At 55.3% G+C, this 56082-nt stretch carries 57 protein-coding genes and 1 other RNA gene (2 of these 58 only partly in view); 34 read left to right on the forward strand and 24 right to left on the reverse strand.

Annotated elements, in window-relative coordinates; genetic code table 11:
* A protein-coding gene (locus DFO52_RS17725; protein WP_133550877.1) for a DUF3999 domain-containing protein crosses the window boundary here: on the forward strand, positions 1-411 show its 3' end. The gene continues 975 nt to the left of window position 1, outside the view; 411 of the gene's 1386 nt are visible here — the last part of the coding sequence; its start codon lies beyond the left edge, outside the window; its stop codon occupies positions 409-411.
* A gap of 43 nt (positions 412-454) precedes the next feature.
* Here DFO52_RS17725 and DFO52_RS17730 read toward each other — a convergent pair whose 3' ends face one another.
* Together DFO52_RS17730 and acpH are read right to left on the reverse strand one after the other, a co-directional pair.
* Positions 455-1057, reverse strand: coding sequence for a peroxiredoxin (locus DFO52_RS17730; protein WP_014168840.1), 603 nt, complete (start codon positions 1055-1057; stop codon positions 455-457).
* Positions 1058-1184: 127 nt separating this feature from the next.
* On the reverse strand, positions 1185-1766 hold the full coding sequence (gene acpH / locus DFO52_RS17735) for an ACP phosphodiesterase (RefSeq protein ID WP_133550878.1): 582 nt from the start codon (positions 1764-1766) through the stop codon (positions 1185-1187).
* A 92-nt stretch (positions 1767-1858) separates the two neighbouring features.
* On the opposite strand from acpH, the gene queA reads away from it, so the two are divergent.
* The 7 genes from queA to DFO52_RS17770 all read left to right on the forward strand — a co-directional run bounded on the left by queA (position 1859) and on the right by DFO52_RS17770 (position 8525).
* A complete protein-coding gene (gene queA / locus DFO52_RS17740) occupies positions 1859-2929 on the forward strand; it encodes a tRNA preQ1(34) S-adenosylmethionine ribosyltransferase-isomerase QueA (RefSeq protein WP_023310550.1) in 1071 nt (356 codons plus the stop codon).
* Between the two features lie 53 nt (positions 2930-2982).
* Positions 2983-4110: a tRNA guanosine(34) transglycosylase Tgt gene (gene tgt, locus DFO52_RS17745; RefSeq protein ID WP_003859110.1), complete on the forward strand. Its 1128-nt coding sequence runs from the start codon at positions 2983-2985 to the stop codon at positions 4108-4110.
* Positions 4111-4132: 22 nt separating this feature from the next.
* Positions 4133-4465, forward strand: coding sequence for a preprotein translocase subunit YajC (gene yajC / locus DFO52_RS17750; RefSeq protein WP_003859109.1), 333 nt, complete (start codon positions 4133-4135; stop codon positions 4463-4465).
* A gap of 27 nt (positions 4466-4492) precedes the next feature.
* Complete coding sequence (gene secD, locus DFO52_RS17755; RefSeq protein WP_133550879.1) at positions 4493-6340, forward strand: protein translocase subunit SecD; 1848 nt, start codon at positions 4493-4495, stop codon at positions 6338-6340.
* 10 nt (positions 6341-6350) lie between these two features.
* Entirely contained in the window at positions 6351-7322 is a 972-nt protein-coding gene (secF, locus tag DFO52_RS17760) for a protein translocase subunit SecF (RefSeq protein WP_023334689.1), read from the forward strand.
* 142 nt (positions 7323-7464) lie between these two features.
* A complete protein-coding gene (locus tag DFO52_RS17765) occupies positions 7465-7830 on the forward strand; it encodes a VOC family protein (protein ID WP_023310553.1) in 366 nt (121 codons plus the stop codon).
* 14 nt (positions 7831-7844) lie between these two features.
* On the forward strand, positions 7845-8525 hold the full coding sequence (locus DFO52_RS17770; protein ID WP_047648575.1) for a YafY family protein: 681 nt from the start codon (positions 7845-7847) through the stop codon (positions 8523-8525).
* Between the two features lie 120 nt (positions 8526-8645).
* Here DFO52_RS17770 and DFO52_RS17775 read toward each other — a convergent pair whose 3' ends face one another.
* Both DFO52_RS17775 and DFO52_RS17780 read right to left on the reverse strand, forming a co-directional pair.
* Positions 8646-9530, reverse strand: a complete 885-nt coding sequence (locus DFO52_RS17775; protein WP_025756198.1) for a nucleoside-specific channel-forming protein Tsx — start codon at positions 9528-9530, stop codon at positions 8646-8648.
* Between the two features lie 267 nt (positions 9531-9797).
* Positions 9798-10337 carry a DUF3251 domain-containing protein gene (locus tag DFO52_RS17780; RefSeq protein ID WP_047650660.1) on the reverse strand — a complete coding sequence of 180 codons (540 nt, stop codon included), beginning with the start codon at positions 10335-10337 and terminating at the stop codon, positions 9798-9800.
* A 152-nt stretch (positions 10338-10489) separates the two neighbouring features.
* Between DFO52_RS17780 and nrdR the strand changes: the two genes are divergently transcribed.
* The 5 genes from nrdR to thiL all read left to right on the forward strand — a co-directional run bounded on the left by nrdR (position 10490) and on the right by thiL (position 14095).
* The gene (nrdR, locus tag DFO52_RS17785) at positions 10490-10939 is read left to right on the forward strand and encodes a transcriptional regulator NrdR (protein ID WP_008503337.1); all 450 of its coding nucleotides are present in this window, start codon (positions 10490-10492) and stop codon (positions 10937-10939) included.
* Between the two features lie 4 nt (positions 10940-10943).
* The gene (ribD, locus tag DFO52_RS17790; RefSeq protein ID WP_133550880.1) at positions 10944-12047 is read left to right on the forward strand and encodes a bifunctional diaminohydroxyphosphoribosylaminopyrimidine deaminase/5-amino-6-(5-phosphoribosylamino)uracil reductase RibD; all 1104 of its coding nucleotides are present in this window, start codon (positions 10944-10946) and stop codon (positions 12045-12047) included.
* Between the two features lie 87 nt (positions 12048-12134).
* Entirely contained in the window at positions 12135-12605 is a 471-nt protein-coding gene (gene ribE, locus DFO52_RS17795) for a 6,7-dimethyl-8-ribityllumazine synthase (RefSeq protein WP_006176874.1), read from the forward strand.
* Between the two features lie 21 nt (positions 12606-12626).
* A complete protein-coding gene (gene nusB / locus DFO52_RS17800; RefSeq protein WP_006809908.1) occupies positions 12627-13046 on the forward strand; it encodes a transcription antitermination factor NusB in 420 nt (139 codons plus the stop codon).
* Between the two features lie 77 nt (positions 13047-13123).
* Positions 13124-14095 (forward strand): thiamine-phosphate kinase, encoded by a 972-nt coding sequence (gene thiL, locus DFO52_RS17805; protein WP_047648571.1) that lies wholly within the window; start codon positions 13124-13126, stop codon positions 14093-14095.
* A 62-nt stretch (positions 14096-14157) separates the two neighbouring features.
* On the opposite strand, the gene DFO52_RS17810 is transcribed toward thiL, so the two are convergent.
* From DFO52_RS17810 to xseB, 4 genes are all read right to left on the reverse strand, one after another.
* Positions 14158-15132, reverse strand: coding sequence for an aldo/keto reductase (locus DFO52_RS17810; RefSeq protein WP_133550881.1), 975 nt, complete (start codon positions 15130-15132; stop codon positions 14158-14160).
* 65 nt (positions 15133-15197) lie between these two features.
* Positions 15198-17060: a 1-deoxy-D-xylulose-5-phosphate synthase gene (dxs, locus tag DFO52_RS17815; RefSeq protein WP_029741670.1), complete on the reverse strand. Its 1863-nt coding sequence runs from the start codon at positions 17058-17060 to the stop codon at positions 15198-15200.
* 24 nt (positions 17061-17084) lie between these two features.
* Entirely contained in the window at positions 17085-17984 is a 900-nt protein-coding gene (gene ispA, locus DFO52_RS17820) for a (2E,6E)-farnesyl diphosphate synthase (protein ID WP_029741669.1), read from the reverse strand.
* Entirely contained in the window at positions 17985-18227 is a 243-nt protein-coding gene (gene xseB / locus DFO52_RS17825; RefSeq protein WP_008503331.1) for an exodeoxyribonuclease VII small subunit, read from the reverse strand. It lies immediately after the preceding gene.
* Positions 18228-18418: 191 nt separating this feature from the next.
* Between xseB and thiI the strand changes: the two genes are divergently transcribed.
* Positions 18419-19867 carry a tRNA uracil 4-sulfurtransferase ThiI gene (gene thiI / locus DFO52_RS17830; protein ID WP_045887927.1) on the forward strand — a complete coding sequence of 483 codons (1449 nt, stop codon included), beginning with the start codon at positions 18419-18421 and terminating at the stop codon, positions 19865-19867.
* Positions 19868-19934: 67 nt separating this feature from the next.
* Here thiI and yajL read toward each other — a convergent pair whose 3' ends face one another.
* Both yajL and panE read right to left on the reverse strand, forming a co-directional pair.
* Positions 19935-20525 (reverse strand): protein deglycase YajL, encoded by a 591-nt coding sequence (gene yajL / locus DFO52_RS17835; protein ID WP_029739905.1) that lies wholly within the window; start codon positions 20523-20525, stop codon positions 19935-19937.
* Positions 20488-21399, reverse strand: a complete 912-nt coding sequence (gene panE, locus DFO52_RS17840) for a 2-dehydropantoate 2-reductase (RefSeq protein ID WP_047648563.1) — start codon at positions 21397-21399, stop codon at positions 20488-20490. Before panE ends, yajL begins: the two co-directional genes overlap by 38 nt.
* A 121-nt stretch (positions 21400-21520) precedes the next feature.
* Between panE and DFO52_RS17845 the strand changes: the two genes are divergently transcribed.
* Positions 21521-22012: a YajQ family cyclic di-GMP-binding protein gene (locus tag DFO52_RS17845; RefSeq protein WP_023334701.1), complete on the forward strand. Its 492-nt coding sequence runs from the start codon at positions 21521-21523 to the stop codon at positions 22010-22012.
* A gap of 32 nt (positions 22013-22044) precedes the next feature.
* Here the strand turns inward: DFO52_RS17845 and DFO52_RS17850 are convergent, their stop codons facing one another.
* From DFO52_RS17850 to DFO52_RS17885, 8 genes are all read right to left on the reverse strand, one after another.
* Positions 22045-23406 (reverse strand): MFS transporter, encoded by a 1362-nt coding sequence (locus tag DFO52_RS17850; protein ID WP_023310566.1) that lies wholly within the window; start codon positions 23404-23406, stop codon positions 22045-22047.
* 149 nt (positions 23407-23555) lie between these two features.
* Complete coding sequence (gene cyoE, locus DFO52_RS17855; RefSeq protein WP_013095848.1) at positions 23556-24443, reverse strand: heme o synthase; 888 nt, start codon at positions 24441-24443, stop codon at positions 23556-23558.
* Between the two features lie 11 nt (positions 24444-24454).
* A complete protein-coding gene (locus DFO52_RS17860; RefSeq protein ID WP_006176899.1) occupies positions 24455-24781 on the reverse strand; it encodes a cytochrome o ubiquinol oxidase subunit IV in 327 nt (108 codons plus the stop codon).
* Positions 24781-25395, reverse strand: coding sequence for a cytochrome o ubiquinol oxidase subunit III (locus DFO52_RS17865; RefSeq protein WP_023334703.1), 615 nt, complete (start codon positions 25393-25395; stop codon positions 24781-24783). Before DFO52_RS17865 ends, DFO52_RS17860 begins: the two co-directional genes overlap by 1 nt.
* On the reverse strand, positions 25385-27376 hold the full coding sequence (gene cyoB / locus DFO52_RS17870) for a cytochrome o ubiquinol oxidase subunit I (protein ID WP_014168864.1): 1992 nt from the start codon (positions 27374-27376) through the stop codon (positions 25385-25387). The genes DFO52_RS17865 and cyoB overlap by 11 nt, the downstream gene beginning before the upstream one ends.
* A gap of 16 nt (positions 27377-27392) precedes the next feature.
* Positions 27393-28340, reverse strand: coding sequence for a cytochrome o ubiquinol oxidase subunit II (gene cyoA / locus DFO52_RS17875; RefSeq protein WP_014882770.1), 948 nt, complete (start codon positions 28338-28340; stop codon positions 27393-27395).
* 477 nt (positions 28341-28817) lie between these two features.
* Complete coding sequence (gene ampG, locus DFO52_RS17880) at positions 28818-30293, reverse strand: muropeptide MFS transporter AmpG (RefSeq protein ID WP_047648559.1); 1476 nt, start codon at positions 30291-30293, stop codon at positions 28818-28820.
* A gap of 46 nt (positions 30294-30339) precedes the next feature.
* Positions 30340-30918, reverse strand: coding sequence for a lipoprotein (locus DFO52_RS17885; protein ID WP_023310568.1), 579 nt, complete (start codon positions 30916-30918; stop codon positions 30340-30342).
* A 305-nt stretch (positions 30919-31223) separates the two neighbouring features.
* Here DFO52_RS17885 and bolA point away from each other — a divergent pair, with 305 nt between their 5' ends.
* The 9 genes from bolA to DFO52_RS17935 all read left to right on the forward strand — a co-directional run bounded on the left by bolA (position 31224) and on the right by DFO52_RS17935 (position 41586).
* Positions 31224-31541: a transcriptional regulator BolA gene (bolA, locus tag DFO52_RS17890; protein WP_021241655.1), complete on the forward strand. Its 318-nt coding sequence runs from the start codon at positions 31224-31226 to the stop codon at positions 31539-31541.
* A 330-nt stretch (positions 31542-31871) separates the two neighbouring features.
* Positions 31872-33170: a trigger factor gene (gene tig, locus DFO52_RS17900; RefSeq protein ID WP_023310569.1), complete on the forward strand. Its 1299-nt coding sequence runs from the start codon at positions 31872-31874 to the stop codon at positions 33168-33170.
* Between the two features lie 260 nt (positions 33171-33430).
* Positions 33431-34054, forward strand: a complete 624-nt coding sequence (gene clpP, locus DFO52_RS17905) for an ATP-dependent Clp endopeptidase proteolytic subunit ClpP (RefSeq protein WP_010428105.1) — start codon at positions 33431-33433, stop codon at positions 34052-34054.
* A gap of 126 nt (positions 34055-34180) precedes the next feature.
* Positions 34181-35455 (forward strand): ATP-dependent protease ATP-binding subunit ClpX, encoded by a 1275-nt coding sequence (clpX, locus tag DFO52_RS17910; protein ID WP_023310570.1) that lies wholly within the window; start codon positions 34181-34183, stop codon positions 35453-35455.
* 182 nt (positions 35456-35637) lie between these two features.
* Complete coding sequence (gene lon / locus DFO52_RS17915) at positions 35638-37992, forward strand: endopeptidase La (RefSeq protein ID WP_023334706.1); 2355 nt, start codon at positions 35638-35640, stop codon at positions 37990-37992.
* Between the two features lie 210 nt (positions 37993-38202).
* Entirely contained in the window at positions 38203-38475 is a 273-nt protein-coding gene (gene hupB / locus DFO52_RS17920; RefSeq protein WP_002444653.1) for a nucleoid-associated protein HU-beta, read from the forward strand.
* Between the two features lie 212 nt (positions 38476-38687).
* Positions 38688-40559: a peptidylprolyl isomerase gene (gene ppiD / locus DFO52_RS17925; RefSeq protein WP_133550883.1), complete on the forward strand. Its 1872-nt coding sequence runs from the start codon at positions 38688-38690 to the stop codon at positions 40557-40559.
* A 148-nt stretch (positions 40560-40707) separates the two neighbouring features.
* On the forward strand, positions 40708-41088 hold the full coding sequence (locus DFO52_RS17930; protein WP_133550884.1) for a helix-hairpin-helix domain-containing protein: 381 nt from the start codon (positions 40708-40710) through the stop codon (positions 41086-41088).
* A gap of 99 nt (positions 41089-41187) precedes the next feature.
* On the forward strand, positions 41188-41586 hold the full coding sequence (locus tag DFO52_RS17935; RefSeq protein WP_024906822.1) for a YbgC/FadM family acyl-CoA thioesterase: 399 nt from the start codon (positions 41188-41190) through the stop codon (positions 41584-41586).
* A 60-nt stretch (positions 41587-41646) separates the two neighbouring features.
* Here the strand turns inward: DFO52_RS17935 and queC are convergent, their stop codons facing one another.
* Positions 41647-42342, reverse strand: coding sequence for a 7-cyano-7-deazaguanine synthase QueC (queC, locus tag DFO52_RS17940; RefSeq protein ID WP_023310577.1), 696 nt, complete (start codon positions 42340-42342; stop codon positions 41647-41649).
* A gap of 66 nt (positions 42343-42408) precedes the next feature.
* Positions 42409-44109 carry an SgrR family transcriptional regulator gene (locus DFO52_RS17945; protein WP_133550885.1) on the reverse strand — a complete coding sequence of 567 codons (1701 nt, stop codon included), beginning with the start codon at positions 44107-44109 and terminating at the stop codon, positions 42409-42411.
* Positions 44110-44210: 101 nt separating this feature from the next.
* Here DFO52_RS17945 and cof point away from each other — a divergent pair, with 101 nt between their 5' ends.
* Positions 44211-45029 (forward strand): HMP-PP phosphatase, encoded by an 819-nt coding sequence (gene cof, locus DFO52_RS17950; RefSeq protein WP_133550886.1) that lies wholly within the window; start codon positions 44211-44213, stop codon positions 45027-45029.
* A 40-nt stretch (positions 45030-45069) separates the two neighbouring features.
* Here the strand turns inward: cof and DFO52_RS17955 are convergent, their stop codons facing one another.
* On the reverse strand, positions 45070-46119 hold the full coding sequence (locus DFO52_RS17955; protein WP_243737948.1) for a PLP-dependent cysteine synthase family protein: 1050 nt from the start codon (positions 46117-46119) through the stop codon (positions 45070-45072).
* A 112-nt stretch (positions 46120-46231) separates the two neighbouring features.
* Between DFO52_RS17955 and DFO52_RS17960 the strand changes: the two genes are divergently transcribed.
* The 5 genes from DFO52_RS17960 (at position 46232) to amtB (ending at position 52151) form a co-directional block, all read left to right on the forward strand.
* Positions 46232-46690: an Lrp/AsnC family transcriptional regulator gene (locus DFO52_RS17960; RefSeq protein WP_029739897.1), complete on the forward strand. Its 459-nt coding sequence runs from the start codon at positions 46232-46234 to the stop codon at positions 46688-46690.
* 30 nt (positions 46691-46720) lie between these two features.
* Positions 46721-48493, forward strand: coding sequence for a SmdA family multidrug ABC transporter permease/ATP-binding protein (locus DFO52_RS17965; RefSeq protein WP_133550887.1), 1773 nt, complete (start codon positions 46721-46723; stop codon positions 48491-48493).
* A complete protein-coding gene (locus DFO52_RS17970) occupies positions 48486-50267 on the forward strand; it encodes a SmdB family multidrug efflux ABC transporter permease/ATP-binding protein (RefSeq protein ID WP_133550888.1) in 1782 nt (593 codons plus the stop codon). The genes DFO52_RS17965 and DFO52_RS17970 overlap by 8 nt, the downstream gene beginning before the upstream one ends.
* A gap of 220 nt (positions 50268-50487) precedes the next feature.
* Positions 50488-50826 (forward strand): P-II family nitrogen regulator, encoded by a 339-nt coding sequence (gene glnK, locus DFO52_RS17975; protein WP_008503304.1) that lies wholly within the window; start codon positions 50488-50490, stop codon positions 50824-50826.
* A gap of 35 nt (positions 50827-50861) precedes the next feature.
* Positions 50862-52151 (forward strand): ammonium transporter AmtB, encoded by a 1290-nt coding sequence (gene amtB, locus DFO52_RS17980; protein WP_133550889.1) that lies wholly within the window; start codon positions 50862-50864, stop codon positions 52149-52151.
* A 77-nt stretch (positions 52152-52228) separates the two neighbouring features.
* Here the strand turns inward: amtB and tesB are convergent, their stop codons facing one another.
* Positions 52229-53089, reverse strand: a complete 861-nt coding sequence (gene tesB / locus DFO52_RS17985) for an acyl-CoA thioesterase II (RefSeq protein WP_029741633.1) — start codon at positions 53087-53089, stop codon at positions 52229-52231.
* A gap of 200 nt (positions 53090-53289) precedes the next feature.
* Between tesB and DFO52_RS17990 the strand changes: the two genes are divergently transcribed.
* Positions 53290-53817 carry a YbaY family lipoprotein gene (locus tag DFO52_RS17990; RefSeq protein WP_133550890.1) on the forward strand — a complete coding sequence of 176 codons (528 nt, stop codon included), beginning with the start codon at positions 53290-53292 and terminating at the stop codon, positions 53815-53817.
* A gap of 33 nt (positions 53818-53850) precedes the next feature.
* On the opposite strand, the gene DFO52_RS17995 is transcribed toward DFO52_RS17990, so the two are convergent.
* Positions 53851-54162, reverse strand: a complete 312-nt coding sequence (locus DFO52_RS17995; RefSeq protein ID WP_029741631.1) for an MGMT family protein — start codon at positions 54160-54162, stop codon at positions 53851-53853.
* A 170-nt stretch (positions 54163-54332) separates the two neighbouring features.
* On the opposite strand from DFO52_RS17995, the gene ffs reads away from it, so the two are divergent.
* The 3 genes from ffs to DFO52_RS18010 all read left to right on the forward strand — a co-directional run bounded on the left by ffs (position 54333) and on the right by DFO52_RS18010 (position 55153).
* Positions 54333-54429, forward strand: an RNA gene (gene ffs / locus DFO52_RS18000) — signal recognition particle sRNA small type.
* Positions 54430-54689: 260 nt separating this feature from the next.
* Positions 54690-54941 (forward strand): hypothetical protein, encoded by a 252-nt coding sequence (locus DFO52_RS18005; RefSeq protein ID WP_029741630.1) that lies wholly within the window; start codon positions 54690-54692, stop codon positions 54939-54941.
* Complete coding sequence (locus DFO52_RS18010; RefSeq protein ID WP_023310588.1) at positions 54938-55153, forward strand: hypothetical protein; 216 nt, start codon at positions 54938-54940, stop codon at positions 55151-55153. The genes DFO52_RS18005 and DFO52_RS18010 overlap by 4 nt, the downstream gene beginning before the upstream one ends.
* An 81-nt stretch (positions 55154-55234) precedes the next feature.
* On the opposite strand, the gene DFO52_RS18015 is transcribed toward DFO52_RS18010, so the two are convergent.
* Positions 55235-56082, reverse strand: the 3' portion of a protein-coding gene (locus DFO52_RS18015; RefSeq protein ID WP_133550891.1) for a PLP-dependent aminotransferase family protein. It continues 574 nt past the right edge of the window; the window shows 848 of its 1422 coding nt (coding positions 575-1422); its start codon lies beyond the right edge, outside the window; it ends in the stop codon at positions 55235-55237.

The following is a 56082-nucleotide window of genomic DNA, read 5'->3' on the forward strand; positions in this document are numbered from 1 at the left end:
AACGGGGGCCTGGTGCAGGCCGTGAAAATCACGACGCTGAATGCGCGTCTGCCAGAATACCTTCCGAGCGTCACGGGACATCGCGACCGCTACGATCTGGTGTTCAACGCGCAGGGGAAGGCGCCGTACGTGCTCGCCTGGGGCAACGGCGCCGCAAAGCCTGCCAGCGTGGAGCCCGGCATGCTGATTCCGGCCGACCTGCGCAAGACCTATGATATGGCGAACCTGCCGCAGGCCGATATTCTGGATGATGTCGCGTTAGGCGGCGAGGGGCGTCTGACCGCTACCTCTGCGGCCGAGCGGGAGAGCAGGATGAACACGCTGCTGGTATGGGGCGTGCTGATTGCGGGGGTGATTCTGCTGGCGGGCATGGCCTGGCGCATCTGGCGAGAGACGCAGCGTAAGGCATAAAAAAAGGCCCGCATAAGCGGGCCTTTTTCGTAAACCGTGCCGATTACAGGCTGGATACGTTTTCAGACAGGTATTTAGCCACGCCGTCTGGAGACGCGTTCATGCCTTCTTTACCTTTTTCCCACTGAGCCGGGCACACTTCGCCGTGCTCTTCGTGGAACTGCAGCGCGTCAACCATGCGCAGCATTTCGTCGATGTTACGACCCAGCGGCAGATCGTTCACAACCTGGTGACGAACGATGCCGTTAGCGTCGATCAGGAAGGAACCACGCAGCGCAACGCCAGCGTCCGGATGTTCGATACCGTAAGCCTGCTGGATTTCGCGTTTGATGTCCGCAACCATTGCGTATTTCACCGCACCGATGCCGCCTTTGTCGACAGGGGTGTTACGCCATGCGTTGTGTACAAATTCAGAGTCGAAGGAGACGCCAACAACTTCCACGCCACGCTTCTGGAATTCTTCATAACGTTTGTCGAATGCGATCAGCTCAGACGGGCAAACGAAAGTGAAGTCCATTGGCCAGAAGAACAGAACGGTCGCTTTACCGTTGGTGTGCTGTTTGAAGTTGAAGTTTTCAACGATTTCACCGTTGCCCAGAACTGCTGCAGCTGTAAAATCCGGAGCCGGACGAGTTACCAGAACCATATGATTCTCCTGTAGATACTAAGGTTATTTGGAACGCAACGCGAGCCAGTATAGAGAGTGTTCATGGATAAGACAAAGAGGTGGTGACAATCGTTCCGCCAGCTTTTACCTATCAATGTGAATTCTGTCAGAGCTGTTTGTTTTTCGCCTGCACCATCATCCGCGGGTAAAACTGCCAAAAACGCGCTTCCAGCGCATCGTAATGTTCATCCAGGTCATACCAGGAGTCGCGCAGCGCATCCAGTCGCGGTCGGCGGCTTGCCATCCCGTTCAGCACATTCTGGATGAAATCCATCTCGCGATAGCGCTCCAGCCAGCGTTCCGACCACAGATAGTTATTCAGATTCACAAAGCGCGGCGGAGAGTCGGGCAGAATGATCGACACCTGCTGGTGGGCATAGCGCACAAACGCCGGCAAGGGCATCTCCGGAGACAGCTGTTCCCAGTGGCGCGATAGAAAGTGGTCCCACATCACGTCGAGCGTGATCGGCGCAACGCGGCGCGTTTCAGGGCGAAACCACGCTTTGGTTTCCGTCACTTCCGGCAGCTTATCCGTCAGCACGTCGATGCGGCGGTGCATAAAAATCCCGTCGACAACCTCAGGGGAATAGTCCTCAGCGGGGTTGCCGCGTACGAAATCGGCCAGCAAATTGCCTGACAGGGAGCTGTCCGCGAGGTGAGCGAGATGCAGGTGAGCGAGAAAATTCATGCGTTTTATTTGTCCGGGGGCGGCTAGTTGTTGCAGCAAAAGGGTGTGAGCACTAGACTATGCCGCCTGTTTTTAAGTCACGAGTATACGTCATGCGCGTCGCCGATTTCTCCTTTGAACTACCTGAATCCCTGATTGCTCACTATCCCATGCCTGAGCGCAGCAGCTGTCGCTTACTGTCACTGGATGGGCCAACGGGCGAGCTGACGCACGGTACTTTCACCGATTTGCTCGACAAGCTCAACCCTGGCGATCTGCTGGTCTTTAACAATACCCGCGTGATCCCGGCGCGCCTGTTTGGCCGTAAAGCCAGCGGCGGCAAGATTGAAGTACTGGTCGAACGTATGCTCGATGATAAACGTATTCTGGCACATATTCGCGCCTCCAAGGCGCCGAAGCCGGGCGCTGAACTGCTGCTGGGCGATGATGAGAGCATCAAAGCGACCATGACCGCGCGCCACGATGCGCTGTTTGAGGTGGCGTTCGATGACGAACGCACGGTGCTCGATATCCTGAACGCCATCGGCCACATGCCGCTGCCGCCGTATATTGAGCGTCCGGACGAAGAGGCCGACCGCGAGCTGTACCAGACCGTCTACAGCCAGAAGCCAGGCGCCGTCGCTGCGCCGACCGCGGGCCTGCATTTTGATGAGCCGCTGCTGGAGAAACTGCGCGCGAAGGGCGTGGAGATGGCGTTCGTGACGCTGCACGTCGGCGCGGGAACCTTCCAGCCGGTGCGCGTGGACAGCATTGAAGATCACATCATGCACTCTGAGTATGCCGAAGTGCCTCAGGATGTGGTGGACGCGGTGCTGGCGGCGAAAGCGCGCGGTAGCCGCGTCGTGGCGGTCGGTACAACGTCCGTGCGCTCACTCGAGAGCGCCGCGCAGGCCGCGAAGAGCGATCTTATCGAGCCGTTCTTTGGCGATACGCAGATCTTTATCTACCCGGGCTATCAGTACAAAGTGATTGATGCGCTGGTGACCAACTTCCATCTGCCTGAATCAACGCTGATTATGCTGGTGTCGGCATTTGCCGGTTATCAGCATACGATGGCAGCCTACAAGTCTGCGGTAGAACAAAAATATCGCTTTTTTAGCTACGGGGACGCGATGTTTATCACGTACAATCCGCTGGCTTTGAATGAGCGTGTCGGGGAATAAGTCCGCGGCACCGTTTTACAACGTTGGACTGTTTTTCTGACGTCGGAGAAAAAATGAAATTTGAACTCGATACCACCGATGGCCGCGCGCGTCGCGGTCGCCTGGTGTTTGATCGCGGCGTGGTGGAAACCCCCGCGTTTATGCCTGTGGGCACGTACGGCACCGTAAAAGGGATGACGCCGGAAGAAGTAGAAGCCACTGGCGCGCAGATTATTCTCGGCAACACCTTCCACCTGTGGCTGCGTCCGGGTCAGGAGATCATGAAGCTCCACGGCGACCTGCACGATTTTATGCAGTGGAAAGGCCCAATCCTGACCGACTCCGGCGGCTTCCAGGTCTTCAGCCTGGGCGATATCCGCAAGATCACCGAGCAGGGCGTACACTTCCGTAACCCGATCAACGGCGATCCGATTTTCCTCGATCCCGAAAAATCAATGGAGATTCAGTACGATCTCGGCTCTGATATCGTAATGATCTTCGACGAATGTACGCCGTATCCGGCTGACTGGGATTACGCAAAACGCTCCATGGAGATGTCTCTGCGCTGGGCGAAGCGTAGCCGTGACCGTTTTGATTCCCTGCAGAACAAAAATGCGCTGTTCGGCATTATCCAGGGCAGCGTTTACGAAGATTTACGCGATATCTCTGTTAAAGGTCTGGTAGAGATAGGTTTTGATGGCTACGCTGTCGGCGGTTTGGCTGTGGGTGAGCCGAAGGAAGACATGCACCGCATTCTGGAGCATGTCTGCCCGCAAATCCCGGCGGATAAACCACGATACCTGATGGGCGTGGGTAAACCAGAAGATCTGGTTGAAGGCGTACGCCGCGGCATTGATATGTTCGACTGCGTCATGCCAACCCGCAACGCGCGTAACGGCCACTTGTTCGTTACCGATGGCGTGGTGAAAATCCGTAACGCGAAGCATAAGAGTGACACCAGCCCGCTCGATTCCGAGTGCGATTGCTATACCTGTCGCAATTATTCTCGCGCGTATCTGCATCATCTCGATCGTTGCAACGAGATTTTGGGCGCGCGTCTCAATACCATTCATAATCTTCGTTATTATCAGCGCTTAATGGCTGGTTTACGTAAGGCTATCGAAGAGGGTAAATTAGAGAGCTTCGTGACCGATTTCTACCAACGTCAGGGGCGGGATGTTCCACCGTTGAACGTTGATTAATTTTAATAATGAGGGAATTTGAATGAGCTTTTTTATTTCTGATGCGGTAGCGGCAACAGGTGCTCCAGCGCAGGGCAGCCCGATGTCTCTGATTCTGATGCTGGTTGTGTTCGGTCTGATCTTCTACTTCATGATCCTGCGTCCACAGCAGAAGCGCACCAAAGAGCACAAAAACCTGATGAACTCCATTGCGAAAGGCGATGAAGTACTGACTAACGGTGGTCTGGTAGGTCGCGTAACCAAAGTGGCTGAAAACGGCTACATTGCTATCGCCCTGAACGACACCACTGAAGTGGTCATCAAACGTGACTTCGTAGCTGCCGTTCTGCCGAAAGGCACCATGAAGGCGCTGTAATCCCAACTTTTCCCAAAGGGAACTGCCGTGTTAAACCGTTATCCTTTGTGGAAGTACATCATGCTGGTCGTCGTGATTCTCGTCGGCCTGCTGTACGCGCTTCCCAACCTGTATGGTGAGGATCCGGCTGTTCAAATCACTGGCGCGCGCGGTGTCGCCGCCAGTGAGCAAACGCTGATCCAGGTCCAGAAAACGTTACAAGAAGAAAAAATTACCGCTAAGTCTGTGGCTCTGGAAGAGGGTGCAATTCTTGCTCGCTTCGACACCACCGACACGCAGCTCCGCGCTCGCGAAGCGCTGATGGGCGTGCTGGGTGACAAATACGTCGTGGCGCTTAACCTTGCCCCTGCAACCCCGCGTTGGCTGGCTGCGATGAAAGCAGAGCCAATGAAACTCGGCCTTGACCTGCGTGGCGGCGTTCACTTCCTGATGGAAGTGGATATGGATACCGCGCTTGGCAAGCTGCAGGAGCAGAATATCGACAGCCTGCGCAGCGATCTGCGTGATAAAGGCATCGCTTACACCACCGTGCGTAAAGAAGATAACTACGGCATGAGCATCACGTTCCGCGACAGCGCGGCGCGCGATCAGGCTGTAGATTACCTGACCCAACGTCACCGTGACCTGGTAATCACCTCTCAGGGCAGCAACCAGCTGCGCGCGGTGATGACCGATGCGCGTCTGAAAGAAGCGCGTGAATATGCCGTTCAGCAGAACATCAACATTCTGCGTAACCGTGTAAACCAGCTGGGCGTGGCCGAGCCGCTGGTACAGCGTCAGGGTGCTGACCGTATCGTGGTTGAATTGCCGGGTATCCAGGATACCGCGCGTGCGAAAGAGATTCTGGGTGCGACCGCAACCCTGGAATTCCGTCTGGTGAACTCCAACGTCGATCAGTCCGCTGCTGCCGCAGGGCGTATTCCGGGTGACTCCGAAGTGAAACAGACCCGCGAAGGTCAGCCAGTTGTGCTGTACAAGCGCGTGATTCTGACCGGTGATCACATCACCGACTCCACGTCGAGCCAGGACGAATACAACCAGCCGCAGGTTAACATCTCGCTTGATAGCGCGGGTGGTAACATCATGTCTAACTTCACCAAGGACAACATCGGTAAACCGATGGCGACCCTGTTCGTGGAGTACAAAGACAGCGGTAAGAAAGATACAAACGGTCGTGCGGTGCTGGTGAAAGAGGAAGAGGTGATTAACATCGCCAATATCCAGTCTCGTCTGGGTAACAGCTTCCGTATCACTGGTATTAACAACCCGAACGAAGCGCGTCAGCTCTCTCTGCTGCTGCGTGCCGGTGCGCTGATTGCGCCAATTCAGATTGTTGAAGAACGTACCATTGGTCCAACTCTGGGTATGCAAAATATCCAGCAGGGTCTGGAAGCGTGTCTGGCCGGTCTGGTGGTCTCTATCCTCTTCATGATCTTCTTCTATAAGAAGTTTGGTCTGATTGCGACGTCCGCGCTGATCGCCAACCTGGTGCTGATCATCGGCATTATGTCCCTGCTGCCGGGGGCGACGCTGACCATGCCGGGGATTGCGGGTATCGTTCTTACCCTTGCGGTGGCGGTCGACGCCAACGTACTGATTAACGAACGTATCAAAGAAGAGTTGAGCAACGGTCGCTCTATTCAGCAGGCGATTGACGAAGGCTATAAAGGCGCGTTCAGCTCCATCTTCGATGCGAACGTAACAACACTGATTAAGGTTCTTATCCTGTATGCAGTGGGTACTGGCGCGATCAAAGGCTTTGCGATTACAACCGGTATCGGTGTCGCAACGTCAATGTTTACCGCTATTGTCGGCACCCGTGCCATCGTGAACCTGCTGTACGGCGGCAAGCGCGTCAAAAAGCTGTCTATCTGAGGAGTGCGTTGTGGCACAGGAATATACTGTTGAACAATTGAACCACGGCCGTAAAGTCTGGGACTTTATGCGCTGGGACTACTGGGCCTTCGGCATTTCAGGTTTACTGCTGATTCTGTCCATCGGCATTATGAGCGTGAAAGGCTTTAACTGGGGTCTGGATTTCACCGGCGGTACGGTCATCGAGATCTCCCTGGAAAAACCGGTCGATATGGACCAGATGCGTCTGTCTCTGCAGAAAGCGGGCTTTGAAGAGCCGCTGCTGCAGAACTTCGGCAGCAGCCGCGACATCATGGTGCGTATGCCACCGGTGCACGATGCCAACGGCAGCCAGGAGCTGGGCAGCAAGGTTGTTAGCGTGATTAACGAAACAACCAGCCAGAACGCGGCGGTCAAGCGTATTGAGTTCGTCGGCCCAAGCGTGGGTGCTGATCTGGCGCAGACCGGTGCGATGGCGCTGCTGGTGGCGCTGATCTCCATCCTGGTATACGTTGGTTTCCGCTTTGAGTGGCGACTGGCGGCCGGTGTGGTTATCGCTCTGGCGCACGACGTGGTGATCACCATGGGCATACTGTCGCTGTTCCACATTGAGATTGACCTGACGATTGTGGCATCCCTGATGTCCGTTATCGGTTACTCACTGAACGACAGTATCGTGGTATCTGACCGTATCCGTGAAAACTTCCGTAAGATCCGTCGCGGTACGCCGTACGAAATCTTTAACGTGTCGTTGACCCAGACGCTGCACCGTACCTTGATCACATCCGGCACCACTTTGATGGTTATCCTGATGCTGTTCCTCTTCGGTGGTCCGGTACTGGAAGGCTTCTCGCTGACCATGCTGATCGGTGTGACCATCGGTACGGCGTCGTCTATCTACGTCGCTTCCGCACTGGCACTGAAACTCGGCATGAAGCGCGAGCACCTGCTCCAGCAGAAAGTCGAGAAAGAAGGGGCGGATCAGCCGTCCATTCTGCCGTAAGGCGACGTTTAGCGCGTTATCGAAATCCCGGTCTGTTGACCGGGATTTTTTTTATCTGATCCTGACAAACACTCCTGACAGTATGCTGTCAGGAGCCCTGTCGTAGACTTCTCCTGAACCCAAACAACAGGCAGGAGAATATATGAAAAGCGTCATTAACTGGTTTGAAATTCCGGTCGCGGATATGGATCGCGCCATCAAATTTTATGAGCCGGTGATGCAGCTCGCGCTGCGTCGCGAGAAAATGGACTGCGCGGAGCTGGCCGTTTTCCCGCATGAGGATCCGGGTACCGGCGGGGCGCTGGCAAAATTTGACGGCGTTACACCGTCTTTGCAGGGCGCTATTATTTACCTGCATACTGACAATCTGGCGGCCACGCTCGATCGCATCGCCTCCGCGGGCGGCGAGTGCGTGTTTGGCCCGCTGGAACTGCCGCATGGCATTGGAACGATCGCATTGTTTACCGACAGCGAGGGTAACCGCGTCGGCCTCCATCAACCTGCCTGAGAGCGGAATAAGATATGACCCGACGCGCTGACCGTTTGTTTCAGATTGTGCAGATCCTGCGGGGCAGGCGTCTGACAACGGCAGCGCATCTGGCGGACCGGCTTGGCGTGTCCGAGCGCACGGTCTACCGCGATATTCGCGACCTGTCGCTTTCCGGCGTGCCGGTGGAAGGTGAGGCGGGGAGCGGATATCGGCTGATGTCGGGTTTTGACCTGCCGCCGCTGATGCTGACTAATAGGGAATCAGAGGCGCTGATCGTCGCGATTCGCCTGCTCAAAACCTGGGGAGGGGAATCGCTGTCGCGCGAGCTGGAGTCGGCTCAGGAGAAGGTGCTGGCTATCCTGCCCGAGGAGAGTCGTCGAAAGGCGGAGCAGACGCGGATCTACGCCCCGGATTTTTGTATGCAAAGCCACTCCCGCAGCGATTTTGACAGGATCCATCAGGCGATTTCCGCCCAGCGCGTGCTGGCGCTGCATTACCGTGATGAGGCCGGGCAACTCTCTAAACGTGAGGTTCAGCCGCTGGGCTTGTTCTTCTGGGGAGAGCGCTGGCTGCTGGCGGCCTGGTGCGAACGGCGCGATGACTATCGCTGTTTCCGGCTCGACCGCTGTCTCAATATTGTGCAGACGGAGAGGCGGTTTAGCGAGAGTGCGGACAGGTCTCTGGCGGATTTTTTGCGGAAGGTTAAGCAGTAAAAAGCCTGGCGGCGAGGTAAAAGCAAAACGGCAACGTATGTTGCCGTTTTTAGTATTTGTTCCCTCTCCTTGTGGGAGAGGGTCAGGGTGAGGGCATCAGCCCGCACAGTCCCGAACAGGTTAGAAGTTATAACCCACAACCAGGTAACCACCCCAGCCGGTAGAGCGGACGCTGAAGTCGCCGTTGCCGAAGTTCAGGCTCGCGTCGTCGTTCCACTGACCACCGTTGTGCCAGTAACGCGCAACAACAGAGTAGTGCCAGTGATCGTAGTTCAGCGCCAGGATGTGGCTGGAGGCGATGGAGTCGTTGGTGCGCGCTTTCTTACCGTTCAGGTCGCGGAAGTCGTTGTCGCCCAAATCTGAACCCCAGTCAAAGTTGGTGAAGCCGATATAGCTCAGGTTGCCGCCCCACAGCTGGGTAATTGGCACAAAGTATTTCACTTTGAAACGGTAGCCATCCCACTCGTTTTCGTTCGCGGCGCCGTAGTTCTGCCACTGGTACTTAGCATACACGTTCAGAGACAGGCTCATTGGCAGGCCGGTATCGATGTCCGTACCCAGACCCATGTACCAGGTGCTCTGGCGACCGGACTTGTTGCGGCCCATGTCGTAGATGTAGTTGTTCGCGAAGTACCACTCTTTGAACGGACCAAACGCCAGGCTGGTACCGGTCAGTTTATCAATAGAGAAGCGTGGTTCAATTTCCATGAACAGTGGGGAACCGTGGTTCCAGATACCTTTCGCGTCGGTGTTACCGCCGAAGAATACCGGGGCATCCATATAGCCGTAGAAATCAAACCAGTCTTTCTTGGCGAATGCTTCGTACTCCAGGTAAGTATCGTTGCGGATCTGAGGTCCGAAACGGGTGTGGTAGCTGCCTACCACGTTAACGCTCTGGTGCCACCAGTCGGAGAGATATTGTGGTTTATCGTTTTCCGCTGCGTTAACAGTGAAAGAAGAGGAGAGTGCCAGTACAGCGCCAGCTGCGAGTAATGTTTTTTTCATAATCATGCCACTGATTGAAATTCCCTTCCGGGAGTGAAAAATGCGCGATTTGCGTATCAAAATATTTCGTGTTTCTGCGGAGCCTATTATAGGAATCCTTGCTCACAAAAATATGTGTTGTTTCACATATCTCTCACATGCGTAATCGATTGCGTTCACGTTTGCGTACTTTAAACGGCCGGGATTGTAGCGGCAATCATTTATGTTGCCAATCCATACGAAATGTAAATGTTAGCGGAGTGACATTGCACTCCGCTAAAAGAGGGGTTACTGCGCGGCGGGCTGGATATCGTGAATGCGGATGAAACCTAACTGCTCCGGAGTGAGTCCGTTAAGCTGTAGCGGAATGTCAACATCGCTTGGAGCCAGCACGCTGGCCGGTGCGGTGAATAGCTGACTGTTAACATTCACCTCCTGGTAGTTCTCAGTGGTGCCCTGGATCTGTCCCCATTCGACGGTGCCGCTGAAGGCTGGCAGCGGATCGTTAGACTCGCCCTGGATGCGTAATGTTGCGCGAGTACCATTTGCATTCGCCGCCACATTCACCAGAGACATTTTCAGCGTGCCAATCTGGCTATTGAGACGCGCAGGCGTATTCGCTCCCGGCAGGAGATAAACCCCGCTGCTGGATTTGGCGTTCAGCGCGTTTTGCTGGGTGATTTTCACCGTTTCTTTGTTCAGTTTGTCCATCGCCGTATTGAGCGTATTCACGCTCTGTTTCATCTGACGGACTTCGGTTTGCTGTGCACAGGCGCTAAGGGTGAAGAGGCTCCCCACCAGCAAAATTTTAAGGTAACGTCTTGTCATTGCGTTTATTTCCTTGAAATAACGGATCGCCTTAATGGTAGCCAGCATCACCGTCTAAGACATAGATCCTTTGTCTCAAAAAGCTCTTCCTTTGTTGTCAGGCCAGATCAGGGTAAAATGAAAATTAGTTAACCAGATAACAGGGATACCGTATGCATTGCCCATTCTGCTCCGCTGTGGATACCAAAGTCATCGACTCTCGTCTTGTGGGCGAAGGGTCTTCCGTACGTCGTCGTCGGCAGTGTCTGGTGTGCAACGAGCGTTTCACGACCTTTGAGGTTGCAGAGCTGGTAATGCCGCGCGTGGTAAAAAGCAACGACGTGCGCGAGCCGTTTAATGAAGAGAAATTGCGCAGCGGGATGCTGAAGGCCCTGGAAAAACGTCCCGTCAGCGCGGACGACGTTGAGATGGCGTTAAACCACATAAAATCTTACCTTCGTGGTTTGGGCGAGCGTGAAGTGCCGAGCAAAATGATCGGCAACCTGGTGATGGAGCAGCTGAAAAAGCTCGATAAGGTCGCCTATATCCGCTTCGCCTCGGTCTACCGCAGCTTCGAAGACATCAAAGAGTTTGGCGAAGAGATCGCCCGCTTACAGGATTAAGCTCATGCAGGATGAGATTTACATGGCGAGAGCCATGAAGCTGGCGCAGCGCGGTCGTTTTACTACCCATCCCAACCCGAACGTCGGGTGCGTTATCGTTAAAGATGGCGAGATCGTAGGGGAGGGGTTTCACTATCGTGCTGGCGAGCCGCATGCCGAGGTTCATGCGTTGCGCATGGCCGGTGAGAAGGCGCGCGGTGCCACAGCCTACGTCACGCTGGAGCCCTGCAGCCATCACGGGCGTACGCCGCCGTGCTGCGAAGCGCTGATCGCGGCGGGTGTTTCACGCGTGGTCGCCTCAATGCAGGACCCGAATCCGCAGGTTGCCGGACGCGGTCTGTATCGCCTGCAGCAGGAAGGCATTGACGTCAGCCATGGTCTGATGATGCAGGACGCGGAAGCGATCAACAAAGGATTTCTGAAGCGCATGCGTACGGGGTTCCCGTATATTCAGCTCAAGCTGGGCGCCTCGCTGGATGGACGTACGGCGATGGCAAACGGCGAAAGCCAGTGGATCACGTCGCTACAGGCAAGGCGCGATGTGCAACGTCTTCGCGCGCAAAGCCATGCTATTCTCACCAGCAGTGAAACCGTTCTGGCTGACGATCCGGCCATGACCGTGCGCTGGGACGAGCTGAATGCCGATACCCAGGCGCTGTACCCGCAGGAGAATCTGCGTCAGCCGCTGCGTATTATCATTGATAGCCAGAACCGCGTGACGCCGGCGCACCGTATTGTCCAGCAGCCGGGTGAAACCTGGATTGCCCGCACTAAAGAAGATACGCGTGAATGGCCGGAAGGCGTGCGCAGTATTATGGTGCCGGAGCATAACGGTCATCTGGATCTGGTGGTGCTGATGATGCTGCTCGGCAAGCAGCAGGTGAACAGCATCTGGGTTGAAGCGGGGCCAACGCTCGCCGGTGCGCTTTTACAGGCCGGGCTGGTGGATGAGCTGATTGTTTACGTTGCGCCTAAACTGTTAGGTCACGCCGCGCGCGGCCTGTTTGTGTTGCCTGGCCTTGAAAAACTGGCCAACGCGCCGCAACTCAAATTTAGCGAGATTCGTCCGGTAGGCCCGGATGTCTGCCTCCACTTAACGACAGCGTAATTGCTCCTGAAATAGGGAAGCAGTGCGCAAAGTATTATGATAAAATCCGCCCCCCTGCGGGGCCAAATGAACCCGTAAAGGAAGAGTATGAACATTATTGAAGCTGCTGTAGCTACCCCGGACGCTCGCGTCGCCATCACCATTGCGCGTTTCAACAACTTCATCAACGACAGCCTGCTGGAAGGTGCGATTGACGCCCTGAAACGTATCGGCCAGGTTAAAGATGACAACATTACCGTTGTTTGGGTTCCAGGCGCTTACGAACTGCCACTGGCGGCGGGCGCGCTGGCGAAAACCGGTAAATACGACGCGGTGATTGCGCTGGGTACCGTTATTCGTGGCGGCACTGCGCACTTCGAATACGTTGCGGGCGGTGCAAGCAACGGTCTGGCACACGTTGCGCAGGATGCTGAAATTCCTGTCGCGTTCGGCGTGCTGACCACCGAAAGTATTGAACAAGCCATCGAACGTGCTGGCACCAAAGCCGGTAACAAAGGTGCAGAAGCTGCACTGACCGCGCTTGAAATGATCAATGTATTGAAAGCCATCAAGGCCTGATTTTTTTGTAAGGGGAATTCCGTGAAACCTGCTGCTCGTCGCCGCGCCCGTGAATGTGCCGTCCAGGCACTTTACTCCTGGCAGTTGTCCCAGAACGACATCGCTGATGTTGAATACCAGTTCCTGTCAGAACAGGACGTAAAAGACGTTGACGTTCTGTACTTCCGCGAACTGCTGTCGGGAGTGGCGACTAATAGCGCGTATCTCGATGGCCTGATGAAGCCATACCTGTCCCGCCTGCTCGAAGAGCTGGGTCAGGTAGAAAAAGCAGTGTTGCGTATCGCGCTGTTTGAGCTGTCTAAACGTGATGATGTGCCTTACAAAGTGGCCATCAACGAAGCGATCGAACTGGCGAAAACCTTCGGCGCTGAAGACAGCCATAAGTTTGTAAACGGCGTACTTGATAAAGCAGCACCTGCGATCCGTCCCCACAAAAAGTGATCCGCAAACCGGAGTCCTGCATTGCCTGACGGGCAGTGCGGCTCCGGTTTTTTCTTTTATTTGCTGAGGCATAACGTATGGCATGCGGCGAATTCTCCCTGATTGCCCGTTATTTCGACCGTGTCAGAACCTCTCGTCTTGATGTTGAAACCGGCATTGGCGATGACTGTGCACTTCTCAATATTCCCGAAAAACAGACGCTGGCAATCAGCACCGACACCCTGGTGTGCGGCCGTCATTTCTTACCCGATATCGATCCTGCCGATCTGGCGTATAAAGCGCTGGCGGTTAACGTCAGCGATCTTGCGGCGATGGGTGCCGATCCCGCGTGGCTGACGCTGGCTTTGACCCTGCCAGAGGTGGATGAAACCTGGCTGGAAGCCTTTAGCGACGCGCTGTTTGAACAGCTGAATTATTACGATATGCAGCTGATTGGCGGTGATACCACTGCCGGGCCGCTGTCGATGACGCTGGCGATCCACGGCTATGTGCCGCTTGGCCGCGCGCTGAAGCGCTCGGGCGCAAAACCGGGCGACTGGATCTACGTGACCGGTACGCCGGGCGACAGCGCGGCTGGGCTGGCGATCCTGCAGAACCGTTTAACGGTTGAAGATGCTGACGATGCGGCATATCTGGTGAAGCGCCACCTGCGGCCTACACCGCGTATTCTGCACGGCCAGGCGCTGCGCGAACGGGCAAGCTCGGCTATCGATCTCTCTGACGGTCTCATCTCCGATCTCGGCCATATTCTGAAGGCCAGCGGCGTAGGTGCGCGCGTTGACCTGGATCTCTTCCCGCTGTCTGAGCCGCTGCTTCGCCATGTGGAGCCTGAGCAGGCCCTGCGCTGGGCGCTCTCCGGTGGTGAAGACTATGAGCTGTGCTTCACGGTGCCTGAGCTCAACCGTGGAACGCTGGACGTGGCGTTAGCGCATCTCGGCGCGAAGTTTACCTGCATCGGTCAGATTATGCCGGAGAGCGAAGGGCTGAAGTTTGTAAAAGACGGTGCGCCCGTTACGCTGGACTGGAAAGGGTACGATCACTTCGCGTGATGTTGTGCGCTCTGTATTGCCGGGTGGCGGCTTCGCCTTACCCGGCCTACCAAAGATGGAGCTTACTTAAACCCCACCACCGGATGCTGCTGATACGGCGTCTCCAGCTCGACAACCTGCTCCGGCGTCAGCGTGATATCCACCGCATTCAGCAGCTCATCCAGCTGTTCTTCCCGCGACGTTCCAATAATCGGCGACGCGACCCCGCGCTTGCCCAGCAGCCACGCCAGCGCTACCTGGGCGCGAGTGGCACCGGTATCGTCGGCAATTCCGGCTAATCGTTCGGCAATCAGCGCATCGCTGGCTTCTGTACCGGAATAAAGATTTTTTCCCACTTCATCCGATACCAGGCGAGCCGTGGTTTCCCCCCACGGGCGGGTCAGGCGGCCGCGCGCCAGCGGGCTCCACGGGATCACCGCCACGCCCTCCTGATGGCACAGCGGCAGCATCTCGCGCTCTTCTTCACGATAGATCAGATTGTAGTGATCCTGCATGGTGACAAAGCGCGCCCAGCCGTGCTGCGCCTGGAGATCCAGCGCCTGGGCAAACTGCGACGCGTGCATAGACGACGCGCCGATGTAGCGCGCTTTCCCGGCTTTGACCACGTCATTCAGCGCTTCAAGGGTCTCTTCAATGGGCGTGTTGTAATCCCAGCGGTGGATCTGCAGCAGGTCGACGTAATCCATGTTCAGGCGTCTGAGGCTGTCATCAATGGAGCGCAGGATCTGCGCGCGAGAAAGGCCCTCAGCCAGATCGCCTACCGGGTAGTAGACCTTGGTGGCGACGACAATGTCATCACGACGGGCAAAATCGCGCAGGGCGCGGCCGACAATCTCCTCGCTGCTGCCGTCTGAGTAGCTGTTGGCGGTGTCAAAGAAGTTAATGCCGCCCTCGATGGCGCGTTTGATAATCGGACGGCTGCTCTCTTCCGGCAGCGTCCAGGCGTGGTTTCCCCGATCGGGCTCGCCAAAGGTCATGCATCCCAGACAAAGTCGGGAAACCTTAAGGTCCGTTTTTCCTAATGTTGTGTATTGCACGGTTCCGCTCCTGCTGTTTAAACACCAGGTTTAAGCATAGCAGGAGCGGAAAAGGGGGGAAGGGGTCAGTCCAGCCAGGCGCGGATTTTGGCTTCGATACCGGCGGCGTCCAGGCCAATAGCCGCACGGGCTTCATCCTGGGTACCCTGAGGAATGAAATGATCCGGCAGGCCGAGGTTCAGCACCGGCACGGCTTTACGGTTCGCCATCAGCACCTCGTTCACGCCGCTGCCCGCGCCGCCCATGATGGCGTTTTCTTCCAGCGTGACCAGCACGTCATGCGTCTCAGCCATACTCAGGATCAGAGATTCGTCGAGCGGCTTCACAAAGCGCATGTCCACCAGGGTGGCATTCAGCGCTTCAGCCGCTTTAGCCGCCTCTGGCATCAGCGTGCCGAAGTTCAGGATCGCCACTTTTTCACCGCGACGCTTCACCAGACCTTTACCGATCGGCAGTTTTTCCAGCGGCTGAAGCTCAACGCCTACCGCATTGCCGCGCGGGTAGCGAACGGCGCTTGGGCCATCTTGATAGTGGTAGCCGGTAAACAGCATCTGACGACATTCGTTCTCGTCGCTTGGCGTCATGACAACCATATCGGGAATACAGCGCAGGAACGACAGATCAAACGCGCCCTGGTGCGTCTGGCCGTCGGCACCGACGATGCCCGCACGATCGATAGCAAACAGTACCGGCAGCTTCTGAATCGCCACGTCGTGGATCACCTGATCGTAGGCGCGCTGCAGGAAGGTGGAGTAGATAGCGACAACCGGCTTGTAGCCGCCAATGGCCAGGCCCGCTGCAAACGTCACCGCATGCTGCTCGGCAATGGCAACGTCAAAATACTGGTCAGGGTATTTTCTGGAGAACTCCACCATGCCGGAGCCTTCACGCATGGCAGGCGTCACCGCCATCAGCTTGTTGTCTTTGGCTGCGGTTTCGCACAGCCAGTCGCCGAAGATTTTTGAATAGCTCGGCATGCCGCCGCTGCTTTTTGGCAGACAGCCGCTCGACGGGTCAAATTTCGGTACCGCGTGGAAGGTGATCGGATCTTTTTCCGCCGGTTCGTAGCCACGCCCTTTTTTGGTCATGATGTGCAGGAACTGCGGGCCTTTCAGGTCGCGCATGTTCTTGAGCGTGGTCACCAGACCCAGCACGTCATGGCCGTCAACCGGGCCAATATAGTTAAAGCCCAGCTCTTCAAACAGGGTGCCCGGCACCACCATGCCTTTGATGTGTTCTTCGGTACGCTTGAGCAGCTCTTTAATCGGCGGTACGCCGGAGAAGACCTTCTTGCCGCCTTCACGCAGCGAGGAGTAAAGCTTGCCGGAGAGCAGCTGGGCCAGATGGTTGTTCAGCGCGCCGACGTTCTCGGAGATCGACATTTCGTTATCGTTAAGGATAACCAGCATGTCCGGCTTGATGTCGCCCGCATGGTTCATGGCTTCGAAGGCCATACCGGCGGTAATGGCGCCGTCGCCAATTACGCAGACGGTGCGGCGCTGCTTGTTCTCTTTCTCGGCGGCAACGGCAATACCGATGCCCGCTGAAATGGAGGTAGAGGAGTGGCCGACGCTCAGCACGTCGTACTCGCTCTCACCGCGCCACGGGAACGGGTGCAGGCCGCCTTTCTGACGAATGGTGCCAATCTTATCGCGACGTCCGGTCAGAATTTTGTGCGGATAGGCCTGGTGACCTACGTCCCAGATGAGCTGATCGAACGGCGTGTTATAGACATAGTGCAGCGCCACGGTCAGCTCAACCGTGCCAAGCCCGGAGGCGAAATGGCCGCTGGAGCGGCTAACGCTGTCGAGCAGGTAGCGACGCAGCTCGTCGCACAGCTTCGGCAGGCTCTCTTTCGGCAACAGACGTAACTCCTGGGTGGAGTCAACTAACGCCAGTGTCGGGTATTTGGCAATATCAAAACTCATCAAAGGCTCATCGAGATATATAGTTTATTTATTACGCTGGATTATATAGTCCGCTAGCGCTTCCAGTGCCGAGGTATCCAGCGATTGCGCGGCCAGTTCATTTAGCGACTGGCGGGCATCATCAATCAGATCCCGGGCTTTACGTTGGGCTTGCTCAAGGCCCAGCAGGGCGGGGTAGGTACTTTTGCCAAGCTGCTGGTCCGCACCCTGACGTTTACCCAATGTTGCAGTATCGCCCACCACATCCAGAATGTCATCCTGAACCTGGAATGCCAGACCGATACTTTCTGCGTATCTGTCCAGAATCGGCAGGGCTTTGCGCCCTTGTTCACCCGCGCTCAGCGCGCCCAGGCGAACGGCTGAACGAATCAACGCCCCGGTTTTATGGCGGTGAATACGCTCCAGCTGTTCCAGATTAACCTGACGTCCTTCCGCTTCAAGATCCAGCGCCTGTCCGCCGCACATGCCGGCCACGCCGCTGGCCATGGCCAGCTCGGAGATCATCGCCAGGCGGTCGCGGTCGGCCACTTCCGCCATCGGCGCGTCGCTCAGAATCGAGAACGCCAGCGTTTGCAGGGCATCACCCGCCAGAATGGCATTCGCCTCGCCAAACTTGATATGGCAGGTGGGTTGACCCCGACGCAAATCGTCGTCGTCCATGGCCGGGAGATCGTCGTGGATCAGCGAGTAGGCGTGGATGCACTCAACGGCGGCTGCCGGGGCGTCCAGCGTGTTATCGCTGATGCCAAACATATTGCCCGTGGCGTACACCAGGAACGGGCGCAGGCGCTTTCCACCCAAGAGTGCGCCATAGTGCATGGCTTCAACCAGTGGAGTGTTCTGAAAAGGCTGTGGCGCAATAAAACGGCGCAGGGCGTCGTTGGCGCGTACGACACGCGCCTGAAGCTCGTTGGCAAAATCCATTTACTCGGCGTCCGGTGTGAAAGGCGTGGTTTTCGCGTCTTCGCTGTCGGAAAGCAGGATCTGCACGCGCTGCTCGGCCTGCTGTAGTTTGACCTGCCCCTGGCGCGCCAGCTGCACGCCACGCTCGAATTCGTTGAGCGCCTCTTCCAGCGGGAGATCGCCGCTCTCAAGACGGGTAACGATTTGCTCCAGTTCACTCAGCGCAGTTTCGAAACTGGCCGGTGCGTCGTTCTTCTTCGGCATAGTGAATTGACTCTTATATTCTCAGCCCCGACATGGTAACGGACTCAGGGCAATTATCAAATAACGCGCAATGTGCACAGGAGCGGCGCGATGGTGGTATACTTGCGCGCCTGGATGCAGCCACGGGTGTGGGCTGCTGTACTCTTTTCCATTACAAGCCTTAATACGCTTGCCTAAGAAACATTGCCGCCATGAAGTTTATCATTAAATTGTTCCCTGAAATCACCATCAAAAGCCAATCTGTGCGTTTGCGCTTTATTAAAATTCTCACCGGGAACATTCGTAACGTATTAAAGCACTACGACGAAACCCTCGCCGTGGTGCGCCACTGGGACCACGTTGAAGTGCGCGCCAAAGACGAAAACAAACGTCAGGATATTCGCGACGCGCTGACCCGTATTCCGGGGATCCACCATATCCTGGAAGTGGAAGATGTTCCGTTCAGCGATATGCACGACATCTTCGAGAAAGCGCTGGTCCAGTACCGCGATCAGATCGAAGGCAAAACCTTCTGCGTGCGCGTGAAGCGTCGCGGCAAGCACGAATTCAGCTCCATTGAAGTGGAACGTTACGTCGGCGGCGGTTTGAACCAGCACGTTGAGACGGCGCGCGTACGTCTGACTAACCCGGACGTGACCGTCAATCTGGAGATCGAAAACGATCGCCTGCTGCTGGTGAAAGGGCGCTATGAAGGTATCGGCGGCTTCCCGATTGGCACCCAGGAAGACGTATTGTCCCTGATCTCAGGCGGCTTCGACTCCGGCGTCTCCAGCTATATGCTGATGCGTCGCGGCTGCCGCGTGCACTACTGCTTCTTCAACCTGGGCGGCGCGGCGCACGAAATCGGCGTTCGTCAGGTCGCGCATTACCTGTGGAACCGCTTCGGCAGCTCCCACCGCGTGCGTTTCGTGGCGATCAACTTCGAACCCGTGGTTGGCGAAATCCTCGAAAAAGTGGACGACGGCCAGATGGGCGTGGTCCTGAAGCGCATGATGGTGCGCGCGGCGTCCAAAGTGGCTGAACGCTACGGCGTGCAGGCGCTGGTCACCGGCGAAGCGCTGGGCCAGGTTTCCAGCCAGACGCTGACCAACCTGCGTCTGATCGACAACGTGTCTGATACGCTGATCCTGCGCCCGCTGATCTCCCACGACAAAGAGCACATCATCGACCTGGCGCGCGAAATCGGCACCGAAGATTTTGCCCGCACCATGCCGGAATACTGCGGCGTGATCTCAAAAAGCCCAACGGTGAAAGCGGTGAAGGCGAAGATCGAAGCGGAAGAAGAGAACTTCGATTTCAGCATTCTGGAAAAAGTGGTGGAGGAAGCCTCCAACATCGACATCCGCGAGATTGCCCAGCAGACCGAGCAGGAAGTCGTTGAAGTTGAAACCGTGAGCGGTTTTGGTGCCAGCGATGTGATTGTGGATATTCGTTCTATTGATGAACAGGACGCCAGCCCGCTAAACGTCGAAGGCGTGGAGGTGGTTTCTCTGCCGTTCTACAAGCTGAGCACGAAGTTTGGCGATCTCGACAAGAGCAAAACCTATCTGCTGTGGTGCGAGCGCGGGGTGATGAGCCGCCTGCAGGCGCTGTATCTGCGCGAGCAGGGCTTTGCGAATGTGAAGGTGTATCGCCCGTAGTTTCTAGCCGGGGAGTGCGGCCTGATGCCCTCACCCCGGCCCTCTCCCACAGGGAGAGGGAGAACACCTATTCATAGTAATTATAAATTCCCGCCGGCATCACCAGCGATGACGCTACTTCGTACGCTTTCTCGCGCCCGACCAGCAGGTCAATAATCTTTAAACCAAAATCAATCGCGGTGCCTGGCCCCTGGCTGGTCAGCAGGTTGACGCGCGGATCCCAGACGACGCGTTTATCCACCCAGTGCTCTTCCGGGATCGTATCCTTAAGCCCCGGGAAGCCGGTCATGTTGCCGATGGGGAAGATATCGTGCGGAATCAGAACCGTTCCGGCGGCGGCACAGATTGCCGCGACGATGCGGCCGGATAAATGAAACTGACGCACGGTCTCGACCAGCAGCGGGCTGTCGCGAAAACATTCCGCGCCTTTTAAGCCGCCGGGCAGCACGATGATGTCGTAATCGCCGTCAGCCACCTGAACAAGGGGGGCATCCGCGAGAATTTTCACCCCGCGTGAACAGGTGATTTCCAGGTTGCCGTCGCTGGCGACGCTGGCGGTGGTGACCTTAATGCCGCCGCGCACCATCAAATCAATGGTGGTGACCGCTTCCATCTCTTCGCTACCAGGGGCGAGACAGATCAGTGCTGACGCGCTCATATTCACTCTCCTTACGTTTAACCAGGTCATACAGACGGGCGTTTTCCGGCACGGCGATGCCGTGCGCGCGGGCGCGTTTTAGCAGATAGCCGGTGATGTAGTCGATCTCCGTGTGGCGTAATGCCCGAACGTCCTGCAGCATTGAGGAGATATTTTCTGCTGTACTCTCAATGACCTGCTCGACATAGCAGCGTAAATCGTCGGCCGAGGTATGCAGGCCTTCCCGCTCAACGACCGCCGCGACTTCCGCACACAAAACCGCAACGTCCTGCGGATGATTTTTCAGTTCACCGTTCGGGCAGTCCCACAGTGCCGTCAGCGGATTGATCACGCAGTTTACCGCCAGCTTGCGCCACAGCTGAGGGCGGATGTTGTTGTGCCAGGCGACGTCCGGCAGCACCTTCTGCAGTACATCGGCAAGATAGCTGTAATCTCCATCCTGCGTTCTGGCGGGGCCGATGTGCGTCACGCCGCTGGCGACATGCACGATGATGTTGCCGTCGCGACGTGCAGCGTGCGTGGTCGTCGCCATCAGCAGGGGCTGCGGGACGTTTTTCAGCTCATCAAGCGTCCCCATGCCGTTATGCAGCAGCAGAATGGGGGAAGTGGAGGGGAGCTGCGCGGCCAGCGTTTTTACCGCGTCTGAGACCTGCCACGCTTTGAGCGTCACCAGTAAAAGATCGCTTTGCGCCAGGAAATCAGGATCGTTCGCGGTGAGGGATTCGTTAAAGATGCTTCCGTCTTCACCTATCAGGTTTACACTGCAATAGGGCTGGGGCACGCGCAGCCAGCCCTGAACCTCATGTCCGTGCTTGCACAGCGCGGTCAGCCACAGCTGACCAAGCGCTCCGCATCCGAGCACCGTAATTTTCATTGTTCCTCCTCACCTGCAACTGCGCCAGGTGTTACAGCTTAATTATACAGCTAAGCTTCTGTTGAGTTATGCCTCGTAGCGGGTATTATGCAACGCAACAAAAGTGAAGGGAGAAGAAAAGATGCCATCTTTCGATATTGTTTCCGAAGTTGATATCCAGGAAGTTCGCAACGGCGTTGAGAACGCAACCCGCGAAGTTGAGTCACGTTTCGATTTTCGCGGCGTTGAGGCGTCGTTTGAGCTGAACGACGCAAACAAGACCATTAAGGTGCTGAGCGAGTCTGATTTCCAGGTGAATCAGCTGCTCGACATTCTGCGCGCCAAGCTGTTAAAGCGCGGCATCGAAGGGACGTCTCTGGACGTGCCTGAAGAGTTTGTGCACAGCGGTAAAAACTGGTTTGTTGAAGCCAAGCTGAAGCAGGGCATCGAGAGCGCGGTGCAGAAGAAGATCGTTAAGCTTATTAAAGACAGCAAGCTTAAGGTGCAGGCGCAGATCCAGGGCGAAGAAATTCGCGTGACCGGTAAGTCCCGCGATGATCTCCAGTCAGTAATGGCGCTGGTGCGCGGCGGCGATCTGGGGCAACCGTTCCAGTTTAAAAACTTCCGCGATTAATATAAAAAAGCCCGGTTTAACCGGGCTTTTTTTCACGCTTTGAGCGCCTGCTCGACTTCGAAGCGGTTGGTCATTTTACTGTCTATTTTGACGTAAGCGCTGCGCTCTTCCGGGACGATGAGCACTTCTGTCACACCCTCTTTGGCTTCCAGACGCTGCTTAAGCATATCGCTGATTTCCACATCATCCGGAATTTCCACACGCAGGCTGCTAACGTAGCGCGGCTCTTTCATGGTGCTGGCGACCAGCAGCCAGACTGTTGCCAATAGCGCACCGGCGAGAAACACGGTTTGTGAATCAAACAGGCCGTCCACCCAGCCGCCGAGCGAGCCGCCGATCGCCACGCCGAGAAACTGGCTGGTGGAGTAGATGCCCATCGCGGTACCTTTATACCCGGCGGGGGATTCTTTGCTGATCAGCGACGGCAGCAGCGCTTCCATCAGGTTAAAGGCCAGGAAGAACAGCTGTACGCCGGCAATCAGTTCCCAGAAGTGCGGACCGGCACCCCAGAGCACAATTTCGGCAATCAGCAGGACCGCCACGCAGCCCACGAAGACGCGCTTCATTTTGCGCTTCACTTCGGCGTAGATGATGAACGGCACGACGGAGACAAACGAAATCAGCATCGTGACCAGATAGATTTTCCAGTGCTCAGCCGCCGGGAAACCCGCAGCGGCAAGCTGGCCGGGCAGGGCGACAAAGGTCGACATCAGCAGGATGTGCAAACACATAATGCCAAAGTTCAGCTTCAGCAGGCGCGGCTCGACAATCACTTTGCTGAAGCAGCCTTTTACCATCCCCGATTCACGGTTCAGAACGTGGTTCTTGCTGTCCGGCACGACCCACAGGGTTAAGGCAATACCGATGGTTGCCAGCACGGCAATCATCCAGAACAGGGCGTGCAGACCCAACGTGTGTGTAATGATGGGGCCCAGCACCATGGCAATTGCAAACGTCACGCCAAAGCTCACGCCGATGAACGCCATCGCTTTGGTGCGGTTCTGCTCGCGGGTTAAGTCGGACAGCAGCGCCATCACCGCGGCGGCAATCGCGCCGGAGCCCTGCAGGGCGCGGCCGAGAATAATCCCCCAGATGGAGTGGGAGAGGGCGGCAATCACGCTTCCGAGCACAAAGACCAGCAGCCCGCCGACGATCAGCGGCTTTCGACCTACCCGGTCAGAGAGCAGGCCAAACGGGATCTGGAAGACCGCCTGCGCCAGGCCGTAGATGCCGATCGCGAGCCCAATCAGCGCCTCGCTGGCCCCCTGCAGCGCCATACCGTACGTGGTCAGAACAGGCAGGACCATAAACATGCCAAGCATCCGTAGCGAGAAGACAGTCCCTAAGCCCCAGGTCGCGCGTAGCTCGCCTGGCGTCATTTTATAATCGTTCATTACCACCTCAGTTCAAAAGCAGGCCATAGTGTAGTGCGGGGAAGGGGCGGGGTAAATAAAGGGTTATTTAACAAATATTACATGCGTTATTAGTCGATTCAGTGAAAAAAAAAGGGTGCCGAAGCACCCCTTTATTCACCTGTTTTGGCTTACCAGACGTAAGTCAGCAGGTTGTGCGAGTCCGGCACCATGAAGTCCACGGACATCATCACGGACAGCGAGGTGATGGCCACAATCGAGAACACAAACAGTTTGCGCGCCCAGACTTTGTCATCTTCCACTTTGTAACCGCGCAGCGCCATACCGAGCCACCAGACGCTCACCGCGGCCGCTACCGCCAGATATTTGTATCCAGCGTAACCGCCCAGAGAGAGCATCAGCGTTGCCACGGCAAAGGCGATGATGTACAGCGTGATGTGGTTCTTGGCAACCGAAATGCCCTTCACGACCGGCAGAACCGGGATGTTCGCTGCCTGATAATCCTTAAAGCGGAAAATCGCGATGGCATAGGAGTGCGGCATCTGCCACAGGCTAAAGATAGCCAGCAGGATCAGCGCACCGCTGTCGAACTCGTTAGTGACCGCGCAGTAGCCAATCACCGGCGGCGCAGCGCCGGAGAGAGAACCAATCAGCGTGCCGTAGACGGAATGGCGTTTCATATACAGGCTGTAGACGCCCACATACACCACGAACCCCATCACCCCCAGCCAGCAGGCCAGCGGGTTAGCACCAAACCACAGCAGCATAAAGCCAGCAATACCCAGCAAGGTGGCGTACACCAGCGAGACGGAAGGGGCGATCAGGCCTTTCACCAGCACCCGATTTTTGGTCCTTTCCATCTTCTTGTCGATATCCATGTCGATGTAGTTGTTAAATACACAACCGGACGCAACAACCAGTGACACACCGACCAGCGTGTAGATAAAGAGGGTGTAATCAATGCTGCCCTTAGAGGCCAGCAGGAACCCTCCGATCACGGAGATCAGGTTGCCAAAGATGATGCCTGGTTTCGTTACTTGCAGGTATTGCTTAAACATACTCGCCGCTCTTAGTGAACCATCATGTTGTAGTTGAGGTTCCACATAATCCAGATGGAACCGACTACCAGGATAGCGATGATAATCACGGTAAAGATAAAGGCGGTCATATTCCAGCCTTCATCGGACTTGGTGTTCATGTGCAGGAAGCAAACCAGATGCACCAGAATCTGAATCACCGCGGTCACCAGGATTGCACCCAGAATAACCGGCTTAGACGCAGAACCGCTCATCACCATCCAGAACGGGATCACCGTCAGGATGATCGACAGGATGAAACCTGTCATGTAGGTTTTTACGCTACCGTGGGAAGCGCCATGATCGTTTGAATGACTCATTACATCGCCCCCATCAGATATACAACTGAGAACACACAGATCCACACCACGTCCAGGAAGTGCCAGAACAGGCTCAGGCACATGATACGGGTACGGTTAGTGCTGGTCAGGCCGCGACGGGATACCTGGAACATCAGTACCGCCATCCAGATCAGACCAGAGGTCACGTGCAGACCGTGGGTACCGACCAGCGCGAAGAACGCTGACAGGAAGCCACTGCGATCCGGACCGAAACCTTCCAGAATCAGGTGATGGAATTCATAGATTTCCATCCCGATAAATCCAGCACCAAACAGCCAGGTCAACGCCAGCCAGGACACAACCTGGCTCTTGTTGTTTTTGTACATGGCGATAGCCGCCATGCCGTAGGTGATGGAGCTGAATAACAGCAGTGCGGTTTCAACCAGAACAAACGGCAGTTCAAAGATGTCCTTGCCAGCCGGGCCGCCCGCCGTGCCGTTCACCAGAACGGCATAGGTCGCGAACAGACAGCAGAACAGAATGCAGTCGCTCATCAGGTAGATCCAGAAACCGAAGACTTTAGTCGGTCCTGTATCGTGGTGCGCATGCTCATGCGCGTGGGCAGTTGAGTGCGCCAGAGTATCAGTTGCCATTTTTCAGCCCCGCTTTAGAAATCTCGTCGAAATGCTGGTTTTCCAGCTTCTCAACTTCACGGACTGGTACGTAGTAGTCCACGTCCTCGTCAAAGCTCTTCACAATCCAGCTGATTACGATGCCAGCGAAGCCAACAATCGCCATCCACCAGATGTGCCAGATCATTGCGAAACCAAATACCGTTGCGAAGGCGGCAATCACAATGCCCGCACCGCTGTTTTTCGGCATGTGGATTTCTTCGTAATGAGCAGGTTGCTTGTACGCTTCACCTTTTTCTTTCATTTCCCAGAATGCGTCGCGTTCATGAACCTGCGGCACGATGGCAAAGTTATAGAAAGGAGGTGGAGAAGAGGTCGCCCACTCCAGCGTACGGCCACCCCATGGGTCACCGGTCAGGTCACGGTTCTGGTCGCGGTCGCGAATAGACACGTAGAACTGAATCAGCTGAGACGCGATACCACAGGCAATCAGCACCGCACCGCCCGCTGCAACCATCAGCATTGGGTGGAACTGCGGATCGATCTGCTGGCTCAGACGACGGGTCATACCCATGAAGCCCAGCACGTACAGCGGCATAAATGCTACGAAGAAGCCGATGATCCAGAACCAGAACGCGCGTTTACCCCATTTTTCGTTCAGCGTGAAGCCGAACGCTTTTGGCCACCAGTAGGTTACGCCAGCGAAGCAGCCGAAGACCACGCCACCGATGATAACGTTATGGAAGTGCGCAATCAGGAACAGGCTGTTGTGCAGAACGAAGTCAGCACCTGGTACCGCCAGCAGTACGCCGGTCATCCCACCTACGGAGAAGGTAACGATGAAGCCGATAGTCCACAGCATCGCTGAGTGGAACACGATACGGCCCTGGTACATGGTGAACAGCCAGTTGAAGATCTTCACCCCGGTAGGGATGGCGATAATCATGGTGGTGATACCGAAGAAGGCGTTTACGTTCGCGCCCGCACCCATGGTGAAGAAGTGGTGCAGCCAAACGATGAACGACAGAACGGTAATACACACAGTTGCCCACACCAGAGAGGTGTAACCAAACAGACGTTTACGCGAGAAGGTTGCCGCGATTTCGGAGAACACACCGAATACAGGCAGAACCAGAATGTACACTTCCGGGTGACCCCAGGCCCAAATCAGGTTGATGTACATCATCATGTTGCCACCCATATCATTCGTGAAGAAATGGGTGCCCAGGTAGCGGTCCAGGGTCAGCAGCGCGATGGTGACGGTCAGAATTGGGAAGGAGGCAATAATCAGGATGTTGGCGCACAGAGATGCCCAGGTAAATACCGGCATCTTGAACATCGTCATGCCTGGGGCACGCATCTTGATAATGGTCACGAAGAAGTTGATACCGGTCAGGGTAGTACCGACACCGGAGAGCTGAAGCGCCCAAATCCAGTAGTCGACGCCAACGCCCGGACTGTACTCAATTCCTGACAGCGGCGGGTAAGCCAGCCAGCCGGTCTGCGCGAATTCGCCCACACCCAGTGACAGGTTAACCAGGATAACGCCGACAACCGTGAACCAGAAGCTCAGGTTGTTCAGGAACGGGAACGCCACGTCGCGCGCGCCGATTTGCAGCGGAACGACAACGTTCATCAGACCGATAACCAGCGGCATCGCCACGAAGAAGATCATGATAACGCCGTGGGCGGTAAAGATCTGATCGTAGTGGTGCGGTGGCAGGAAGCCGGCTTCGCCCGCAGAAGCGAGTGCCTGCTGGCTACGCATCATGATCGCATCCGCAAAGCCACGAATTAACATGACGATACCGACGATGCAGTACATGATACCGAGTTTTTTGTGGTCAACCGAAGTCAGCCACTCGTTCCACAGGTAGCTCCACTTACCGAAGTAAGTGATCAGGGCCAGTAAGGCCGCGCCACCAATGATAATTGCAGCCACCGTAACCACGATAATCGGTTCATGGTAGGGCACTGCATCCAGTGTCAATTTTCCGAACATTTTCTTCCTCGGCCCCTTAGTGAGCGGTTTCCGCGTGGCTCATGTCCATGCCTTCCATACCTTCGTGCGCGCTGTGCTCGCCTTCAGGCTGGGTCATGTCCATGCTCTTGCCGTGATCCATAAATTTGCCAATAACGTCTTTGAACAAATCTGGTTTCACATTAGAGAAGTACTCCACCTTGTTGTATTCGCTTGGTGCAGCCACTTTTTCGAACGCCGCCATGTCAGACATGGTGTTTGGAGACTGCTTCGCTTTTTCAACCCACTGGTCGAAAGCGGCACGGTCTGGCGTCGCAATAGCTTTGAACTTCATACCTGAGAAGCCCGGGCCGCTATAGCTGGCGGAGATACCATCATAGGTGCCTGCTTCATTCGCGATCAGGTGCAGGTTGGTCTGCATACCGGCCATCGCGTAAATCTGGCTACCCAGACGTGGGATGAAGAAGGAGTTCATTACGGAGTTGGAGGTCACTTTGAACTGAACCGGAGTGTTCGCCGGGAAGGCGATTTCATTCACGGTAGCAATACCCTGCTCTGGATAGATGAAGAACCATTTCCAGTCCATGGAGACCACTTCAATGGTAATAGGTTTCTCATCGTGAACCAGCGGTTTGCTTGGCTCAAGTGCGTGAGTGGTTTTCCAGGTCAGTACGGCAAGGAACAGGATGATCAGAATAGGAACCGTCCAGACCACAGCTTCCACTTTATTGGAGTGTGACCAGTTAGGGCTATACTTCGCATCTTTATTGCTCGCACGATACTTCCAGGCGAAACCAACAGCCATCAAAATGGCAGGAATAACCACAATCAACATCAGGCCAAAAGCCGTCAATATCAGTGAACGTTGTTCCAGTCCAATCTGCCCTTTGGGGTCTAGTAGTGCAGAATCGCAGCCACTGAGTAATACAGTGCCCGCGAATAATGACAACCATCCCAAACTTTTATTGTATTTCCCGAGTCTCATTTAACGACCTCAATTCCACGGAGTCTGGTGGCGTTTAAAGTGTGCGGGCATTTTACGGGAAGGTTACATTACTGTAAACATCATTAGGCCTGTGTCAGGAAGGTGTTACTGGGTTCTGCCGCACATGTCACAAGTGTTGCAAATTATGTCGGTTTTTATGACCGAAGCCGCACGGCATGGGCTTTATAACGAAAGGACCCCCAAGCATACCCTAAAAGGGGCAATTGGTATAACCATTGTTAAAAATAAACAAAAAATTAACAATTAATTATCAATAAAAAGACATCTAAAAAACGAAAAATCAAACTCTCTTATGCTGAATCGTTTAATGAAAAATAGTGTTTTGGAATGGGAGCCAATAATTTCCAAATCCTATCCCGCACAAAACAACAAATATTTTTTTTGCGGTTGGCGGCTATTTCACCGTTATAATTTCGCTTAGTGATTACAACGGGAAATAACCTTTCGCATTTTTCTTCAGGTCATCTGCGTTTTACGCAACGCCATGAAATCGAGCAGACCTCCGATCAGGATCCCGGCGATAGCCAGCAGGGCGCCTGCGTCCAGCAGAAGGGCTTCGAAAGGGAGTACCAGAGAGGTGCTGGCATTGATAATAAGCACCACAAGCCAGAGCGCCAGAGCAATGCAGCCCGCCATTAACAGACGTAGCGCAAAACGGTAGGCGCGGTGATATTCGGTGCGCGGCATAAAGTGTTCCGTACGCTGGGTATATTCCAGCGTCTGACGGCAGACCAGCAGCAATAAAATTCCCGGTACGGCAGCCACGACCGAGAAGAGATAAAATGTTGGCCAGCCGTGGGCTTCCACGAACCAGCCGGCAATCGGGCCAACGTACACGCGGCCAACGGCGGAGAGCGCCGAGAGCAGAGCGAACTGGGTGGCGGAAAACGACTTGTTGCACAGAGTCATCAGCAGGGCAACAAACGCCGCTGTGCCCATGCCGCCGCAGAGGTTTTCGAAGAACACCGCCGCGGCCATGCTGATCGTATGTTTGTCGGTAATCGACAGCAGCCAGTAGCCTGCGTTAGAGGCGCCCTGAAGGATGCCAAAAATCAGCAGCGCGCGAAACAGCGTCAGGCGCTGCATCAATACGCCGCCATAAAGCGCGCCGACGATGGTTGCAAACAGCCCCAGCGTTTTATTCACCACCCCCACTTCACCGGCGTCAAAACCGACGCCCCGGATCAGGAAGGTGGTGGTGAGGCTCATGGCAAAGGCATCGCCCAGCTTATAAAGGACGATGAGCAGCAGGATCAGCCAGGCGTTGTTGCGGCCAAAGAAGTCACGGAGCGGTTCGGCGACGGCCTGCTCCAGCGAGCGGGGAACCGGGATGACGTCACTCGGTTCGGGCGCGAACAGCGTCGCGATAATGCAGGGGATCAGCAGGGCGGCCATCAGCCAGTACATGCCCTGCCAGCCGAGGTAACGGTCGGCGAGCCACAGCGCCAGCCCGCCGGAGACCAGCATCCCGAGCCGATAGCCCAGCACGCTGATTGCAGCACCGGCGCCGCGCTCTTCCGCAGGTAACACGTCCGTCTTCCAGGCGTCGAACACGATATCCTGAGAGGCGGAACAGAAGGCAATCACCACCGCAAGCGCGGCCATCCAGCGAAGCTGGGTGGTGGGTTCAAGAAATCCCATCGCCGCAATGGCCAGCAGCAGCAGGATCTGCGTCATCACTAACCAGCCGCGTCGACGCCCGAGGAAAGGCGGCGTATAGCGATCCATGACCGGAGACCACAGGAACTTAAAGACATAGGCCTGGCCGACAAGCGAGAAGAAACCGATGGTTTTAAGATCGATGTTCTCGACCGTCATCCATGCCTGTAGCGTGCCGGAAGTGAGTGCGAGGGGTAAACCCGAGGCGAAGCCGAGGATCAGCAGGATAGCTGATTTCGGTTGCTGGAAAATGCGTAAGTAATGGCTGGACATGTTTTTATAAAACTGACCCGGTGATACACCGGGTCAGAGAGCGGGATTAACGCGCGTTTTGCTTGATGAAGTCGTGAATGCTGGTGTCCTGCGCCATATCGGCGATGGTGTCGGTCAGCACGCTGTTCACGGCGTTAGCAATGTTCTGGTTAGAAGCCTGGAAGGCACCTTCAACAGAGTAGCTGGCGCGGTAGTTTTTGGTCATCTTGTTGCCATTCTTCGCGGTGGCAATGATGGCGATATCCGCTTTGGTCGCAATGTTGTAGCGCACGTTGCCCTGAGACACGTCAGCGTACAGGTTGTTGACGATGATCTGCAGATCGACCGCGCCGCTTGGGCCAATCATGTAGCCGCGAGCGGTCATCTGTTTCTCCAGCACTTCCTGGAGCAGGAAGCGCAGGTCGCGGGACGCGGTGAGGGTAACCTGCTGATTATCGCGGGTCACTTTAGCCAGCGCCTGATCCTGACGCTGATCGGCACCGTTAATGCTCACGGTAACGCCCATCAGGCTTGGGTCCTGCTGAGGCAGGGTGATTTTTGGTGAGACATCAATAGTGGTTGGCGGGGTAGCGCAGCCTGCCAGCATGAAAAGGGCTACCAACGGAAAGAAGAGTTTTTTTAACATTTTCGGGTTCTCAACGAATCGTAAGCATATAAAGAGAAAAATTGCCGCCATCATAACATCGCCAACGGCGAGGGGAAGTGGTCAACGCATGTAAATTCATCGCCTTGTCCGAAAACTGACCAGATCACCCTTTTTCCCAATCCGTGTATGACAAAACGTATGAGTCTCACAGTGAACTTCATTCGTTTGAATGAGAAAATCAGACGAAAGCTAAATATTTGTTGTCAAGGTGTAATGGAAACGGTAAAAGCGGCTAACATTTAAAGGGATGGGTGACATCCTGGCGTTGTCGGAGGAGTAATTTCATGATGATACGTGAGCATATAGAAGATAAATTAAGGGCAGCGTTCAACCCTGTGTTCCTCGAAGTCGTCGACGAAAGCTATCGTCATAACGTGCCGGCAGGTTCTGAAAGCCACTTTAAAGTGGTTCTGGTTAGCGATCGCTTCACGGGAGAACGTTTCCTGAATCGACACCGCTTGATCTACAGCACCTTGACGGAAGAACTCTCCACGACCGTGCATGCGCTGGCACTGCATACCTATACCATTAAGGAATGGGAAGGTTTGCAGGATACGGTTTTCGCATCGCCGCCCTGTCGCGGTGCAGGCACTATCGCCTGATAAATCGGATTTGCAACGGCTGGAGCTTTTCCAGTATGTTGCTTACAGATTTCCTCAAAACGGCCTCCGGGCCGTTTTGTTTTGTTTGAGTTTTGAGCAGATGGTGCGATTTTAAGGCTAAAAATAGCCTTAAAGTGTGAAAAAAGCCGCAGCAACATGCCCCAACCGTTCTCGACTCACCTAAGTGATGCCGCTATAATGCCGCGTCTTATTGAATGTCTTCGGGATGATTCTGGCGACAGGGAATGTGAATCTGCACTAAGAGAGCATCCCGGTATAACAGACAGATTCAGAGTTGACCGAGCACTGTGATTTTTTTGAGGTAACAAGATGCAAGTTTCAGTTGAAACCACTCAAGGCCTTGGCCGCCGTGTAACGATTACTATCGCTGCTGACAGCATCGAAACTGCTGTGAAAAGCGAGCTGGTCAACGTAGCAAAAAAAGTACGTATTGACGGCTTCCGCAAGGGCAAAGTACCAATGAATGTTGTTGCTCAGCGTTATGGCGCTTCCGTGCGTCAGGATGTGCTGGGTGAACTGATGAGCCGCAACTTTATTGATGCGATCATCAAAGAAAAAATCAATCCGGCCGGCGCGCCGAACTACGTTCCAGGCGAATACAAACTGGGCGAAGACTTCACCTACTCCGTAGAGTTCGAAGTGTACCCGGAAGTTGAGCTGAAAGGTCTGGAATCTATCGAAGTTGAAAAACCAGTTGTTTCCGTGACTGACGAAGACGTTGACGGCATGCTGGATACCCTGCGTAAGCAGCAGGCGAACTGGAAAGAGAAAGAAGGCGCTGTTGACGCTGAAGACCGTGTCACCATCGACTTCACCGGTTCCGTAGACGGCGAAGAGTTCGAAGGCGGTAAAGCGTCTGACTTCGTACTGGCTATGGGCCAGGGTCGTATGATCCCAGGCTTCGAAGACGGTATCAAAGGCCACAAGGCTGGCGAAGAGTTCACCATCGACGTGACCTTCCCGGAAGAATACCACGCTGAAAACCTGAAAGGGAAAGCAGCGAAGTTCGCTATCAACCTGAAGAAAGTTGAAGAGCGCGAACTGCCAGAACTGACTGAAGAATTCATCAAGCGTTTCGGCGTGGAAGATGGTTCCGTAGCGGGTCTGCGTACCGAAGTGCGTAAGAACATGGAACGCGAACTGAACGGCGCGGTGCGTAACCGTGTGAAATCTCAGGCGATCGAAGGTCTGGTGAAAGCCAACGAAATCGACGTTCCGGCTGCCCTGATCGACAGCGAAATCGACGTTCTGCGCCGTCAGGCTGCACAGCGTTTCGGTGGCAACCAGCAGCAAGCGATGGAACTGCCACGCGAGCTGTTCGAAGAGCAAGCGAAACGCCGCGTTGTTGTTGGCCTGCTGCTGGGCGAAGTGATTCGTACCCACGAGCTGAAAGCTGACGAAGAGCGTGTGAAAGGCCTGATCGAAGAGATGGCTTCTGCATACGAAGATCCATCAGAAGTGATCGAGTTCTACGGTAAGAACAAAGAGCTGATGGACAACATGCGCAACGTTGCCCTGGAAGAGCAGGCTGTTGAAGCGGTACTGGCGAAAGCGAAAGTGACCGAAAAAGCGACCTCTTTCAACGAACTGATGAACCAGCAGGCGTAATTTCGCCCCAACGGTTTAAAGTTTGAACAGAAAACCCGTTGCCTTGCGGCAGCGGGTTTTTTTTATCGCAGCGATAGCCCAGGAAGAGTGCTAAAACGCCCTTTCGGTGTTAGCGTAACAACAAAAGGTTGTTATGCTTGAAATAGGGCACTGTGAACCCAATAAGTACGTAATCATGATGAATGAGACTGGCTGATAATCCGTCCGTAAGGTTACAATCAGTACAGCAGGTGTTTTCAATTTTGATCCAGGAGACGGAAATGTCATACAGTGGCGAACGAGATAACTTTGCACCCCATATGGCTCTGGTGCCAATGGTTATTGAACAGACCTCACGTGGTGAGCGTTCTTTTGATATCTATTCCCGTCTGCTCAAGGAACGCGTTATCTTTCTGACCGGCCAGGTGGAAGACCACATGGCTAACCTGATCGTGGCGCAGATGCTGTTTCTGGAAGCGGAAAACCCGGAAAAAGACATTTACCTGTACATTAACTCCCCGGGTGGCGTGATTACAGCAGGTATGTCCATTTATGACACCATGCAATTCATCAAGCCTGATGTAAGCACTATCTGTATGGGTCAGGCTGCATCTATGGGCGCATTCCTGCTAACAGCAGGGGCGAAAGGTAAGCGTTTCTGCTTGCCAAATTCCCGCGTGATGATTCACCAGCCGCTGGGCGGTTACCAGGGGCAGGCGACGGATATCGAAATCCACGCCCGCGAAATTCTGAAAGTAAAAGCGCGCATGAATGAACTTATGGCGCAGCATACGGGTCAACCACTCGAGCAGATCGAGCGCGATACCGAGCGCGATCGCTTCCTCTCTGCTCCAGAGGCAGTTGAGTACGGCTTAGTCGACTCCGTGTTGACCCATCGTAATTGATGCCCGCGACGCGAGTGTGCCGCTATACTAAGGTAGGGCGGCACGCTGCTGATTGCAGCTTGCGTCTTAGAATGGCATTTGCGTCGTCATGTGCGGCACAAAGAACTTAAAAAGAGGTTTGGACTCATGACAGATAAACGCAAAGATGGTTCGGGCAAACTGCTGTACTGCTCTTTTTGCGGCAAAAGCCAGCATGAAGTGCGTAAACTGATTGCCGGGCCGTCCGTGTATATCTGCGACGAATGTGTCGATTTATGTAACGACATCATTCGCGAAGAGATTAAAGAAGTCGCACCGCACCGTGAGCGCAGCGCGCTGCCAACGCCGCATGAAATTCGTCATCACCTTGACGACTACGTCATCGGACAGGAGCAGGCCAAGAAAGTGCTGGCGGTAGCGGTCTATAACCACTACAAACGTCTGCGTAACGGCGACACCAGCAATGGCGTAGAACTGGGTAAAAGTAACATTCTGCTGATCGGCCCAACCGGTTCCGGTAAAACGCTGCTGGCTGAAACCCTGGCGCGCCTGCTTGATGTTCCGTTCACGATGGCGGATGCCACCACCCTGACCGAGGCCGGTTATGTGGGTGAGGACGTCGAAAACATCATCCAGAAACTGCTGCAGAAGTGCGATTACGACGTACAGAAAGCCCAGCGCGGGATTGTTTACATCGATGAGATCGACAAGATCTCCCGTAAATCTGACAACCCGTCCATTACCCGTGACGTATCGGGTGAAGGCGTACAGCAGGCACTGCTGAAGCTGATCGAAGGTACGGTTGCCGCGGTTCCGCCACAGGGTGGTCGTAAACATCCGCAGCAGGAGTTCCTGCAGGTTGATACCTCCAAGATCCTGTTCATCTGTGGCGGTGCGTTTGCTGGTCTGGACAAAGTTATCTCCCACCGTGTTGAAACCGGCTCCGGCATTGGTTTTGGCGCAACGGTGAAATCGACGTCCGAAAAACCAAACGAAGGCGAACTGCTGTCTCAGGTTGAACCGGAAGATCTGATCAAGTTCGGTCTGATCCCTGAATTCATCGGCCGTCTGCCGGTAGTGGCAACGCTGAATGAGCTGAGCGAAGACGCGCTGATCCAGATCCTGAAAGAGCCGAAAAATGCGCTGACCAAGCAGTATCAGGCGCTGTTCAATCTGGAAGGCGTCGATCTGGAATTCCGTGACGAAGCGCTGGATGCTATTGCCAAGAAAGCGATGGTCCGTAAAACCGGTGCGCGTGGTCTGCGTTCAATTGTTGAAGCGGCACTGCTCGACACCATGTACGATCTGCCGTCGATGGAAGACGTTGAGAAAGTGGTGATTGACGAGTCCGTGATTAGCGGCCAAACCAAGCCGCTGCTGATTTACGGCAAACCGGAAGCGCAGCAGGCATCTGGCGAATAATTAACCAAATCATACAAGCAGTTAATCAAAAAGGGGGGATTTTATCTCCCCTTTACTTTTTCCGTATTCATAGCGTTGAATGTGTGGGAAACATCCCCATATACTGGATACATGTTAATGGTTATGTGAAGCACAGTGACATGACCAGCTTACCTGGCGGACACTAACTAAGAGAGAGCTCTATGAATCCTGAGCGTTCTGAACGCATTGAAATCCCCGTATTGCCGTTGCGCGATGTGGTGGTTTATCCGCACATGGTCATACCCTTATTTGTAGGGCGGGAAAAATCTATCCGTTGCCTCGAAGCCGCCATGGATCATGATAAAAAAATCATGCTGGTGGCGCAGAAAGAAGCATCAACGGATGAGCCGGGTGTAAACGATCTTTTCACCGTCGGGACCGTGGCCTCTATTTTGCAGATGCTGAAGCTGCCTGACGGCACCGTAAAGGTGCTGGTAGAAGGCCTGCAGCGTGCGCGTATTACCACTCTGTCAGATGACGGCGAGCACTTCTCTGCAAAGGCAGAGTACCTTGATTCGCCTGAGCTTGATGAGCGTGAACAGGAAGTGCTGGTTCGCACCGCGATTAGCCAGTTTGAAGGCTATATCAAGCTGAACAAGAAAATTCCACCAGAAGTGCTGACGTCGCTGAACAGCATCGACGACCCTGCGCGTCTGGCGGACACCATCGCTGCACATATGCCGCTGAAGCTGGCTGACAAACAGTCCGTGCTGGAAATGTCCGACGTTAACGAACGTCTGGAATACCTGATGGCGATGATGGAGTCTGAGATCGATCTGCTGCAGGTTGAGAAGCGCATTCGCAACCGCGTCAAAAAGCAGATGGAGAAATCTCAGCGTGAGTACTATCTGAATGAGCAAATGAAGGCCATTCAGAAAGAGCTGGGCGAGATGGACGACGCTCCGGACGAAAACGAAGCGCTGAAGCGTAAGATCGACGCGGCGAAGATGCCGAAAGAGGCGAAAGAGAAGGCTGAAGCAGAACTGCAGAAGCTGAAAATGATGTCTCCAATGTCGGCTGAAGCGACCGTTGTACGCGGCTACATTGAGTGGATGGTGCAGGTTCCGTGGAACGCCCGCAGCAAGGTCAAAAAAGACCTGCGTCAGGCGCAGGAAATCCTGGATACCGATCACTACGGCCTGGAACGCGTGAAAGACCGCATTCTTGAGTACCTCGCGGTACAAAGCCGTGTAAACAAAATTAAAGGCCCAATTCTGTGCCTGGTTGGACCGCCGGGGGTGGGTAAAACCTCTCTGGGTCAGTCCATCGCCAAAGCGACCGGACGTAAGTATATCCGTATGGCGCTGGGTGGCGTACGCGATGAAGCGGAAATCCGCGGTCACCGCCGTACCTACATTGGCTCTATGCCGGGTAAACTGATCCAGAAGATGGCGAAAGTGGGGGTTAAAAACCCGCTGTTCCTGCTCGATGAGATCGACAAGATGTCGTCGGACATGCGCGGTGACCCTGCGTCTGCGCTGCTGGAAGTGCTTGATCCAGAACAGAACGTGGCGTTCAGCGATCACTACCTGGAAGTGGACTACGACCTGAGCGATGTGATGTTCGTGGCGACCTCCAACTCCATGAACATTCCGGCCCCGCTGCTGGACCGTATGGAAGTGATCCGTCTCTCCGGTTATACCGAAGATGAGAAGCTGAACATCGCTAAGCAGCACCTGCTGCCGAAACAGATTGAGCGTAACGCGCTGAAAGCCAACGAGCTGACCGTTGAGGACAGCGCGATTATCGGCATCATTCGCTACTACACCCGTGAAGCGGGCGTGCGTAGCCTTGAGCGTGAAATCTCCAAACTGTGTCGCAAAGCGGTGAAACAGCTGTTGCTGGATAAGAGCCTGAAACACATTGTGATTAACGGCGACAATCTGCATGCGTACCTGGGCGTTCAGCGCTTCGACTACGGTCGCGCGGACAACGAAAACCGCGTAGGCCAGGTGACTGGCCTCGCATGGACGGAAGTGGGCGGCGATCTGCTGACCATCGAAACCGCCTGTGTGCCGGGCAAAGGCAAGCTGACCTACACCGGCTCGCTGGGTGAAGTGATGCAGGAATCCATCCAGGCGGCGCTGACCGTGGTGCGCGCGCGCGCGGAGAAACTGGGTATCAACCCTGATTTCTACGAAAAACGCGACATCCACGTGCACGTTCCTGAAGGGGCGACGCCGAAAGATGGCCCAAGTGCGGGTATTGCCATGTGTACCGCTCTGGTTTCCTGCCTGACAGGTAACCCGGTGCGTGCCGATGTGGCAATGACCGGTGAAATCACGCTGCGTGGTCAGGTTCTGCCGATTGGTGGTTTAAAAGAAAAACTGCTGGCGGCACACCGCGGTGGGATCAAAACCGTATTGATCCCTTACGAAAACAAACGCGATCTGGAAGAGATTCCGGATAACGTGATTGCCGACCTGCAGATCCATCCTGTGAAACGAATTGAGGAAGTTCTCAGTCTCGCATTGCAGAATGAACCCTCCGGAATGCAGGTTGTAACCGCAAAATAGTGACCTCGCGCAAAGAGCGTCAATAAAAACAAGGCTGGTAAGTCATTTCGCACTTGCCAGCCTTTTTTTGTATAGCTAATTTAGATTGCTGATTAGGTCAGCCATCAACAACGGGTGTTGTAAGGTCATGGCAGGCCTGATATAACTGCTGCGCGGTCGCGTTGTGAAGGATTCAGGCGCGATATAAATTATAAAGAGAGGAAGAGAACAGTGAATAAATCTCAACTGATTGACAAAATTGCTGCTGGTGCTGATATTTCTAAAGCTGCAGCTGGACGTGCGTTAGATGCCTTAATTGCTTCTGTTACTGAATCTCTGCAGGCTGGGGACGACGTTGCACTGGTAGGCTTCGGTACTTTTGCTGTTAAAGAGCGTGCTGCCCGTACTGGCCGCAACCCTCAGACCGGTAAAGAGATCACCATTGCTGCTGCTAAAGTGCCGGGTTTCCGTGCAGGTAAAGCGCTGAAAGACGCAGTAAACTGATTGCTTTCCCGTTTCAGGGAAGCCGGAAAGTACAAGGGCGCATCATTTGATGTGCCTTTTTTGTTTGTCCAGACCTGATTTGTGCGAGTTTATGCGAGTTGTGGGCTGACAATCGCCCCGTTTTCTTGTCACAATACGCCTTCACGCGCGACGGGCAGGATTTTCCGTCAGCGTCAGGTAACCAGTCACCTACAGCGGAGTGTTGTTACACCATGATGGACAGCTTACGCACGGCTGCTAACAGTCTCGTGCTCAAGATTATTTTCGGTATCATTATCGTGTCGTTCATATTGACCGGCGTGAGCAGTTACCTTATTGGCGGTGGCGCAAACTACGCCGCAAAAGTGAATGGCCAGGAAATCAGCCGTGGTCAGTTCGAGAATGCTTTTGCCGGTGAACGTAACCGTATGCAGCAACAGCTGGGCGACCAATTCTCTGAACTGGCGGCGAACGAAGGGTACATGAAGACCCTGCGCCAACAGACACTGAACCGTCTTATCGACGAAGCGCTGCTTGATCAGTATGCCAAAAAACTGGGCCTTGGCATCAGTGATGAGCAGGTGAAAAAAGCCATCTTCTCCACGCAAGCCTTCCAGTCTAACGGTAAATTCGACAATGCGCGTTACAACAGCATCGTCAATCAGATGGGGATGACGGCCGATCAGTACGCTCAGGCGCTGCGTAACCAGCTGACTACCCAGCAGCTCATCAATGCCGTTGTGGGCACCGATTTCATGCTCAAAGGTGAAACGGACGAACTGGCCGCGCTGGTGGCGCAGCAGCGTGTTGTACGCGAAGCGACCATTGATGTGAACGCCCTGGCGGCGAAACAGCAGGTGAGCGATGCTGACGTTAACGCTTACTACGAGCAGAACAAGAATTCCTTTGTTTCTCCAGAGCAGTTCCGCGTGAGCTATATCAAGCTGGATGCGGCCGCACTGCAGGAAACCGCGTCTGATGCTGAAATCCAGTCTTACTACGATCAGCATCAGGATCAGTTCACTCAGCCGCAGCGTAACCGCTACAGCGTGATTCAGACGAAAACCGAGGCCGATGCTAAAGCGGTGCTGGATGAGCTGAACAAAGGCGCTGATTTCGCGACCGTTGCGAAAGCGAAATCCACCGACATTATCTCTGCGAAAAACGGCGGTGATATGGGCTGGCTGGAAGACGCGACCACTCCTGACGAGCTGAAAAATGCCGGTCTGAAAGAGAAAGGTCAGCTGTCAGGCGTCATTAAGTCTTCCGTTGGTTTCCTGGTCGTGCGTCTGGACGACATCACCGCGGCGAAAACCAAGCCGCTGGCTGACGTTCGCGATGATATCGCGGCGAAAGTGAAACAGGAAAAAGCGCTGGATGCCTATTACGCGCTGCAGCAGAAGGTGAGCGATGCTGCCAGCAACGACAACGAATCTCTGGCAGGTGCAGAGCAGGCGGCGGGCGTGAAGGCGGTTGAGACGGGCTGGTTTGGTCGTGACAACCTTCCGGAAGAGCTGAACTTCAAACCGGTTTCTGATGCTATCTTCAACGGCGGTCTGGTGGGTGAGAGCGGCACGCCGGGCAGTAACTCTGACATCATTACCGTCGACGGCGATCGTGCGTTTGTGTTGCGCGTCAGCGAACACAAGCCAGAAGCGGTCAAACCGCTGGCGGAAGTGAAGGATCAGGTTGTCGCTCAGGTTAAGCACAACAAAGCGGAACAGCAGGCGAAACTGGATGCTGAGAAGATTCTGTCTGACCTGAAAGCGGGTAAAGAAGACGCGCTGAAAGCGGCTGGCCTGAGCTTCGGTGAAGCGAAAACGCTGAGCCGTACCGGCCAGGACCCAATCAGCCAGGCCGCGTTTGGTCTGACGCTGCCTGCCAAGGACAAGCCAAGCTTCGGTACCACCACCGATACGCAGGGCAACGTCGTTCTGCTGGCGCTGGATGAAGTGAAAGCCGGCACCCTGCCAGAAGCGCAGAAGAAAGCAATGGTTCAGGGAATTACCCAGAACAATGCTCAGATTGCCTTCGAAGCCATGATGAGCAACCTGCGTAAAGAAGCCAAAATCAAGCTGGGTGATGTGATGACTCAGCAGCAGTAATTACGTGTCTGCTCGCAGATTTTCGTAACGCTCTGCAAAAACTAAAGGCCGCTTTCGCGGCCTTTTCCATTTCTGCAATCTGCTGTTTGTGCAGGTTTTAACTGGCGGATATCGTGACGTGGCTGTCAACAAACAAGGAGATAACAGCATGAAATGTGGATTCAAAGCACTGTTAATTACGCTGGCTATTGCCACCACCGGGATGAGTGCGGGTGCGATGGCGTCGGCCCCCGCCGCCAAAACACAAGCTACCCAGAGCAAGTCCGACGCGGCAGCGCCGGTGCAAGGGCAAACCAAAGCGACAGACGCCGGTAAAAGTGCGGATGATGACGGTACGCGGGTCAGTATCAATTCGGCCTCAGCGGAAGATCTCGCCCGCGCGATGAATGGCGTGGGCCTGAAAAAAGCGCAGGCCATCGTCAGCTACCGCGAAGAGTATGGTCCTTTCAAAACGGTCGACGATCTCAAGCAGGTGCCGGGCATGGGCAGCGCGCTGGTTGAGCGCAACCTCTCACACCTGACGTTGTAATTACGCAATTTCTTGCACTGCGGCAAAATTTTGCCAGGATAAAGAGGTCATACCAGTTATGACCTCTCTTCCTACAATAACAGTAAAGGCTATTGCGCTATGCAGACAAAAATCAAAGTACGCGGTTTTCATCTCGACGTTTATCAGCATGTGAACAACGCTCGCTATCTTGAGTTTCTTGAAGAAGCGCGCTGGGACGGGCTGGAAAACAGCGAAAGCTTTCAGTGGCTGACCGCGCACAACATCGCGTTCGTGGTCGTCAATATCAACATCAACTACCGACGTCCGGCCGTGCTGGGTGATGTGCTCACGGTCACCAGCCAGGTGCAACAGATCAATGGCAAAAGCGGGGTGTTAAGCCAGGTGGTGACGCTCGATCCAGAAGGGCAGGTGGTGGCAGATGCGCTGATCACGTTTGTCTGTATCGATCTGAAAACGCAGAAAGCGCTACCGCTGGAAGGGGAATTGCGGGAAAAGCTGGAGTTGATGATCGCGTAAGACATGTCAAGGCGTACTCGTGCTGTCGATACCTGTTTGCGACAGCACGGTCAAGTAGCCCTATTTAAGACCGGTCTTTTTCTGCATCGCGGCCATCACGCCGGATTTATCGGCAAGATAGTGGTTTAGCCCATTAGCGCGCAGATTACAGGCCGCACACTGGCCGCAACCGTCGCCTTTGATACCGTTATAGCAGGTGAGCGTTTCGCTGCGAACAAGGTCCAGCTTGCCCCAGTAGTCCGCCAGCGCCCAGGTTTCGGCTTTATCCAGCCACATGAGCGGAGTTTCAAACCGCGTCTCTTTCGCCATCCCCAGATTGACGGCGTGGTTTAACGCTTTCACGAACTCATCGCGACAGTCCGGGTAGCCGGAGAAGTCGGTCTCGCACACGCCCGTGATCACCGCTTCGGCTTTTACCTGGTAGGCATAGATCGCCGTAAGGGTCAGGAAGAGGATATTACGGCCCGGCACGAAGGTGTTTGGAATGCCGCTGGCATCGGGTTCGTAGTCAGGTACCGGGATACTGTCGCGGGTGAGGCTGCTCACGGCCAGTTCATTTAACAGCGTAACGTCCAGCACCTTGTGCGCGCGTGCGCCCAGTTTCAGGGCTAGTTCACGAGCAACGTCGATTTCAGCGCGATGACGCTGACCATAATCGAAAGTGACACAGTGAACTTCATCGTACTGATGAAGGGCTTGGACCAGGCAGGTAGTAGAGTCTTGTCCTCCGCTGAACACGACGACGGCACGTTTCATAAATCATCTCGACTGTTACGGTAAAAACGTTATGTTACCGTCTGACCACGACGGCGACCAGCTTCTTCACGATTTGGGAGCGGGCAGCCAGGCTTCGGTAAAGTCAAACCAGCCGCGGGTGTTGAGGCGTATACCATTCACGCCAGGCGGAGCACTGATTTGGTATTGATAATTAAAGAGTGGCGTCAGCACCGCACTCTCCATTAGCCGGTTGAAGATGGCTTGCAGCCCCGCGTGTCTATCCCGAGCCTCGGCCTGAGTCTGTACTGCATCCAGCGTGGCTTGCAGATGAGCGTAAGCCGGAGCGCTAAGAACGTGCGGCCAGAGGGCATCGCAGCGCAGCCACTGTTCAAGCGTATATTCCGGCGCTTCGCCAATTAGCCTGTCCCCCATCATGATGTCTGCATCGGCAAGCTCCAGGCATCCGTCCCACGTCTTGGCGTCGTGAAAGATGACGGTCAGTTCACACCCCTGTAGCGTCAGGTATGCTTTCAACTGGCTGGCCATGGTGTGAAGCTCAACAGGGAGATGGTAAACCAGCGTCAACGCCTCAGGGAGGGTTACGTCCGATAGATCAGGCCATTCGGGGATTGTCCAGTCGGGAAGCAGTTCCTGGGTGGGCGTGATGAGCCCTTCGTTTAGCGGAAGTGTGTGGAGAAGCCTGGAGAGATGAATGATATTGATAAGCCGTTTTGCCTGGATCTCACTCAGGCGCGCGCTCTGTTTTAGCGTGAGGTAACAGAACCCCAGGCTGGTGCTGCTGCTTACCAGCCGCAGACTTTCCAGCTCGTCAGCCTCGCCGATCGCGATTTGCACCGGGTGGCGACAGCTGGTGCCCAGGCTGTAATCAAAAAGCTGGGGAGTGATCCAGTATTCGATGGCTTTGAGCAGCGGATGGCTCAGGTGATACTGCTCATGGCTTTCCAGACGAACCAGGTCGGGCTCAAAGCCGGCCAGCCGAAACGGGCCACTGCCAACCGCAGGATGGTCGGGATGCGCCAGACGGCTACAGTAGGTTGCCAGCCTGTGCGGCAGCCAGTAGTCCGGTTGATGCAGCGTAAACGTCAGACACTGTGGATGCGTTGTTTCAATGCATAAGACGCTCTGAAACAGAGTGCGCAGGGCAGGAAGCGTCAACAGCGCTGTCAGACTTCGCTGGAGTTGCGCCGTTTCTATTTTATCGCCGTTATGCCAGTGCAGGGTGGAGCGAATGTAGAAATGCCAGCGCAGGCCGTCATCAGAGACATCCCAGTGATGCGCCAGATCGCCCGCGGGTTCACTGCTGTTACCGTTAAAACGCGTCAGGCCTGAGAAGACCTGTCCCGCCAGATGCTGCTCTGCCCGGCCCGGTAAAAACCCCGGCTGAAGCGGCTCCAGCGAGCGATAGTAGGGAATGCGCAGCGTCGGCGTGTCGTTTTGCCACTGCCCGCCCAAAAAAGGATGCAGTAATGACCGCAGCGCTTCAGGGGCAAGCTGGGCCAGTTCCAGCGCGTTATGCTGCTGCCCGCTTTTCAGCGCCTCTTCCATCATCGCATTACGCAGTGACTCCGGGGCGACATGGAACGTTAGCTCACCGCGCTTACCGCGGCCAGACTGCGCTCGCCAGCTGAGCCAGCCCGCTTCCTGAGCCTGGCGCAGCAGGGTTCGGACATGCCGCTCGCTGCAAAAACAGCGGGCGGCAAGCTCGCTGATGGTGACCTGTTGCGTTGCACCCAGGGAAGGCTGCCAGAGGCGGTGATACTGGTTGAGTCGATTGAGCTGGCGCATAAGAAACCCGGAACAATAATTATCATCTATTCACTATTACTTCCGTATATCTCACACGATACTGATGCACAAGTTAACCGCATCACATTTCGGGAGTAATCATGGCTCGGCTCGCTGCATTTGATATGGACGGTACGCTGTTAATGCCGGATCACCGTTTAGGGGAAAAAACCCTGAACACGCTGAAGCGCCTGCACGAGCGTCATGTCACCCTGACGTTTGCCACTGGCCGCCATGTGCTGGAGATGCGCCATTTGCTGGGGGCGTTCTCCCTCGACGCCTTTCTGATCACCGGCAACGGGACGCGCATTCACTCCGTAGAAGGCGATGTGCTGCACCGGCAGGATCTCAACCCGGAAGTGGCGGACATCGTTCTGCACAGCACCTGGGACACGCAGGCCAGCGTCCACGTCTTTAACGATCGGGGCTGGTTCACCGGAAGCGAAATCCCGGAATTATTGCACGCGCATGTTTACAGCGGCTTTAAATACCAGCTTATCGATCTGCGTCGGATCCCCGCCCATGCGGTAACTAAGATCTGCTTCTGCGGCGATCACGACGATCTGTGCCGCTTAAGGATTCAGCTGAATGAGGCGCTGGGCGACCGGGCGCACCTGACCTTCTCGGCGGTGGATTGTCTGGAAGTGCTGCCGGTGGGCTGTAACAAAGGCTCCGCTCTGGCGGTGCTGAGCGACCACCTGGGCTTAACGCTGCAGGAGTGTATGGCGTTTGGTGACGCCATGAACGACCGCGAAATGCTGGGTAGCGTAGGTCGCGGTCTGATCATGGGGAATGCGATGGCGCAGCTGAAAGCAGAACTTCCCCATCTGCCGGTTATTGGCCACTGCCGCAATGAAGCAGTGTCCCATTTTTTGACACATTGGCTGGACAACAACAACCTCCCGTATTCCCCCGAATAGTGAGACCCTTCCAGCAAGCCAGACTTAGGTCTGGCTTTTTTTATTTCACAAGCTGTGCAATCTGCGCTTTCCACGGGGCGATATCGCCGATGTTGGCCTGCACCCACTCCGCGTTGTAGTAGGTATCGAGATAACGCTCGCCGCTGTCGCACAGCAGCGTGACGATGGAACCGGTGCGGCCCTCTTCGCGCATACGGGCGGCAAGCTGCAGTGCGCCCCACATATTTGTGCCCGTCGATGCACCCACCTTGCGGCCCAGCTGCGTTTCCAGCCAGTGCGCCGTTGCCACGCTTGCGGCATCCGGCACGCGAATCATCTCATCCACGACGTCGGGGATGAAAGAGGGCTCCACGCGCGGGCGGCCAATCCCTTCAATTTTACTGCCCACCGGGCTGCGCAGACCGGCATCGCGGTTTTGCCAGTAGTCGAGGAACACGGAGTTCTGCGGGTCAACCACCATCAGTTGGGTATCGTAGCCCTGACAGCGGATATAGCGTCCAATCGTGGCTGACGTGCCGCCGGTACCGGCGCTCATGACGATACAGGACGGAACCGGATGCGGTTCGTGGGTCATCTGGCGGAAAATACTGTCGGCAATGTTGTTATTGCCGCGCCAGTCCGTCGCGCGCTCGGCGAAGGTGAACTGGTCCATATAGTGGCCGTTCAGCTCGCGGGCCAGCATTTCGGAGGCTGCGTAGATTTCGCAGGCGCTTTCCACAAAGTGGCAGCGTCCGCCGTAAAATTCGATCTGTTCGATTTTGCGTTTTGCGGTGCAGGACGGCATTACCGCGATAAACGGCAGGCCCAGCAGGCGGGCGAAATAGGCTTCGGACACCGCCGTTGAACCGGACGAAGATTCAATAATAGTGGTGCCTTCTTTAATCCAGCCGTTACATAAACCGTATAAAAACAGCGAGCGCGCCAGGCGATGCTTCAGGCTGCCGGTGGGATGGGTGCTTTCATCTTTCAGATAGAGCTGAATGCCGTCAAATCCCGGCAGGGAAAGGCGAATCAGGTGCGTATCCGCCGAGCGCTGATAGTCGGCATTGATTTCGCTGATCGCATGTTTAACCCAGGTGCTATTCATCATCGTTATCCGTTTGTCATTTTGTGCCTAGGATAGCGAAAAGCACAGAAAAAATTGTTGCTATCTGGCCTTTAAAATAGAATGAAGAGAGAAAAATTTTCTCTGTGAGGTGGGTATGCTAGATAAAATTGACCGCAAGCTCCTTTCATTGCTGCAAAATGACTGTACCCTCTCTTTGCAGGCGCTGGCAGATGCCGTTAATCTGACCACCACCCCGTGCTGGAAGCGGCTTAAGAAGCTGGAAGATGACGGCATTCTTCTGGGGCGCGTCGCGTTGTTAGATCCCGAAAAACTGGGGCTTGGGCTGACGGCGTTTGTGCTGATAAAAACCCAGCATCACAGCAGCGACTGGTATTGCCGCTTCGTCACCCAGGTGTCGGAGATGCCCGAGGTGCTCGGTTTCTGGCGAATGGCCGGAGAGTACGATTACCTGATGCGCGTCCAGGTGGCCGACATGAAGCGCTATGATGATTTCTACAAGCGGCTGGTGAACAGCGTCCCGGGCTTGTCGGACGTCACCTCAAGCTTCGCCATGGAACAGATTAAATACACCACAGCATTACCTATTGAATAACTTCGTAAAATACCTTCAGGAACAAACCGCGTGCGATTATTTGCCCAACTAAGCTGGTACTTTCGTCGGGAGTGGCAACGCTACCTCGGCGCAGTATTCCTGCTTATTATCATTGCCATCCTACAGCTGATCCCGCCGAAAGTGGTAGGGTACGTCGTGGATGGCGTCACCGAACAGCATTACACCACCGCACGGGTGTTGATGTGGGTCGGCACGCTGGTGCTGACGGCCGTCATTGTTTATCTGCTGCGCTACGTCTGGCGCGTGCTGCTGTTTGGTGCGTCCTATCAGCTGGCCGTTGAGCTGCGTGAAGATTTTTACCGCCAGCTGAGCCGACAGCATCCCGAATTTTATCTGCGTCATCGCACCGGGGATCTCATCGCCCGCGCGACAAACGACGTCGATCGCGTGGTCTTTGCCGCCGGGGAAGGGGTGCTGACGCTGGTGGACTCGCTGGTGATGGGCTGTGCGGTGCTGATCGTGATGTCCACGCAGATCAGCTGGCAGCTAACCCTGCTCGCCCTGCTGCCTATGCCGATCATGGCGCTGGCGATCAATCGCTATGGTGAACAGCTGCACGAGCGCTTTAAGCTGGCGCAGGCGGCGTTTTCATCTCTGAACGATCGCACCCAGGAGAGCATGACCAGCATCCGCATGATCAAAGCGTTTGGTCTGGAAGACCGGCAGTCTGCGCTGTTTGCCGCCGATGCGGCAGACACGGGGGCGAAAAACATGCGCGTCGCGCGTATCGACGCCCGTTTTGATCCGACGATTTATATCGCAATCGGCATGGCAAATATGCTGGCCATTGGCGGCGGAAGCTGGATGGTGGTGCAGGGCACGCTTACCCTGGGGCAATTGACCAGCTTTGCGATGTATCTGGGTCTCATGATCTGGCCGATGCTGGCGCTGGCCTGGATGTTTAACATCGTGGAGCGCGGGAGCGCCGCCTACAGCCGCATTCGCGCCATGCTGGCCGAAGCGCCGGTGGTCATCGACGGTAGCGAAGCCGTACCGGAAGGGCGCGGCGTCATGACCGTCGACGTCCGCAAGTTTGTCTATCCGCATACGGAGCATCCGGTGCTGGAGAACGTCAGCTTTACCCTGCAGCCAGGGCAAATGCTGGGCATCTGCGGCCCGACGGGATCCGGCAAAAGTACCGTACTCTCTCTGCTTCAGCGCCACTTTGACGTCACCGAGGGCGATATCCGCTTCCACGATATTCCCCTGACCAGACTGCTGCTTGACGAGTGGCGCGGTCGCCTGGCGGTCGTCAGCCAAACGCCGTTTTTATTTTCGGACACCGTGGCGAACAACATTGCCCTGGGACGCCCTGCGGCAACTCAGGAAGAAATTGAGCATGTGGCGCGTCTGGCCAGCGTACATGATGATATTTTGCGTCTGCCGCAGGGGTACGAAACGGAAGTCGGGGAACGCGGCGTCATGCTGTCCGGCGGGCAAAAGCAGCGTATCTCGATTGCCCGCGCGCTGCTGCTGAACGCTGAAATTCTGATCCTGGATGATGCGCTTTCCGCCGTGGATGGCCGTACCGAGCATCAGATCCTGCATAACCTGCGCCAGTGGGGCGACGGACGCACGGTGATAATCAGCGCCCACCGTTTGTCGGCGCTCACCGAAGCCAGCGAAATTGTGGTCTTACAGCACGGGCACATTGCCCAGCGCGGGCAGCATGAAACGCTTACCGAGCAGCCGGGCTGGTATCGCGATATGTACCGCTATCAACAGCTTGAGGCGGCGCTGGACGATGCACCGGAGCAGAATGAGGAGGCCGCCAATGCGTAAGATCGGAACGATGTGGCCAACGCTCAAACGTCTGCTGGCCTACGGCTCGCCGTGGCGTAAACCGCTCTCCGTGGCCGTGCTTTTACTCTGGATTGCGGCGATTGCTGAAGTGAGCGGTCCGCTGCTCATCAGCTATTTTATCGACAACATGGTCGCCAAAAGCTATCTGCCGCTGGGGCTGGTGGCGGGCTTAGGCGTGGCCTACGTTGGCTTACAGCTGACGGCAGCAGGGCTGCACTATGCGCAGTCGCTGCTGTTTAACCGTGCAGCCGTGGGCGTTGTTCAGCAGCTGCGTACGGATGTAATGGACGCGGCGCTTCGCCAGCCGCTCAGCGAATTTGATATCCAGCCGGTCGGGCAGGTGATTTCGCGCGTGACCAACGATACCGAGGTGATCCGCGATCTGTACGTCACCGTGGTGGCAACCGTACTGCGCAGCGCGGCGCTGATTGGCGCGATGCTGGTGGCGATGTTCAGCCTCGACTGGCGCATGGCGCTGGTGGCGATCGCTATTTTCCCGGCGGTGCTGATTGTCATGGTCATTTACCAGCGCTACAGCACGCCGATTGTGCGTCGGGTGCGCGCGTATCTGGCCGACATCAACGATGGCTTCAACGAAGTGATCAACGGCATGAGCGTCATCCAGCAGTTCCGCCAGCAGGCGCGCTTTGGCGAGCGCATGGGCGAAGCCAGCCGATCGCACTACATGGCGCGCATGCAGACGCTGCGGCTCGACGGTTTCCTGCTGCGTCCGCTGCTCAGCCTTTTCTCTGCGCTGGTGCTTTGCGGGCTGCTGATGCTCTTTGGCCTGAGCTCAAACGGTACGATCGAAGTGGGCGTGCTGTACGCCTTTATTAGCTATCTGGGACGCCTTAACGAGCCGCTGATCGAGCTCACCACCCAGCAATCGATGCTGCAACAGGCGGTAGTTGCCGGTGAACGCGTGTTTGAGCTGATGGACAGGCCGCGCCAGGCCTACGGCAATGACGAGCGACCTCTGCAAAGCGGGACTATCGCCTTTGATAACGTCTCGTTTGCCTATCGCGAAGACCGGCTGGTGCTGCAGGACATCACGCTTGACGTTCCGTCGCGCGGTTTCGTGGCGCTGGTGGGGCATACCGGCAGCGGTAAGAGCACGCTTGCAAGCCTGTTGATGGGCTATTACCCGGTCACGCACGGCGAAATCCGCCTCGACGGGCGCCCGCTCGCGTCTCTCAGCCACACCGTGTTGCGTAAAGGCGTCGCGATGGTGCAGCAGGATCCGGTCGTGCTGGCCGATACCTTCTACGCGAACGTGACCCTTGGCCGAGACTACTCCCAGGAGCAGGTCTGGGACGTGCTGGAGAAAGTGCAGCTGGCAGAGCTGGCGCGCGGGTTTAGCGATGGGATCAATACCAAACTGGGCGAGCAGGGGAACAATCTCTCCGTCGGGCAAAAGCAGCTCCTGGCGCTGGCGCGGGTGCTGATTGAAACGCCGCAGATTCTGATTCTGGATGAAGCCACGGCCAGTATTGATTCCGGCACCGAGCAAGCCATCCAGCAGGCGCTGGCCGCCGTACGTGACCATACCACGCTGGTGGTGATTGCCCACCGTCTTTCCACGATCGTCGATGCCGATACCATTCTGGTGCTACATCGCGGACAGGCCGTTGAACGCGGTACGCACCGTGAACTGCTGGAAGCAAAAGGGCGCTACTGGCAGATGTACCAGCTGCAGCTGGCGGGCGAAGAGCTGGCGGCCAGCGTGCGCGATGAAGAGTCGCTTAGCGCCTGATGCACTAAAATGAGGCGTCGCGCTAACAGTCATTCCTGTTGGTGCAAAACTGAAACGCACCCTGCACCGGCATGGTGCGTTTTTTTTCATCTGTTCGTTTATTACGGCCGCGTAATGCTCTGTGCGCCGCCGTTCCCCCTCGTTTTCATTTCTGGCACACCCCTTGCAATACCTTCTGCGTAAGCTACGGCCATTACCGAATTCTGACTGGAGGGGATCTATGAAGCTGGTTACGGTTGTAATCAAACCATTCAAACTCGAAGACGTGCGTGAAGCGTTGTCTTCAATGGGTATTCAGGGACTGACTGTCACCGAAGTGAAAGGCTTTGGTCGTCAGAAGGGTCATGCCGAGCTTTATCGCGGGGCGGAATACAGCGTTAACTTTCTGCCAAAAGTAAAAATTGATGTCGCGATTGCTGACGATCAGCTTGATGAAGTCATTGATGTCATTAGCAAAGCGGCCTATACCGGCAAAATTGGCGACGGCAAAATTTTCGTTGCCGAACTGCAGCGCGTCATTCGCATTCGTACCGGCGAATCTGACGAAGCGGCTCTGTAAGTAACTCCTGGCACACAGTGATAGGGATCGAGAAAATGAAGATAGCAACACTCAAAACGGGTCTGGGTTCGCTGGCACTGCTGCCGGGCCTGGCGCTGGCTGCTACCCCTGCGGTGGTCGACAAAGCCGATAACGCCTTTATGATGATCAGCACCGCGCTGGTGCTGTTCATGTCCATTCCGGGCATTGCGCTGTTCTACGGCGGCCTGATCCGTGGCAAAAACGTTCTCTCCATGCTGACGCAGGTTGCCGTGACGTTCGCACTGGTCTGCGTGCTGTGGGTGGTTTACGGTTACTCGCTGGCGTTCGGCACGGGCAATGCGTTCTTTGGTAACTTCGACTGGGTGATGCTGAAAAATATTGAGCTGACCGCGCTGATGGGCAGTTTCTATCAGTACATTCACGTTGCGTTCCAGGGCTCCTTCGCCTGTATTACCGTCGGGCTGATTGTGGGCGCGCTCGCCGAGCGTATTCGTTTCTCTGCCGTGCTGATCTTCGTGGTGGTCTGGATGACGCTCTCCTATGTGCCTATTGCGCACATGGTCTGGGGTGGCGGTCTGCTGGCAACGCACGGCGCGCTGGACTTTGCGGGCGGTACCGTTGTACACATCAACGCCGCGGTAGCGGGCCTGGTGGGTGCCTACCTGATTGGCAAACGCGTGGGCTTCGGTAAAGAAGCGTTCAAACCGCACAACCTGCCGATGGTGTTTACCGGTACGGCTATCCTCTACTTTGGCTGGTTTGGCTTCAACGCAGGCTCAGCGAGTGCAGCAAACGAAATTGCCGCGCTGGCCTTCGTGAACACCGTTGTGGCCACGGCGGGTGCAATCCTCTCCTGGGTGTTTGGCGAGTGGGCGGTACGCGGTAAACCTTCTCTGCTGGGTGCCTGTTCGGGGGCCATTGCCGGTCTGGTTGGCATTACGCCAGCGTGTGGTTATGTCGGCGTGGGTGGCGCGCTGCTGGTCGGCCTGGTGTCCGGTCTGGCGGGTCTGTGGGGCGTGACCGCACTGAAACGTGTGCTGCGCGTTGACGACCCGTGCGATGTGTTTGGTGTTCACGGCGTGTGCGGCATCGTGGGTTGTATCATGACCGGTATCTTCGCCGCGAAATCGCTCGGTGGCGTTGGCTACGCAGAAGGCGTGACCATGGTTCATCAGGTGCTGGTGCAGCTGGAAAGTATTGCTCTCACCGTTGTCTGGTCTGCCGTTGTCGCTTTCATTGGCTATAAGCTGGCGGATATGACGGTTGGTCTGCGCGTACCGGAAGAGCAGGAGCGCGAAGGTCTGGACGTCAACAGCCACGGCGAGAATGCGTATAACGCATAATAAACAGCAAAACGGCAACTTCGGTTGCCGTTTTTAATGTGTATTCCCTCTCCCTGTGGGAGAGGGGCAGCACAACATCAACCTCTGTTACGCATTACCCCTTCCTGCACCGTAGAAGCCACCAGCACGCCGTCCTGCGTATAAAACTCCCCGCGCACAAACCCGCGAGCGCTTGACGCTGACGTACTCTCCACGCTGTAGAGCAGCCACTCATTCATGTTGAACGGACGATGGAACCACATGGAGTGATCGATCGTCGCGACCTGCATCCCTTTTTCAAGGAACCCGACGCCGTGCGGCTGCAGCGCCACCGGCAGGAAGTTGAAATCTGACGCATACCCCAGCAGGTACTGATGCACGCGGAAATCTTCCGGCACGGTCCCGTTAGCCCGGATCCAGACCTGGCGCTTCGGTTCGGCGGGGTGGCCTTTCATCGGGTTGTGGAACTCAACCGGGCGGATCTCCAGCGGCTTATCGCAGAGAAACTTCTCTTTGACCTGCGGCGGAAGCAGATGCGCCAGCGCGCGAGCGATATCGGTCTCTGATTTTAGATCGTCTGGCGCGGGTGCTGGCGGCATCACTTTTTGATGCTCGTAGCCGGGTTCCGGCGCCTGGAAAGAGGCGGTCATGTAAAAGATCGGCTTGCCGCTCTGAATGGCCGCAACGCGGCGAGCGCTGAAGCTGTTGCCGTCTCTCAGGACTTCCACGTCATACACAATCGGTTTTGCGCTATCGCCAGGGCGTAAGAAATAGCTGTGGAATGAATGCACCAGACGGTCTGCCGGGACAGTCTCCTTTGCTGCGTACAGTGCCTGTCCGACGACTTGCCCCCCGAAAACCTGACGTAAGCCGAGATCTTCGCTCTGTCCGCGAAAGAGTCCTTCCTCAATTTTTTCCAGATTCAGTAACGTCAGCAGATTGTTCAGTGCCTGACTCATAGTTGTCCTCAATAAACGCCGTAGCGAAAGATAGGCAGAGTATAACGCAGAAATGAAAGTGGTCCGATGGGTAGAATAATCTGAATATCGGCACGTTTTCAGGCATAAATCGGTGATCTGTGCCACACTTGGATACGTTATGTGATTGAAACGACATCGGATGGGATCGATCCCGCTGGTGCATTGATAAGGAGACTTCAATGAAACTCGTGCCCATGCTAAGTGGTGTAGCTATTGCGGTGGCGTTGTCCGCCTGTGCCGATAAGAGTGCCCAGGTGCCGGTACCAGCAGCAGACCCGAACGGGATTAATACCCTTTCACAGCAATCCATTCAGCAGCCTAATGTTTCCGGTACCATCTGGATTAAACAGAAAGTTGCGCTGCCGCCGGATGCGGTATTAACAGTAACGCTGTCTGATGCTTCTCTGGCTGACGCGCCGTCGAAAGTCGTGGCCCAGCGCGCCGTTCGTACTGAAGGCAAGCAGGCGCCGTTTAGCTTCGTATTGCCGTATAACCCGTCGGACGTGCAGCCTAACGCCCGTATCCTGCTGAGCGCAGCGGTAACCATCAACGGCAAGCTGGTCTTTATCACCGATACGGTCCAGGAAGCGATCAACAACGGCGGGACCAAAGTCGACCTGAACCTGGTGCCGGTACAGCAGACCGAAGTGCCGGTCGCACCGCAAACCAATCAGCCGTCCCTGCCAACCCCGCCGACTCAGATGTAATTTCTGCATTTCCCCTCTCCTCCGGGAGAGGGGTCAATATACCCAGCGAAATTTCTGCAAATCGATCTGACCCGACCCTGACACCTGCACACCCTCTGAAAGTAACGCCTGACGCTGACGCTGGAGATCCGGCCCGGTGAGCGAAATGGCGCCATGACGATTCACCACCCGATGCCAGGGCAGCGTACTGCCTTCCGGCAGCCGTTTCAGGACGCCGCCAACCTGTCGCGCCGCGCGCGGGGAACCGGCCAGACGCGCGACATCACCATAGGTGGTGACGTAGCCTTCCGGGATTGAGGCCACGATTTGCCATACGCGCTGTGGAAAGGAGTCGTGTTCGTCCATACCTTTACCTGTGGAGAGTGTCTGGAAAGCTATGGTAAACGAAGATCTTCTTGATTGCTGCGCCTCATTGCGCAAGAAACCAGCATCCGGTTGCTGGTCGCTTGCAATTGGGCTTTAGCACAGGGATAATGCGCCAGCGCGTTGGTTATCAACGCTCTCAATGGGGGCTCTGTTGGTTCTCCCGCAACGCTACTCTGTTCACCAGGTCAGGTCCGGAAGGAAGCAGCCAGGGCAGACGACGTGTGTGCCGGGATGTAGCTGGCAGGGCCCCCACCCATTTCTGCCCTCATAAGATTCTTCAGCTTCACTTCTCCCTAAAATCATTATTCCACAATAAAATTACGCCTATATCGTGTAATATATATTTCATTGTATTGAAATATTATTGTCATAAACCTGTAATAATAGACTGTCATTTTATAATTGGACGGTTATTTACTTCCATAACTCAAAAAAATATATATCTGGATAACATTGTTAACTTCGTGTATTAAATAAAGTACTTGTTCCGAAGGGAAGTGACAAACATGGCTACAGCTGTATTAAACGTTAAGATTGATGACGCGCTAAAAGAAAGGCTTCGCCATTATGCGGAAGTCAATAACGAGAATTTAAGCGTGACGACAGAGAAACTGCTGCTGCTGGCATTCGAAGCAGTAGAAGAGGCGGGAGTATCGGAAGAGGATATTGATAATCAGCATACGGAAGAAGAGAGTGTTTCTCCATTTACTCCTAAAGAAATCAAGGCTCTACGTAAAATTCTGAAGAAGAGAAAATGAAACAACAACTGTCAACCGCCAGTGACTACAACGAGGCCTGCGATCTGTTGCGTTCAGGCTACGTGAAGCATGTACGTCTTGGCTGGAATGTTGGAAGCGATGAGTTCTTTCGAATTGCGTCTGACTGGTGTGATACCGGTGCAAAAATTAAGAAAGACGGTGATAACTTCGTTATTTCACTAAAAGGCTTTCCTATTCCCCCTCAGCATTAAACCCTGACCAGTGAAAACTGCTGACTGCATATGTTACAGTCAGCAGTTTTTATTTTATGATCTGCTTCAAATATTTTAATATTAGATCACGCTGCGTTTTAACGATGGCACGTTTTTATTCAGGGCGAGCCATAACGGTTTGATCCTCAGTAACGCCTGCTCAAGCTCTGTCGATTCCAGCGAGAAGGGCATACGTAAATAGCGGTCAAACGCCCCCGATAAACCAAATCGCGTCCCGGTTCCCAGGTTAATCCCGATTATTTCTGCCCGCGCGGCAAGCTGTGTCGCCAGCATGCCCGGAAGCTCTATCCAGTAAGAGAGCCCGCCTTCCGCCTCGTGGAATTTCCACTCCGGGAAATGTTCGCGCAGCAGGTCACCGCATCGATCGCGCCGTTCCGCCAGCATCTTCCGGCGTGCGGGCAGAAACGTCTCGCTGTTGTTAATGAGCCACTGCATTGCCAGCTGTTCGAGCAGCGGCGAGCCTAAATCCAGGGTATCCCGCGTCTGGGCAAGCGTGGCGATGACGCGCGATGAGGCGCGGATCCAGCCGAGACGCAGCCCGCCCCAGAAGCTTTTTCCGGCAGAGCCTAAGGTGATGACGGTGGCCTGCGGGTTAAAGGCGGCCAGCGGCGGCGGCGGGGGCGCATCAAACCAGAGATCCACCATCGTTTCATCCACCACCAGCACCGTGCGGGTTTGGGCTGCGATATCCGTGATAGCCTGACGGGTGGCGATATCCATACAGCGCCCGGTCGGATTATGAAAATCTGGCATCAGGTAGGCCAGGCGCGGCGCCGTCTGGGCAAGCGTTGCCGCGAAGCCATACGTATCCCAGCCGGTTTCCGGCAGCGACACCCCGACTGGCCGACACTGCGCCCCCTGAATGGCGGCAATCGCCAGCGGATAGGTGGGATGATCGACCACGACGC

This window comes from Enterobacter sp. AG326, assembly GCF_004362415.1.
In the GTDB taxonomy this organism is placed as follows: Bacteria; Pseudomonadota; Gammaproteobacteria; order Enterobacterales; family Enterobacteriaceae; genus Enterobacter; species Enterobacter asburiae.

What these genes read in the sequence shown, in the direction of transcription:
- tesB (WP_029741633.1), bottom strand. Translation starts at nt 53,089, where the DNA reads ATGAGTCAGGCACTGAACAATCTGCTGACGTTACTGAATCTGGAAAAA.
- DFO52_RS17730 (WP_014168840.1), bottom strand. Translation starts at nt 1,057, where the DNA reads ATGGTTCTGGTAACTCGTCCGGCTCCGGATTTTACAGCTGCAGCAGTT.
- DFO52_RS17995 (WP_029741631.1), bottom strand. Translation starts at nt 54,162, where the DNA reads ATGGACGAACACGACTCCTTTCCACAGCGCGTATGGCAAATCGTGGCC.
- clpX (WP_023310570.1), top strand. Translation starts at nt 34,181, where the DNA reads ATGACAGATAAACGCAAAGATGGTTCGGGCAAACTGCTGTACTGCTCT.
- xseB (WP_008503331.1), bottom strand. Translation starts at nt 18,227, where the DNA reads ATGCCGAAGAAGAACGACGCACCGGCCAGTTTCGAAACTGCGCTGAGT.
- ribE (WP_006176874.1), top strand. Translation starts at nt 12,135, where the DNA reads ATGAACATTATTGAAGCTGCTGTAGCTACCCCGGACGCTCGCGTCGCC.
- glnK (WP_008503304.1), top strand. Translation starts at nt 50,488, where the DNA reads ATGAAGCTGGTTACGGTTGTAATCAAACCATTCAAACTCGAAGACGTG.
- DFO52_RS17935 (WP_024906822.1), top strand. Translation starts at nt 41,188, where the DNA reads ATGCAGACAAAAATCAAAGTACGCGGTTTTCATCTCGACGTTTATCAG.
- yajL (WP_029739905.1), bottom strand. Translation starts at nt 20,525, where the DNA reads ATGAGCGCGTCAGCACTGATCTGTCTCGCCCCTGGTAGCGAAGAGATG.
- DFO52_RS17955 (WP_243737948.1), bottom strand. Translation starts at nt 46,119, where the DNA reads ATGATGAATAGCACCTGGGTTAAACATGCGATCAGCGAAATCAATGCC.
- acpH (WP_133550878.1), bottom strand. Translation starts at nt 1,766, where the DNA reads ATGAATTTTCTCGCTCACCTGCATCTCGCTCACCTCGCGGACAGCTCC.
- DFO52_RS17850 (WP_023310566.1), bottom strand. Translation starts at nt 23,406, where the DNA reads ATGAACGATTATAAAATGACGCCAGGCGAGCTACGCGCGACCTGGGGC.
- bolA (WP_021241655.1), top strand. Translation starts at nt 31,224, where the DNA reads ATGATGATACGTGAGCATATAGAAGATAAATTAAGGGCAGCGTTCAAC.
- ppiD (WP_133550883.1), top strand. Translation starts at nt 38,688, where the DNA reads ATGATGGACAGCTTACGCACGGCTGCTAACAGTCTCGTGCTCAAGATT.
- cyoE (WP_013095848.1), bottom strand. Translation starts at nt 24,443, where the DNA reads ATGTTTAAGCAATACCTGCAAGTAACGAAACCAGGCATCATCTTTGGC.
- thiL (WP_047648571.1), top strand. Translation starts at nt 13,124, where the DNA reads ATGGCATGCGGCGAATTCTCCCTGATTGCCCGTTATTTCGACCGTGTC.
- DFO52_RS17970 (WP_133550888.1), top strand. Translation starts at nt 48,486, where the DNA reads ATGCGTAAGATCGGAACGATGTGGCCAACGCTCAAACGTCTGCTGGCC.
- thiI (WP_045887927.1), top strand. Translation starts at nt 18,419, where the DNA reads ATGAAGTTTATCATTAAATTGTTCCCTGAAATCACCATCAAAAGCCAA.
- lon (WP_023334706.1), top strand. Translation starts at nt 35,638, where the DNA reads ATGAATCCTGAGCGTTCTGAACGCATTGAAATCCCCGTATTGCCGTTG.
- DFO52_RS17860 (WP_006176899.1), bottom strand. Translation starts at nt 24,781, where the DNA reads ATGAGTCATTCAAACGATCATGGCGCTTCCCACGGTAGCGTAAAAACC.
- panE (WP_047648563.1), bottom strand. Translation starts at nt 21,399, where the DNA reads ATGAAAATTACGGTGCTCGGATGCGGAGCGCTTGGTCAGCTGTGGCTG.
- cof (WP_133550886.1), top strand. Translation starts at nt 44,211, where the DNA reads ATGGCTCGGCTCGCTGCATTTGATATGGACGGTACGCTGTTAATGCCG.
- ampG (WP_047648559.1), bottom strand. Translation starts at nt 30,293, where the DNA reads ATGTCCAGCCATTACTTACGCATTTTCCAGCAACCGAAATCAGCTATC.
- DFO52_RS17765 (WP_023310553.1), top strand. Translation starts at nt 7,465, where the DNA reads ATGAAAAGCGTCATTAACTGGTTTGAAATTCCGGTCGCGGATATGGAT.
- DFO52_RS17990 (WP_133550890.1), top strand. Translation starts at nt 53,290, where the DNA reads ATGAAACTCGTGCCCATGCTAAGTGGTGTAGCTATTGCGGTGGCGTTG.
- DFO52_RS17845 (WP_023334701.1), top strand. Translation starts at nt 21,521, where the DNA reads ATGCCATCTTTCGATATTGTTTCCGAAGTTGATATCCAGGAAGTTCGC.
- DFO52_RS18005 (WP_029741630.1), top strand. Translation starts at nt 54,690, where the DNA reads ATGGCTACAGCTGTATTAAACGTTAAGATTGATGACGCGCTAAAAGAA.
- DFO52_RS17865 (WP_023334703.1), bottom strand. Translation starts at nt 25,395, where the DNA reads ATGGCAACTGATACTCTGGCGCACTCAACTGCCCACGCGCATGAGCAT.
- queA (WP_023310550.1), top strand. Translation starts at nt 1,859, where the DNA reads ATGCGCGTCGCCGATTTCTCCTTTGAACTACCTGAATCCCTGATTGCT.
- clpP (WP_010428105.1), top strand. Translation starts at nt 33,431, where the DNA reads ATGTCATACAGTGGCGAACGAGATAACTTTGCACCCCATATGGCTCTG.
- DFO52_RS17770 (WP_047648575.1), top strand. Translation starts at nt 7,845, where the DNA reads ATGACCCGACGCGCTGACCGTTTGTTTCAGATTGTGCAGATCCTGCGG.
- DFO52_RS18010 (WP_023310588.1), top strand. Translation starts at nt 54,938, where the DNA reads ATGAAACAACAACTGTCAACCGCCAGTGACTACAACGAGGCCTGCGAT.
- amtB (WP_133550889.1), top strand. Translation starts at nt 50,862, where the DNA reads ATGAAGATAGCAACACTCAAAACGGGTCTGGGTTCGCTGGCACTGCTG.
- cyoA (WP_014882770.1), bottom strand. Translation starts at nt 28,340, where the DNA reads ATGAGACTCGGGAAATACAATAAAAGTTTGGGATGGTTGTCATTATTC.
- DFO52_RS17945 (WP_133550885.1), bottom strand. Translation starts at nt 44,109, where the DNA reads ATGCGCCAGCTCAATCGACTCAACCAGTATCACCGCCTCTGGCAGCCT.
- DFO52_RS17885 (WP_023310568.1), bottom strand. Translation starts at nt 30,918, where the DNA reads ATGTTAAAAAAACTCTTCTTTCCGTTGGTAGCCCTTTTCATGCTGGCA.
- DFO52_RS17960 (WP_029739897.1), top strand. Translation starts at nt 46,232, where the DNA reads ATGCTAGATAAAATTGACCGCAAGCTCCTTTCATTGCTGCAAAATGAC.
- nrdR (WP_008503337.1), top strand. Translation starts at nt 10,490, where the DNA reads ATGCATTGCCCATTCTGCTCCGCTGTGGATACCAAAGTCATCGACTCT.
- queC (WP_023310577.1), bottom strand. Translation starts at nt 42,342, where the DNA reads ATGAAACGTGCCGTCGTCGTGTTCAGCGGAGGACAAGACTCTACTACC.
- dxs (WP_029741670.1), bottom strand. Translation starts at nt 17,060, where the DNA reads ATGAGTTTTGATATTGCCAAATACCCGACACTGGCGTTAGTTGACTCC.
- ribD (WP_133550880.1), top strand. Translation starts at nt 10,944, where the DNA reads ATGCAGGATGAGATTTACATGGCGAGAGCCATGAAGCTGGCGCAGCGC.
- tig (WP_023310569.1), top strand. Translation starts at nt 31,872, where the DNA reads ATGCAAGTTTCAGTTGAAACCACTCAAGGCCTTGGCCGCCGTGTAACG.
- DFO52_RS17775 (WP_025756198.1), bottom strand. Translation starts at nt 9,530, where the DNA reads ATGAAAAAAACATTACTCGCAGCTGGCGCTGTACTGGCACTCTCCTCT.
- yajC (WP_003859109.1), top strand. Translation starts at nt 4,133, where the DNA reads ATGAGCTTTTTTATTTCTGATGCGGTAGCGGCAACAGGTGCTCCAGCG.
- cyoB (WP_014168864.1), bottom strand. Translation starts at nt 27,376, where the DNA reads ATGTTCGGAAAATTGACACTGGATGCAGTGCCCTACCATGAACCGATT.
- DFO52_RS17930 (WP_133550884.1), top strand. Translation starts at nt 40,708, where the DNA reads ATGAAATGTGGATTCAAAGCACTGTTAATTACGCTGGCTATTGCCACC.
- tgt (WP_003859110.1), top strand. Translation starts at nt 2,983, where the DNA reads ATGAAATTTGAACTCGATACCACCGATGGCCGCGCGCGTCGCGGTCGC.
- DFO52_RS17780 (WP_047650660.1), bottom strand. Translation starts at nt 10,337, where the DNA reads ATGACAAGACGTTACCTTAAAATTTTGCTGGTGGGGAGCCTCTTCACC.
- ispA (WP_029741669.1), bottom strand. Translation starts at nt 17,984, where the DNA reads ATGGATTTTGCCAACGAGCTTCAGGCGCGTGTCGTACGCGCCAACGAC.